45 protein-coding genes, 2 tRNA genes, 1 other RNA gene and 4 pseudogenes (1 of these 52 only partly in view) are annotated in these 57,671 nt (G+C 55.8%); 20 read left to right on the forward strand and 32 right to left on the reverse strand.

What is annotated here, in order from left to right; all coding sequences use genetic code 11:
- Positions 1-683 precede the first annotated feature (683 nt).
- Positions 684-1,331, reverse strand: a complete 648-nt coding sequence (locus DG357_RS13110; protein ID WP_047368710.1) for a YchE family NAAT transporter — start codon at positions 1,329-1,331, stop codon at positions 684-686.
- A 478-nt stretch (positions 1,332-1,809) separates the two neighbouring features.
- Between DG357_RS13110 and adhE the strand changes: the two genes are divergently transcribed.
- Positions 1,810-4,488 (forward strand): bifunctional acetaldehyde-CoA/alcohol dehydrogenase, encoded by a 2,679-nt coding sequence (gene adhE / locus DG357_RS13115; RefSeq protein WP_028013432.1) that lies wholly within the window; start codon positions 1,810-1,812, stop codon positions 4,486-4,488.
- 65 nt (positions 4,489-4,553) lie between these two features.
- Here the strand turns inward: adhE and tdk are convergent.
- Positions 4,554-5,167: pseudogene (tdk, locus tag DG357_RS13120) on the reverse strand (thymidine kinase).
- A gap of 548 nt (positions 5,168-5,715) precedes the next feature.
- On the opposite strand from tdk, the gene hns reads away from it, so the two are divergent.
- Positions 5,716-6,129, forward strand: a complete 414-nt coding sequence (hns, locus tag DG357_RS13125; protein ID WP_028013434.1) for a histone-like nucleoid-structuring protein H-NS — start codon at positions 5,716-5,718, stop codon at positions 6,127-6,129.
- A 198-nt stretch (positions 6,130-6,327) separates the two neighbouring features.
- On the opposite strand, the gene galU is transcribed toward hns, so the two are convergent.
- The 3 genes from galU to rssA form a co-directional block, all read right to left on the reverse strand.
- A complete protein-coding gene (galU, locus tag DG357_RS13130) occupies positions 6,328-7,236 on the reverse strand; it encodes a UTP--glucose-1-phosphate uridylyltransferase GalU (protein WP_028013435.1) in 909 nt (302 codons plus the stop codon).
- Positions 7,237-7,436: 200 nt separating this feature from the next.
- Complete coding sequence (gene rssB / locus DG357_RS13135; protein WP_028013436.1) at positions 7,437-8,450, reverse strand: two-component system response regulator RssB; 1,014 nt, start codon at positions 8,448-8,450, stop codon at positions 7,437-7,439.
- A gap of 91 nt (positions 8,451-8,541) precedes the next feature.
- A complete protein-coding gene (rssA, locus tag DG357_RS13140; RefSeq protein ID WP_069732832.1) occupies positions 8,542-9,444 on the reverse strand; it encodes a patatin-like phospholipase RssA in 903 nt (300 codons plus the stop codon).
- 114 nt (positions 9,445-9,558) lie between these two features.
- Between rssA and DG357_RS13145 the strand changes: the two genes are divergently transcribed.
- The 5 genes from DG357_RS13145 to DG357_RS13165 all read left to right on the forward strand — a co-directional run bounded on the left by DG357_RS13145 (position 9,559) and on the right by DG357_RS13165 (position 11,431).
- Complete coding sequence (locus DG357_RS13145; protein WP_041909602.1) at positions 9,559-10,017, forward strand: YchJ family protein; 459 nt, start codon at positions 9,559-9,561, stop codon at positions 10,015-10,017.
- A gap of 46 nt (positions 10,018-10,063) precedes the next feature.
- Complete coding sequence (gene purU / locus DG357_RS13150) at positions 10,064-10,906, forward strand: formyltetrahydrofolate deformylase (RefSeq protein ID WP_028013439.1); 843 nt, start codon at positions 10,064-10,066, stop codon at positions 10,904-10,906.
- A gap of 158 nt (positions 10,907-11,064) precedes the next feature.
- Positions 11,065-11,149 (forward strand) — tRNA-Tyr (locus tag DG357_RS13155).
- Between the two features lie 35 nt (positions 11,150-11,184).
- A tRNA-Tyr gene (locus DG357_RS13160) sits at positions 11,185-11,269 on the forward strand.
- 44 nt (positions 11,270-11,313) lie between these two features.
- Positions 11,314-11,431: non-coding RNA, RtT sRNA (locus DG357_RS13165), on the forward strand.
- A 5-nt stretch (positions 11,432-11,436) separates the two neighbouring features.
- On the opposite strand, the gene DG357_RS13170 is transcribed toward DG357_RS13165, so the two are convergent.
- Positions 11,437-11,880 carry an Lrp/AsnC family transcriptional regulator gene (locus tag DG357_RS13170; RefSeq protein ID WP_041909598.1) on the reverse strand — a complete coding sequence of 148 codons (444 nt, stop codon included), beginning with the start codon at positions 11,878-11,880 and terminating at the stop codon, positions 11,437-11,439.
- 107 nt (positions 11,881-11,987) lie between these two features.
- Between DG357_RS13170 and DG357_RS13175 the strand changes: the two genes are divergently transcribed.
- Complete coding sequence (locus tag DG357_RS13175; RefSeq protein ID WP_088204330.1) at positions 11,988-12,884, forward strand: DMT family transporter; 897 nt, start codon at positions 11,988-11,990, stop codon at positions 12,882-12,884.
- Here the strand turns inward: DG357_RS13175 and narI are convergent.
- The 5 genes from narI to DG357_RS13200 form a co-directional block, all read right to left on the reverse strand.
- Positions 12,881-13,558, reverse strand: a complete 678-nt coding sequence (gene narI, locus DG357_RS13180) for a respiratory nitrate reductase subunit gamma (RefSeq protein WP_021240339.1) — start codon at positions 13,556-13,558, stop codon at positions 12,881-12,883. The two genes, DG357_RS13175 and narI, sit on opposite strands and share 4 nt — an antisense overlap.
- Positions 13,558-14,268, reverse strand: a complete 711-nt coding sequence (gene narJ, locus DG357_RS13185) for a nitrate reductase molybdenum cofactor assembly chaperone (protein WP_045261096.1) — start codon at positions 14,266-14,268, stop codon at positions 13,558-13,560. Before narJ ends, narI begins: the two co-directional genes overlap by 1 nt.
- Entirely contained in the window at positions 14,265-15,800 is a 1,536-nt protein-coding gene (gene narH / locus DG357_RS13190) for a nitrate reductase subunit beta (RefSeq protein WP_088204329.1), read from the reverse strand. The genes narJ and narH overlap by 4 nt, the downstream gene beginning before the upstream one ends.
- Positions 15,797-19,540 carry a nitrate reductase subunit alpha gene (locus tag DG357_RS13195; RefSeq protein WP_088204328.1) on the reverse strand — a complete coding sequence of 1,248 codons (3,744 nt, stop codon included), beginning with the start codon at positions 19,538-19,540 and terminating at the stop codon, positions 15,797-15,799. The genes narH and DG357_RS13195 overlap by 4 nt, the downstream gene beginning before the upstream one ends.
- 382 nt (positions 19,541-19,922) lie before the next feature.
- Positions 19,923-21,320, reverse strand: a complete 1,398-nt coding sequence (locus tag DG357_RS13200; RefSeq protein WP_049138187.1) for a NarK family nitrate/nitrite MFS transporter — start codon at positions 21,318-21,320, stop codon at positions 19,923-19,925.
- Between the two features lie 309 nt (positions 21,321-21,629).
- Between DG357_RS13200 and narX the strand changes: the two genes are divergently transcribed.
- Positions 21,630-23,426 (forward strand): nitrate/nitrite two-component system sensor histidine kinase NarX, encoded by a 1,797-nt coding sequence (gene narX, locus DG357_RS13205; protein ID WP_088204327.1) that lies wholly within the window; start codon positions 21,630-21,632, stop codon positions 23,424-23,426.
- Positions 23,419-24,069: a two-component system response regulator NarL gene (narL, locus tag DG357_RS13210; protein ID WP_003856701.1), complete on the forward strand. Its 651-nt coding sequence runs from the start codon at positions 23,419-23,421 to the stop codon at positions 24,067-24,069. The genes narX and narL overlap by 8 nt, the downstream gene beginning before the upstream one ends.
- Positions 24,070-24,072: 3 nt before the next feature.
- On the opposite strand, the pseudogene DG357_RS13215 reads toward narL, so the two are convergent.
- The 7 genes and pseudogenes from DG357_RS13215 to nasR all read right to left on the reverse strand — a co-directional run bounded on the left by DG357_RS13215 (position 24,073) and on the right by nasR (position 36,387).
- Positions 24,073-25,477, reverse strand: a pseudogene (locus tag DG357_RS13215) (YchO/YchP family invasin).
- A 75-nt stretch (positions 25,478-25,552) separates the two neighbouring features.
- Positions 25,553-28,051 (reverse strand): nitrate reductase, encoded by a 2,499-nt coding sequence (locus DG357_RS13220; RefSeq protein ID WP_088204325.1) that lies wholly within the window; start codon positions 28,049-28,051, stop codon positions 25,553-25,555.
- Positions 28,048-32,034, reverse strand: coding sequence for a nitrite reductase large subunit NirB (nirB, locus tag DG357_RS13225; protein WP_088204324.1), 3,987 nt, complete (start codon positions 32,032-32,034; stop codon positions 28,048-28,050). The genes DG357_RS13220 and nirB overlap by 4 nt, the downstream gene beginning before the upstream one ends.
- A 13-nt stretch (positions 32,035-32,047) precedes the next feature.
- Positions 32,048-32,836, reverse strand: coding sequence for an ABC transporter ATP-binding protein (locus DG357_RS13230; protein ID WP_045630583.1), 789 nt, complete (start codon positions 32,834-32,836; stop codon positions 32,048-32,050).
- A 9-nt stretch (positions 32,837-32,845) separates the two neighbouring features.
- Entirely contained in the window at positions 32,846-33,724 is an 879-nt protein-coding gene (ntrB, locus tag DG357_RS13235; protein WP_048960149.1) for a nitrate ABC transporter permease, read from the reverse strand.
- 2 nt (positions 33,725-33,726) lie between these two features.
- Complete coding sequence (locus DG357_RS13240) at positions 33,727-34,974, reverse strand: CmpA/NrtA family ABC transporter substrate-binding protein (protein WP_048960152.1); 1,248 nt, start codon at positions 34,972-34,974, stop codon at positions 33,727-33,729.
- 228 nt (positions 34,975-35,202) lie between these two features.
- Positions 35,203-36,387: a nitrate regulatory protein NasR gene (gene nasR / locus DG357_RS13245; RefSeq protein ID WP_088204323.1), complete on the reverse strand. Its 1,185-nt coding sequence runs from the start codon at positions 36,385-36,387 to the stop codon at positions 35,203-35,205.
- Between the two features lie 73 nt (positions 36,388-36,460).
- Here nasR and DG357_RS13250 point away from each other — a divergent pair, with 73 nt between their 5' ends.
- From DG357_RS13250 to DG357_RS13260, 3 genes are all read left to right on the forward strand, one after another.
- Positions 36,461-36,814 (forward strand): DsrE/DsrF/TusD sulfur relay family protein, encoded by a 354-nt coding sequence (locus tag DG357_RS13250; RefSeq protein WP_028013455.1) that lies wholly within the window; start codon positions 36,461-36,463, stop codon positions 36,812-36,814.
- Positions 36,815-36,920: 106 nt separating this feature from the next.
- A complete protein-coding gene (locus tag DG357_RS13255; protein ID WP_088204322.1) occupies positions 36,921-38,705 on the forward strand; it encodes a methyl-accepting chemotaxis protein in 1,785 nt (594 codons plus the stop codon).
- 194 nt (positions 38,706-38,899) lie between these two features.
- Positions 38,900-39,139: a DUF1883 domain-containing protein gene (locus DG357_RS13260; protein ID WP_013096243.1), complete on the forward strand. Its 240-nt coding sequence runs from the start codon at positions 38,900-38,902 to the stop codon at positions 39,137-39,139.
- Positions 39,140-39,168: 29 nt separating this feature from the next.
- Here the strand turns inward: DG357_RS13260 and DG357_RS13265 are convergent, their stop codons facing one another.
- Together DG357_RS13265 and chaB are read right to left on the reverse strand one after the other, a co-directional pair.
- A complete protein-coding gene (locus DG357_RS13265) occupies positions 39,169-39,864 on the reverse strand; it encodes a gamma-glutamylcyclotransferase (RefSeq protein ID WP_028013457.1) in 696 nt (231 codons plus the stop codon).
- A gap of 177 nt (positions 39,865-40,041) precedes the next feature.
- Positions 40,042-40,272: a putative cation transport regulator ChaB gene (gene chaB, locus DG357_RS13270; protein ID WP_088204321.1), complete on the reverse strand. Its 231-nt coding sequence runs from the start codon at positions 40,270-40,272 to the stop codon at positions 40,042-40,044.
- Between the two features lie 269 nt (positions 40,273-40,541).
- Between chaB and chaA the strand changes: the two genes are divergently transcribed.
- Positions 40,542-41,642 carry a sodium-potassium/proton antiporter ChaA gene (chaA, locus tag DG357_RS13275; protein ID WP_008499517.1) on the forward strand — a complete coding sequence of 367 codons (1,101 nt, stop codon included), beginning with the start codon at positions 40,542-40,544 and terminating at the stop codon, positions 41,640-41,642.
- 74 nt (positions 41,643-41,716) lie between these two features.
- Here the strand turns inward: chaA and kdsA are convergent, their stop codons facing one another.
- The 6 genes and pseudogenes from kdsA to hemA all read right to left on the reverse strand — a co-directional run bounded on the left by kdsA (position 41,717) and on the right by hemA (position 46,761).
- The gene (gene kdsA / locus DG357_RS13280) at positions 41,717-42,571 is read right to left on the reverse strand and encodes a 3-deoxy-8-phosphooctulonate synthase (protein WP_028013459.1); all 855 of its coding nucleotides are present in this window, start codon (positions 42,569-42,571) and stop codon (positions 41,717-41,719) included.
- 36 nt (positions 42,572-42,607) lie between these two features.
- Positions 42,608-43,417: an invasion regulator SirB1 gene (gene sirB1 / locus DG357_RS13285; RefSeq protein WP_028013460.1), complete on the reverse strand. Its 810-nt coding sequence runs from the start codon at positions 43,415-43,417 to the stop codon at positions 42,608-42,610.
- Between the two features lie 41 nt (positions 43,418-43,458).
- Positions 43,459-43,542: pseudogene (locus DG357_RS23180) on the reverse strand (siroheme synthase); the annotation flags it as partial.
- An 8-nt stretch (positions 43,543-43,550) separates the two neighbouring features.
- Entirely contained in the window at positions 43,551-44,381 is an 831-nt protein-coding gene (gene prmC / locus DG357_RS13295; RefSeq protein WP_088204320.1) for a peptide chain release factor N(5)-glutamine methyltransferase, read from the reverse strand.
- Positions 44,381-45,463 (reverse strand): peptide chain release factor 1, encoded by a 1,083-nt coding sequence (gene prfA, locus DG357_RS13300; RefSeq protein ID WP_021240360.1) that lies wholly within the window; start codon positions 45,461-45,463, stop codon positions 44,381-44,383. The genes prmC and prfA overlap by 1 nt, the downstream gene beginning before the upstream one ends.
- 41 nt (positions 45,464-45,504) lie before the next feature.
- The gene (gene hemA, locus DG357_RS13305; protein ID WP_021240361.1) at positions 45,505-46,761 is read right to left on the reverse strand and encodes a glutamyl-tRNA reductase; all 1,257 of its coding nucleotides are present in this window, start codon (positions 46,759-46,761) and stop codon (positions 45,505-45,507) included.
- Between the two features lie 201 nt (positions 46,762-46,962).
- Here hemA and lolB point away from each other — a divergent pair, with 201 nt between their 5' ends.
- The 4 genes from lolB (at position 46,963) to dauA (ending at position 51,317) form a co-directional block, all read left to right on the forward strand.
- Positions 46,963-47,574 (forward strand): lipoprotein insertase outer membrane protein LolB, encoded by a 612-nt coding sequence (lolB, locus tag DG357_RS13310; protein WP_028013462.1) that lies wholly within the window; start codon positions 46,963-46,965, stop codon positions 47,572-47,574.
- Positions 47,571-48,440 carry a 4-(cytidine 5'-diphospho)-2-C-methyl-D-erythritol kinase gene (gene ispE, locus DG357_RS13315; protein ID WP_028013463.1) on the forward strand — a complete coding sequence of 290 codons (870 nt, stop codon included), beginning with the start codon at positions 47,571-47,573 and terminating at the stop codon, positions 48,438-48,440. Before lolB ends, ispE begins: the two co-directional genes overlap by 4 nt.
- A 125-nt stretch (positions 48,441-48,565) precedes the next feature.
- A complete protein-coding gene (gene prs, locus DG357_RS13325) occupies positions 48,566-49,513 on the forward strand; it encodes a ribose-phosphate diphosphokinase (RefSeq protein WP_003856663.1) in 948 nt (315 codons plus the stop codon).
- Between the two features lie 124 nt (positions 49,514-49,637).
- The gene (gene dauA / locus DG357_RS13330) at positions 49,638-51,317 is read left to right on the forward strand and encodes a C4-dicarboxylic acid transporter DauA (RefSeq protein WP_063942336.1); all 1,680 of its coding nucleotides are present in this window, start codon (positions 49,638-49,640) and stop codon (positions 51,315-51,317) included.
- Here dauA and DG357_RS13335 read toward each other — a convergent pair.
- The gene (locus DG357_RS13335) at positions 51,303-52,361 is read right to left on the reverse strand and encodes a MerR family transcriptional regulator (RefSeq protein ID WP_088204319.1); all 1,059 of its coding nucleotides are present in this window, start codon (positions 52,359-52,361) and stop codon (positions 51,303-51,305) included. The genes dauA and DG357_RS13335 overlap by 15 nt on opposite strands.
- A gap of 121 nt (positions 52,362-52,482) precedes the next feature.
- The gene (gene ychH, locus DG357_RS13340; protein WP_028013466.1) at positions 52,483-52,758 is read right to left on the reverse strand and encodes a stress-induced protein YchH; all 276 of its coding nucleotides are present in this window, start codon (positions 52,756-52,758) and stop codon (positions 52,483-52,485) included.
- A gap of 274 nt (positions 52,759-53,032) precedes the next feature.
- Between ychH and pth the strand changes: the two genes are divergently transcribed.
- Positions 53,033-53,617: an aminoacyl-tRNA hydrolase gene (gene pth, locus DG357_RS13345; protein WP_008499504.1), complete on the forward strand. Its 585-nt coding sequence runs from the start codon at positions 53,033-53,035 to the stop codon at positions 53,615-53,617.
- Between the two features lie 126 nt (positions 53,618-53,743).
- On the forward strand, positions 53,744-54,838 hold the full coding sequence (gene ychF, locus DG357_RS13350; RefSeq protein ID WP_003856650.1) for a redox-regulated ATPase YchF: 1,095 nt from the start codon (positions 53,744-53,746) through the stop codon (positions 54,836-54,838).
- Positions 54,839-55,355: 517 nt separating this feature from the next.
- On the opposite strand, the gene DG357_RS13360 is transcribed toward ychF, so the two are convergent.
- The 4 genes and pseudogenes from DG357_RS13360 to DG357_RS13375 form a co-directional block, all read right to left on the reverse strand.
- The gene (locus tag DG357_RS13360; protein WP_088204318.1) at positions 55,356-55,874 is read right to left on the reverse strand and encodes a hypothetical protein; all 519 of its coding nucleotides are present in this window, start codon (positions 55,872-55,874) and stop codon (positions 55,356-55,358) included.
- A 141-nt stretch (positions 55,875-56,015) separates the two neighbouring features.
- Entirely contained in the window at positions 56,016-56,417 is a 402-nt protein-coding gene (locus DG357_RS13365; protein ID WP_088204317.1) for a hypothetical protein, read from the reverse strand.
- 89 nt (positions 56,418-56,506) lie between these two features.
- Positions 56,507-57,295, reverse strand: coding sequence for a macro domain-containing protein (locus DG357_RS13370; RefSeq protein WP_197710703.1), 789 nt, complete (start codon positions 57,293-57,295; stop codon positions 56,507-56,509).
- Positions 57,252-57,671 (reverse strand): annotated as a pseudogene (locus tag DG357_RS13375) (RHS repeat-associated core domain-containing protein) (its annotated part continues 951 nt past the right edge of the window); the annotation flags it as partial. The pseudogene DG357_RS13375 and the gene DG357_RS13370, both read right to left, overlap by 44 nt.

The raw sequence follows: 57,671 nt of genomic DNA on the forward strand, positions 1-57,671 counted from the left end.
GCTGCTGTCAGGTTCTTTTTTTACTGCTTGCTATCACCGACTTTTTTATTACTGACCGCTCGTATGGCCGTCTTGCGTCGATTCTTGCCAGACCTCCCCTGTTTGAGGCCTGTGCTGGATATCTGAGAAGAGGATTATATGAAAATAATTCTCATCTACTTGTTTTAGGCTGCAAAATAGTAGGCCGGAAAGTATCAAATGGCGTAAACACGCGCCAATACATTTTGCAAATTTGTTAAGCAATTCTCTTTTACGGCCCAGGCCGTATCGTCCTGCCCAGCCCTTCCATACGTTGAAAACCCTAAAAAATACTTAAAATTCAAACCAATATGGAAGATTTTCCCTTCAGGCGCGTCGCTGTATTCTCATCGCGTAGTTTTGTACGAAAATTTAACAATTGATTATTATTTAGCACATTCATCTAACGAAATGTTGAAATTACTAATATCATTTCGGTTATCCCGCAGCAAGCCCAAGACTATCGTGTGAGTAAAATAACAGTGCGTTCGAAGATTTTCTGTGCAGGCAGGCTTGAGATGAATTCATAACTCTATGAAATATATGAGATGAACATTATTAGTAGAATTTATTATGACAGGTAAGCTTTTCAACTTTATTTATATGATTTGCTGATATTGATACAAAAAAAACGGCGCCGAAGCGCCGTTCTTTCATATGAAATATCAATGTAACAAGCCGGGGAAAATGCTTTTAATCCCCGTGACAATGAATTCGATCCCGAGTGCCATTAACAGCAGCCCCATAATACGCGTAATAACGTTGATGCCCGTCTGCCCCAGCAGGCGCACCAGCCACGGCGCCATGCGGAATACGCCCCAGCAACAGAGTGCGAAAACGGCAATCGCGACAGAAAAACCAATCAAATGCATGAGGCTATGGTAACGCGTGCCCCAGACAATGGTTGAACTGATGGCACCCGGCCCGGCCATGAGGGGCAATGCCAGCGGAACCACGCCGATACTTTCGCGGATGGCGGTTTCTGACTTTTCCTGCTTGTTCTGCTTATCCTCACCCAGCTTACCGCTGATCATGGACATGGCAATGGTCACCACCAGGATCCCGCCCGCAATGCGGAAGGAGTCAATCGAGATGCCAAAGAGCTGGAGAATGGCATCACCCAGGAAAAGCGAGGTGAGCAAAATGATCGCCACAGACAGGTTAGCGGTAAGATTGGTTTTGTTCCGGGCCGCCGCCGTCTGGTAACTGGTCATACTAATGAAGACAGGAATGATCCCCACCGGGTTGACCAGGGCAAACAGACCAATAAAAAATTTGAAATACGTTGGAAAATCAAAGAGCGTTTGGATCACGTTTTGCTCCGCTTTTGCGCATGCCCGGGACAGTTACATTGTTAGGAAAAATCGCGCTGAAGATACGCTTTTTATTAGCATACTTCACCAGAAATCTGTGCCAAAACGTTAGCATTTCAGAATGTTAAACATATGTTGAGACAATGATAGCGTCACTTCCAATAGTTACTTAATTAATTAACAGTGGAAATATATCCATTAAATAACCCTGCTGAAAGGTATCAGCTTGGTGGAAAATTGACGCAGATCATGATTTCCGTACTCAGAAGTGAGTAATCTTGATTACGCCCCCAGGGAGGTCACCTGACAAAAAGGGATGATGCTAAGGTAAGGCTCTTTTAGTAAATTAGTGTACTGGAGCATAAAGTAACCCTTTGTTTTACTTTATGTAACGCAAGTCGTATTGGCACTGTCTATACTGTCTGACGTATCGAGCGCTGGTTTACTAAAAGAGTTTAAACATTATCAGGAGAGCATTATGGCTGTTACTAATATCGCTGAACTGAACGCCCTCGTCGAGCGCGTTAAAAAAGCCCAGCGTGAATATGCCAATTTCACCCAAGAACAGGTTGATAAAATCTTCCGCGCGGCCGCTCTGGCTGCTGCAGATGCTCGAATCCCTCTCGCTAAAATGGCCGTTGCCGAATCTGGCATGGGTATCGTTGAAGATAAAGTGATCAAAAACCACTTTGCTTCTGAGTATATCTACAACGCCTATAAAGATGAGAAAACCTGTGGCGTTCTGTCTGAAGACGACACCTTCGGGACGATCACCATCGCCGAGCCTATCGGCATCATTTGCGGTATTGTTCCAACGACTAACCCTACTTCAACGGCTATCTTCAAATCGCTGATCAGCCTGAAGACCCGTAACGCAATCATCTTCTCTCCACATCCACGTGCGAAAGACGCAACAAATAAAGCAGCCGACATCGTTCTGCAGGCAGCAATTGCTGCGGGCGCACCAAAAGATCTGATTGGCTGGATCGACCAACCTTCTGTTGAACTGTCTAACGCGCTGATGCATCATCCGGACATTAACCTGATTCTGGCGACCGGTGGTCCTGGTATGGTTAAAGCAGCATACAGCTCCGGTAAACCAGCAATCGGTGTAGGCGCAGGTAACACCCCCGTTGTTATCGATGAAACCGCTGACATCAAACGTGCTGTTGCGTCTGTGCTGATGTCTAAAACCTTCGATAACGGCGTTATCTGCGCATCTGAACAGTCTGTAGTTGTTGTTGATTCCGTGTACGACGCAGTACGCGAGCGTTTCGCCAGCCACGGCGGCTACCTGCTGCAGGGCAAAGAGCTGAAAGCGGTTCAGGACATCATCCTCAAAAATGGCGCGCTGAACGCTGCCATCGTAGGTCAGCCAGCCTATAAAATCGCTGAACTCGCGGGCTTTACCGTTCCGGCGACCACCAAGATCCTGATCGGTGAAGTTAAAGTTGTCGACGAAAGCGAGCCGTTTGCTCACGAAAAACTGTCTCCTACGCTTGCTATGTACCGTGCGAAAGATTTCGAAGACGCGGTAGAAAAAGCCGAGAAGCTGGTTGCTATGGGCGGTATCGGTCATACCTCATGTCTGTACACCGACCAGGATAACCAGCCAGAGCGTGTTGCCCACTTCGGTCAGATGATGAAAACTGCCCGTATCCTGATTAACACCCCTGCTTCTCAGGGTGGTATCGGTGACCTGTATAACTTCAAACTCGCACCTTCCCTGACTCTGGGTTGTGGTTCCTGGGGTGGTAACTCCATCTCTGAAAACGTTGGTCCAAAACACCTGATCAACAAGAAAACCGTTGCTAAGCGAGCTGAAAACATGTTGTGGCACAAACTTCCGAAATCTATCTACTTCCGCCGTGGCTCTCTGCCAATCGCGCTGGATGAAGTGATTACTGATGGCCACAAACGTGCGCTCATCGTGACTGACCGTTTCCTGTTCAACAACGGCTACGCTGACCAGATCACCTCTGTGCTGAAAGCGGCTGGCGTCGAAACTGAAGTGTTCTTCGAAGTTGAAGCTGACCCAACCCTGAGCGTTGTACGCAAAGGTGCTGAACTGGCGAACTCCTTCAAACCAGATGTAATTATCGCACTGGGTGGTGGTTCCCCAATGGACGCCGCGAAAATCATGTGGGTTATGTACGAACATCCGGAAACCCATTTCGAAGAGCTGGCGCTGCGCTTTATGGACATCCGTAAACGTATCTACAAGTTCCCGAAAATGGGCGTGAAAGCGAAAATGATCGCCGTCACCACCACTTCCGGTACCGGCTCAGAAGTGACGCCATTCGCGGTAGTAACAGATGACGCAACAGGTCAGAAATACCCGCTGGCTGACTACGCGCTGACGCCAGATATGGCTATCGTTGATGCCAACCTGGTAATGGAAATGCCGAAGTCTCTGTGTGCGTTCGGTGGTCTGGATGCCGTGACTCACGCGCTGGAAGCCTACGTTTCTGTACTGGCGTCTGAGTTCTCTGACGGTCAGGCTCTGCAGGCTCTGAAACTGCTGAAAGAAAACCTGCCAGCGTCCTACAACGAAGGTTCTAAAAACCCTGTAGCACGTGAACGTGTCCACAGTGCAGCAACCATCGCCGGTATCGCGTTTGCGAACGCCTTCCTGGGTGTTTGCCACTCTATGGCGCACAAGCTGGGTTCACAGTTCCACATTCCTCACGGTCTGGCGAACGCCCTGTTGATCAGCAACGTTATCCGCTATAACGCCAACGACAACCCAACCAAGCAGACTGCGTTCAGCCAGTATGACCGTCCGCAAGCGCGCCGTCGTTATGCTGAAATCGCTGACCACCTTGGTCTGAGCGCACCGGGCGACCGTACTGCTGCGAAGATTGAGAAACTGCTGGCATGGCTGGAAAGCCTGAAAGCTGAACTGGGTATTCCTAAATCTATCCGTGAAGCAGGCGTTCAGGAAGCTGACTTCCTCGCTCACGTAGACAAGCTGTCTGAAGATGCCTTCGATGACCAGTGTACTGGTGCTAACCCGCGCTACCCACTGATCTCCGAGCTGAAACAGATTCTGCTGGATACCTACTACGGTCGTGAGTTCAAAGAAGGTGACGTTGCTGCTGTGAAAACAGAAGCTCCGGTCATTAAAGCTGACAAGAAAGCGAAGAAAAGCGCTTAACTGACAGCCTGAGGATAAAACCCGCCTGTATGGCGGGTTTTTTTATGTCTGAATAACGGCGGATATTATTTTCTGTTGTCGTGCTGGATCGCCGTCAGCGAGCCTACGGACAACGCTTCCTTATAATGCTTACGACAGACCGACACATAGCGTTCATTGCCACCAATCACCACCTGCTCACCGTCCGCATAAGGTTTTCCAGCCTGGTCGAGACGAAGCACCATGCTGGCCTTGCGTCCACAGAAACAGATAGTTTTTAGTTCAACCAGCTTATCTGACCAGGCAAGCAAAACTGGCTTCCGGCAAACAGCTCCCCGCGGAAGTCCGTACGCAGCCCGTAGCACAGAACGGGGATATCGAGCTCATCAACCACTTCAGAGAGCGCGTGCACCTGTTCACGCGTCAGGAACTGGCTCTCATCAACCAGCACGCAGTGAATGGGCTCTGACGCATGCGCAGCGCGGATATCCTCCAGCAGGTCAGTTTGCGGGTTAAACAGCCTGGCTGGCGAAGAGAGGCCTATTCTGGAACTCACCTTCCCTGCACCGAAGCGATCGTCGATTTCAGCGGTATAAACAACGGTACGCATTCCTCGTTCCTGGTAATTGTATGAGGATTGCAGCAGTGCGGTGGATTTCCCGGCATTCATTGCCGAATAGTAGAAATAAAGTTGTGCCATTGGCCGTAAAACCCTAATCAATGTGTAATATTCCCGATGATTCATTGTACCATATTTTGTCTGGTCATCAGCGACACGCCGCACAAACGATGCCGTGCTGAAAGGTGTAAAACGCCCTCTTTTCGCAAAAATAATCCGCTAAAACAGAGAGTAATGGCGGTCATGCTGGTGAATAGGTTATATGATTAGCCAAACATAACACTTCTTTTTATAGTGGAATCTGCGTTCATTAAAATTCACTATTTATTAACTATTCCTGCCTTAACACCGTCGCCTGGAACTAATACAAAAGGCTGATATTTATCCGCCGAAACTATAATTCCTGCGGCAAATGTCACAAAAAAAAGATGCAAGCGGCGGGGTTAAGCAGGTTATCGTGATAACAAGCGAGACTGCCAAAGAGGAAATTTAAGTTAGCGTAATTAATAATAGCGGCTTTATTTAGTATTTTTTGAATTCCTTACATTCCTGGCTATTGCACATCTGAATTTATGGCTCTATTATTAGGTCAACAAACCACCCCCCATTATAAGTTTGAGATTACTACAATGAGCGAAGCACTTAAAATTCTGAACAACATCCGTACTCTTCGTGCGCAGGCAAGAGAATGTACCCTTGAAACGCTCGAAGAAATGCTGGAAAAATTAGAAGTTGTAGTTAATGAACGTCGCGAAGAAGAAAGCGCTGCTGCTGCTGAAATCGAAGAGCGTACGCGTAAACTGCAGCAATATCGTGAAATGCTGATTGCTGATGGTATCGATCCAAATGAATTGCTGAACAGCATTGCTGCTGCAAAAACCGGTACCAAAGCAAAACGCGCTGCCCGTCCTGCTAAATATAGCTATGTAGATGAGAACGGCGAAACTAAAACCTGGACCGGCCAGGGCCGTACTCCTGCTGTAATCAAGAAAGCTATGGATGAGCAAGGTAAACAGCTGGATGACTTCCTGATCAAGGATTAATCAAGCCGAATTCAGAAAAATCCCGCCTCTGGTGGGATTTTTTTTGCCCGCAATTTATCACTAACATCCTCTTACACTCCGTCATAAAGCGTTATTTGGCTATTTAGTTTCGCTTACAAACAGGCTGGTCATGGCGTTTTATGGGCATAAAAAAACCGGTGGGCAGCGCCACACCGGTTTCATAGATTTACGCCTGGATTATTTCTTAATACCCATACTCTCTTTGAGCCAGCCTTTAAATTCTTCACCCAGCGTATTATGGCGAATGCCGTATTCAACGAACGCCTGCATATAACCGAGCTTATTACCGCAGTCATGGCTCTTACCTTTCATGTGGTAAGCCTCAACGGTCTCTTTCTCGATCAGCATATCAATGGCATCCGTCAGCTGGATTTCATCCCCTGCTCCTGGAGGCGTTTTCGCCAGCAGTGGCCAGATTTCAGCACTCAGGACATAGCGACCCACCACTGCCAGATTAGACGGCGCTACGTCGGCTTTAGGCTTCTCTACGACACCAACCATTGGCACGCTTTCGCCTGGCTCGAGGTTCACGCCCTTGCAGTCAACCACACCGTAAGCGGTCACGTCTTCAACTGGCTCAACCATAATCTGGCTGCAGCCCGTTTCGTCAAAGCGGTGGATCATCTCAGCCAGGTTGTCCTGGGAGAGATCGGATTCGTATTCATCCAGAATCACGTCAGGCAGAATAACCGCGACGGGCTCATCACCCACAACCGGGTGTGCACACATAACCGCGTGGCCCAGACCTTTAGCCAGCCCCTGACGAACCTGCATAATGGTGACGTGCGGAGGGCAAATAGACTGAACTTCTTCTAACAGCTGACGCTTAACGCGTTTTTCCAGCATGGCTTCGAGTTCAAAACTTGTATCGAAGTGGTTTTCGATAGAGTTTTTAGATGAATGCGTAACCAGCACAATTTCAGTAATGCCAGCCGCGATACACTCATTAACGACATACTGGATTAATGGCTTATCAACCAGAGGCAGCATCTCTTTAGGAATCGCCTTAGTTGCTGGTAACATCCTGGTCCCCAATCCCGCTACCGGGATGACGGCCTTTCTGACTTTCGAATTTAGGGCAGCCATTCAAATTCTCCTGAGCTGTTCAAGTTTTGAACTTTTATGCAATAAATAACGCGTTGAGTATATCAGCCTCGCCCCGCAGTCCGGGTCTGAAAAGAACGCGTTGCCGATGAATTAGGACAAATACGCATGAATCTGGGCAGCGATAGTAGCACTCCCGAGAAAACACAGGTAAAGCAATCTTAAAATTAAGATCCAATTGCTTATTCCGTGGACAACATTAAGCGAAGCCTTCCCCCGGCACCCCAAATTTGGCACTGCCAGGAAGAACAGCGATGGCTAATTTGATTTAGATACGCCGTTCCCAGTGTTCCAAGCGGCACCCCGTTACTCACCTGAATATGGTGTTCCCCGGTATTCAGTGACGCGTTGAGACCTGCAGAAACGAGGATAAGATTCTTTAAACCGCTATGGTAATAACCAACCAGCAGCGGGAACTGTCCGGGTAAATTGGCCTGACGAAAAAGCTGGTTTACCTGTTTGAGTAAACTGCCTAACTCTGGGAGCCGTTGTCCCTGATGTGATAACTGTTCCTGCAATAATCCATTAAAGAGTGCGCGCAGTAACAATGCAGCTAATACGCCATTATCCCCTGCACGGGTTACGTCCAGAGAATAAAATGCGAGGTCGGAATCAGACAGAGGTGCAATATCCAGCACCAGCCCAGGCTGATCGGCCGCCACCAGCTGGCGATAGTTTACGCGGCAGTGGGAAATAGTTTGCTGAACGGGAGGCTGAAGTTCTTGCAACAATTTCGCCGCCGCTGGCGGATTACTCACCAGCGCGTCCCAGTCCTGAAAAAGGCGTTCCTCTTCCTCAACGCGGGAATTAAACATATTTGGATAAAGGCACGCTAATACCGTCTCACGTAACCGGTTCAGATCTTTGACGGGTTTCAGCAGAATATCCTGAACGCCAAGACGTAATGCTTTGGCAATATCCGCCATATTTTCTGTCGCGGAGATCACCAGAATGGGCATCTGGTCACCCTCGTTGCGCAGATGTTCAACCAGTTTCAGCCCATTCATTCGCGGCATCGCGATGTCGCAAATCATCAGATCGGGCGTAATACCGGTCATTTTCTCCAGCGCGTCGACACCATCTTCAGCCAGTAAAGTGTTTGCTCCCAGCGAGGATAACCACGAATCCAGTAGCGATCGGAAAACGGGCTCGTCTTCAACAATCAAAATGTGTTTTCCGGCCAATGGCTGCGTCATGGTTCCTCCCCTGGCTGACAGTTACTAAATAGTGGCATGCTATCGGCACTATCGCCTGTCAGATTTTGCTGAAGTAGTCAAAAAAAGGTGCTTAACGTGCTGTTCGCACAAACGGCAGCAACTCGTCTATTTTCTTTTCGACGGCTAGCGAGCCCGCTGCGATGGCGGCCTCAGCCCGATGGAAATCAAGGGTAGAGATTTGCGGACAGTAAGGCTGAATAAGAATATCCGGAGGATCGCCAGCCATACGGTTACGTTTAAGGCGATTCTCAAGAACCTGAATTGAGGTGGTCATGATCTCCATGGCCGTCGGTGCGGCAACCGAGCGTCGTGCGGCCAGGCGACCAATTCTTCCGCGCAGGCGTTCATGCCAGGCAAGCTTTTCGACGTCGGCATCTTCGCTCTGCAGATTGATCGGCATAAGGTCTTGCTGCATCAGATGAGCGTCGTGCTGCAAATCAACGGCGATGACGATGTCCGCCCCCATGGCGCGCGTCAGAGAGATGGGAACCGGGTTCACGACACCACCATCGACAAGCCAGTAACCGTTATGGGGCACGGGCGCCATAAGCCCAGGAATACTGCATGAAGCACGCACCGCAAGGTGAATATCCCCTTCGGTCAGCCAGAGTTCACGGCCTGTGCTGAGATTGGTTGCGACGGCACCGAAAGGCATCCGGCAGTCAGTAAAGTCTTCGAGAGGCATCACTCGGCGGAACTGGTTAAAGACGCGTTCACCGCGCAACAGCCCACCGCGCTGCCAGGAGAGATCCATCAGACGCAGCACGTCCCAATAGCTGAAGGAGCGCACCCAGGTTTCGAGATCCGGAAGCTTGCCGCACGCGTAAGCGGAGCCGACAAGCGATCCGATTGAACATCCTGCTACGATATCAACGTCAACGCCCATCTTGTTTAAGGCATTAATCACGCCGATATGAGACCATCCCCGGGCTGCACCTGATCCCAGCGCCAGTCCAATTTTAACCTTTCTCATTAGCCCTGTTTTACTTCCCCTGGATTCCTGACATAGCGTCAACGCAACTGCTCAGTTAACATAGTGCTACCCGAGGCGTTTTACGCCCTTATTTTTTGTTCCAGGAAGAGAATCGTGTCTCAACTCTGCCCCTGTGGTAGCGCTCTGGAGTATAGCCTATGTTGCCAGCGATATCTTTCTGGCAATCAGGTTGCACCGGATCCGTCACACCTCATGCGTTCACGGTATACTGCTTTTGTGATCAAAGACGCAGACTACCTGATAAAAACCTGGCACCCGTCCTGCCACGCCGCCGATTTCCGACAGGAGATCGAAGCCGGGTTCGCCAACACCCACTGGCTTGGGCTTACCGTGTTTGAATCGTCACCCGGTAGCCACCACGACGAAGGCTTTGTCAGCTTTGTTGCCCGTTTTACCGAGAACGCCAGGCCTGGCGCCATTATCGAGCGTTCCCGGTTCTTAAAGGAAAGCGGGCAGTGGTATTATATTGACGGTACGCGCCCACAGTTTGGTCGTAACGATACCTGCCCTTGTGGTTCAGGAAAAAAATTCAAAAAGTGTTGCGGGCAGTAACGCCTGACAACCCAGACTTCGCAAATACAAACAGGATTTCCCGGCGATGCAATCATTACAACGTAAAGTTCTGCGCACTATCTGTCCCGATCAAAAAGGGCTGATCGCACGAATCACCAATATTTGCTACAAGCATGAACTGAATATCGTGCAGAACAACGAGTTCGTTGACCACCGTACCGGTCGCTTCTTCATGCGTACCGAACTGGAAGGCATTTTCAACGACACCACCCTGCTGGCCGATCTGGACAGCGCGCTGCCGGACGGTTCCGTGCGTGAGCTGAATCCTGCGGGCCGTCGTCGCATTGTGATTCTGGTGACGAAAGAAGCTCACTGCCTGGGCGATCTGTTGATGAAGGCCAATTACGGCGGCCTGGACGTAGAAATTGCCGCTGTTATTGGCAACCACGAAACCCTGCGCACGCTGGTTGAGCGTTTTGATATTCCGTTTGAACTGGTAAGCCATGAAGGCCATACCCGTGAAGAGCACGACAACCTGATGGCTGCTGCCATTGAAGCGCATAACCCGGACTACGTGGTGCTGGCGAAATATATGCGCGTGCTGACGCCTTCCTTCGTCGCCCGCTTCCCGAACAAGATTATCAACATTCACCACTCGTTCCTGCCGGCCTTTATTGGCGCGCGGCCTTATCACCAGGCGTACGAGCGCGGCGTGAAGATCATCGGCGCAACCGCGCACTACGTGAATGACAATCTGGACGAAGGTCCCATCATCATGCAGGACGTGATTCACGTGGATCACACCTACACCGCAGAAGATATGATGCGCGCCGGACGTGACGTTGAGAAGAACGTGTTGAGTCGTGCCCTGTATCAGGTGCTGGCGCAGCGTGTCTTTGTGTACGGTAACAGAACCATCATTCTTTAATCTTTCGGAAAATGAATTGATTAGCTTTGCGCCTTTACGGATAAAAAGCAGGCAAACAGCTTCTTTTCCCTAAAGGAATGCTTTACAGGGGCGTCTCATTTGATATGATGCGCCCCGCTTCCAGCAGGAAGCAGGCCAGTAAAAAAGCATTACCCCGTGGTGGGGTTCCCGAGCGGCCAAAGGGAGCAGACTGTAAATCTGCCGTCATCGACTTCGAAGGTTCGAATCCTTCCCCCACCACCATCTCTCAGCACGACCTCAAAATTTGAATTACCCCTGGTGGGGTTCCCGAGCGGCCAAAGGGAGCAGACTGTAAATCTGCCGTCATCGACTTCGAAGGTTCGAATCCTTCCCCCACCACCATCATTTTCAAACGACACTTAATATTCTGCTCGCACCGTGCATCATGTATTTCCGCAAGGGGAAGGATGAGAAGCTTCGACTAAGGTTCGATTCGAGCGCAGCGAGAAAGCGTTGCCGCAGGCAACGACCCGAAGGGCGAGGCGCAGCCGCCACCCGGCGACAGACGACTACATTGGCGGCAAACGACGCTTCACCGGCGAACTTTTCACAATCGACGTATTACATTGGGCATGCTCCGCCAGCCCGTCCAGCAGCGCATCCAGTTGTTCTATCGATCGCACCACCAGCCTAATCACAAAGCAGTCTTCCCCGGTCACTTTGTCGCTCTCAATACACTCCGGCATCGCCTGTATGTATTTATCCACCTTATGCAACAGCCCCGGCAAAGGCCGCACGCGTACCAGCGCCTGCAGCGTATACCCCAGCGCCGCGAGATTCACACGTGCGCCATACCCCTGAATCACACCGCGCTCTTCCAGCCGCTTTAGACGCTCTGCCGTGCTGGGTGAGGTCAGGCCAATGCGGCCGCTGAGCACCTTCAACGACATGCGCGCATCCTCAACCAGGCAGGCTAAAATTTGCCGATCGATATCATCAATAAGGTATTCCACTCGTTTCACCTAATTTAAAAATGCAGTTAACACCTTCAACCTTATCTCATCCCTGTAAAACCCAACAGCGATTTCCGACAATAGCGTTATTAATCAGGAGGTGAATAATGCGTGATTTACATAAAGGCGTCTGGCAGATGAGTCTGGCGATGTTAATTTCCGGCTCTATCGGCGCGTTTGTTTTGCTTAGCGGTCTGCCGGTGACGGAAGTGGTGTTCTGGCGCTGCCTTATTGGGGCAATAGCGCTTTTCATTTTTATCCGGGTAAGTCAAAAGCCCTTTAGCCCCCTCACCCGCACCACGCTGCTGCTGGCGATTCTCGGCGGTGTGGCATTAGTGTTGAACTGGCTGCTGCTCTTCGCAGCCTATGAGCGGATCTCTATTGGTCTTTCGACCGTGGTCTATAACACTCAGCCGTTTATGCTGGTCCTGATGGGGATGTTTTTAGGCGAGCGCGTCAGCGTGGTAAAATGGGGATGGCTGTTCCTCGCCTTCGGCGGCGTGGTGATACTGCTCTCCAGCGAGCTGACCGGCACCCACGACACTGAATGGCTGGCGGGTATTGGTCTGGCAATGGCCGCGGCCTTCTTCTACGCGCTGACGGCAATCATTGCTCGCAAACTGAAAACTATCGCACCGCAGCATATTGCCTTTATTCAGGTGCTGACGGGCGTCGTGATGCTTCTGCCGTTTGCCAGCTGGCCGTCATTTTCCGGTGATTTTCCCTGGCCGATCCTGCTGACGCTCGGCATCGTCCATACCGGCATTATGTACCAGCTGCTCTACAGCGCGATTCAGAAGCTACCTACCCCCATTACCGGCTCGCTGTCGTTTATCTATCCGGTAGTGGCGATCGTTGTCGATAACCTGGTGTTCGGACACTCGCTGAATCTGACGCAGCTGGCGGGCGGCGCGTTGATCCTGTTTGCTGCAGCGGGCAACAACCTGGGCTGGGGCGAAAAAAAACCCCGCGAATGCGGGGTTGGTATCAAGACGCTGAATTAGCGACGGGCACGCACAATCTGGTATTTGCGCGTCAGGTACTCCACCGGCGCGCTCCAGATATGCACCAGTCGGGAGAACGGGAACAGCACAAACAGCGTCATCCCCAGCACAAGGTGAACGCGGAAGATAAACGCCACGCCGTCCAGGTGCTCAGACGCTCCGCCGTGGAAGGTCACGACGGACTGCGCCCACCCCACCAGCTTCATCATTTCACTGCCGTCCATATGCTGCGCAGAGAATGGAATAGTCAGCAGACCCAGCGCGCACTGTACCATCAGCAGGGAGAGGATCAGGATGTCCGCTGCAGTGGTGGTTGCACGCACGCGCGGGCTGAACAGACGACGTTTCAGCAGCAGCAGGCCACCCACCAGGGTCATCACACCGCAGGCACCGCCGGCGATCATCGCCATCTTCTGCTTCACTTCAATCGGCAGCCACGCTTCGTACATCCAGTGCGGCGTCAGCATCCCAAGGAAGTGACCGGCAAAAATCCCCAAAATACCGATGTGGAACAGGTTAGACGCGACGTGCATCCCTTTGCGGTCCAGCATCTGGCTGGAGGCAGCACGCCAGGTGTACTGGCCGTAGTCATAGCGTAGCCAGCTTCCCACCAGGAACACGGTGCCCGCGATATACGGGTAAATGTCAAAGAAGAACATATTCAGGAAGTGCATTAGTGCCGTCCTCCGTTAGAGATATTCAAATATTGCGGGGCAACCGCGCCGGCAAAACGACGCTGGTGAGCGGAGATTTCAGACTCGCCGCAGTTCTGGTCAGCAAAGAATTTCACCTGCTCTTCTTCCCAGACGGCATCCAGCGCTTGCGGGGTATCGTCGCGGGCTTCATCCGCGATTTTCTCCGCCACTTTTTCACTGTCTACAGAGGCGTTCGCCAGCTTCACCAGCAGATCGAACAGTACGGCATAGCGGCTCTCACGCTGCTGTAGACGCGCGCCGAGCAGCGCAAGAATCGGGGCGATATCCTGCAGACCACCCAGCGCCTCTTCTTTCGGCAGCTGCGCCAGATACTCCAGGTACAGCGGCAGGTGGTCCGGCAGCTCGCGGCTGTCGAGCTGCAGGCCGTGCTGCTCGTACTGGGCCATCAGGTCCACCATCGCCTGACCGCGGTCGCGGGATTCACCGTGAACGTGCTCAAACAGCAGCAGAGACGTCGCACGACCACGGTCAAACAGCTGGCTGTAGTCCGCCTGCGCGTCGAGCAGATCGCGCGCCAGCAGATCGCGGAGGAAAACGCCCAGCTTCTGGGCATCCTCTTTATCCAGGTTTTCAGATGACGCGAGTGCATCAAAGAGTTCCTGTTGATGCTGCGCAAGCGCAGCATCAGGGTACTCGAGCAGACGCGAAACAATGACGAGTTCAATCATTGGTGCGGCTCCGTTTTGCTGGTCACATCCATGGCGTCGATGCGGCGGCTGTTGAACAGGTTGAATTTACTGTCTGACCCGTGGCAACCGTCGCCAAAGGTAAAGCCACACCCGCTTTTTTCCGGGAAGGCCTCGCGAGCCAGCTCGCGGTGGCTGCTTGGCACCACGAAACGATCTTCGTAGTTAGCGATTGCCAGATAGCGGTACATCTCCTGCGCCTGCGCTTCGGTCAGGCCGACCTCTTCCAGCGCGCGGGTATCGTTCACGCCGTCAACGGTTTCCGCACGTTTGAAGTGACGCATTGCCAGCATACGTTTCAGCGCCAGCAGCACCGGCTGGGTATCTCCGGCGGTCAGCAGGTTGGCCAGGTACTGAACCGGGATACGCAGGCTTTCCACGTCCGGCAGAATACCGTTGCTGCCCAGCTCGCCCGCGTCCGCCGCAGACTGAATCGGCGACAGAGGCGGCACGTACCAGACCATCGGCAGCGTGCGGTATTCCGGGTGCAGCGGCAGGGCCAACTTCCAGTCCATCGCCATTTTGTACACCGGAGACTGCTGCGCGGCGTCAATCACGCTCTGCGGTACGCCGTCTTTCAGCGCCTGCTCAATCACCTTCGGATCGTTTGGATCGAGGAAGACATCCAGCTGACGCTGATAGAGATCTTTCTCATTCTCGGTGCTTGCGGCATTCTCAATCGCGTCCGCGTCGTACAACAGCACGCCGAGGTAACGAATACGACCTACGCAGCTCTCGGAGCAGACGGTCGGCATACCGGCTTCGATACGCGGGTAGCAGAAGATGCACTTCTCAGACTTACCGCTCTTCCAGTTGAAGTAGATTTTTTTGTACGGACAGCCGGTGATGCACATGCGCCAGCCGCGGCACTTGTCCTGGTCGATCAGTACGATGCCGTCTTCTTCACGCTTGTAGATGGCACCGCTCGGGCAGGTCGCGACGCACGCCGGGTTCAGGCAATGTTCGCACAGGCGCGGCAGATACATCATGAAGGTGTTTTCGAACTGGCCGTACATCGCCTTCTGCATGTTCTCGAAGTTCTGGTCTTTGGCGCGCTTTTCGAACTCGCCGCCCAGAATTTCTTCCCAGTTTGGACCGCTGGTAATTTTGTCCATGCGCTGACCAGTGATCAGCGAGCGAGGACGGGCGATCGGCTGGTGTTTGCTTTCAGGCGCGTTGTGCAGGTTCTGGTAGTCGTAATCAAACGGCTCGTAATAGTCCTCAATGCCCGGCAGGTGCGGGTTAGCGAAGATTTTACCCAGCAGCATTGCGCGGTTACCCATGCGCGGCTGCAGCTTGCCGTTGATTTTGCGGATCCAGCCGCCCTTCCACTTCTCCTGGTTTTCCCAGTCGGTCGGGAAACCGGTGCCCGGCTTACTTTCCACGTTGTTGAACCAGGCGTACTCCATACCTTCGCGGCTGGTCCAGACGTTTTTACAGGTCACTGAACAGGTGTGGCAGCCGATGCACTTATCCAGATTCAGCACCATGCCGACTTGTGAACGAATTTTCATTTTACGCTCTCCTGTACCTGGTCATTACCTTCGCCGTCTAACCAGTTAATATTCTTCATCTTACGCACCACCACGAACTCATCGCGGTTCGATCCTACGGTGCCGTAGTAGTTAAAGCCGTAGGCCAGCTGCGCATAGCCACCGATCATGTGGGTCGGCTTCGGCGTAATACGGGTCACGGAGTTGTGAATACCGCCGCGCTGCTCGGTGATCTCTGAACCCGGCAGGTTCACGATACGTTCCTGCGCGTGATACATCATGGTCATCCCGGCCGGTACGCGCTGGCTCACCACCGCACGCGCCGTCAGGGCGCCGTTGCTGTTGAACACTTCAATCCAGTCGTTATCTTCGATACCCAGATCTTTGGCGTCCGCTTCGCTCATCCAGACAATCGGACCACCGCGCGACAGGGTAAGCATCAGCAGGTTGTCGCTGTAGGTGGAGTGGATACCCCACTTCTGGTGCGGCGTCAGGAAGTTCAGCGCCTTCTCAGGGTTACCGTTCGATTTCGCGCCCATCACCGCTTTCACGGAGCGGGTGTCGATTGGCGGACGGTACACCAGCAGGCTTTCACCGAAGTCGCGCATCCACTGGTGGTCCTGATACAGTGACTGACGACCAGAAAGCGTGCGCCATGGGATCAGCTCGTGAACGTTGGTATAACCAGCGTTATAGGACACATGCTCATCTTCCAGACCAGACCAGGTCGGGCTGGAGATAATCTTGCGCGGCTGGGCCTGGATATCGCGGAAGCGGATTTTCTCTTCCTCTTTATTCTTCGCCAGATGCGTGTGGTCGCGACCGGTAAATTCACTCAGGGCCGCCCACGCTTTCACCGCCACGTGGCCGTTGGTTTCCGGTGCCAGAGTCAGGATCATCTCCGCCGCATCAATTGCCGTGTTGAGCATTGGCTGGCCTTTGGCCGGGCCGTCCGCTTTGGTGTAATTGAGCTTGCGCAGCAGGTCCATTTCGCTCTGGGTGTTCCAGGCGATGCCTTTGCCGCCGTTACCGATTTTCTCCATCAGCGGGCCGATGGAGGTAAAGCGCTCGTAGGTTGCCGGGTAATCACGTTCAACCGGAATGATGTGCGGCGCGGTCACGCCCGGGATCAGGTCGCATTCGCCTTTTTTCCAGTCCTTCACGTCAAGCGGCTGCGCCAGTTCGGCAGCGGAGTCGTGCTGGATTGGCAGCGTCACCACGTCGGTCTCTTTGCCCAGGTGACCTACGCAGACTTCGGAGAATTTCTTCGCGATGTCTTTGTAGATATCCCAGTCGCTTTTCGATTCCCACGCCGGGTCAACGGCCGCAGACAGCGGATGAATAAACGGATGCATGTCCGAGGTATTCATGTCGTCTTTTTCGTACCAGGTGGCGGTTGGCAGCACGATATCGGAGTACAGGCAGGTGCTGGACAGACGGAAGTCCAGCGTCACCACCAGATCCAGCTTGCCGTCCAGACCGTTGTCTTTCCACTCCACTTCTTCTGGCTTCACGCCGCCCTGCTTGCCGAGGTCTTTACCCTGAATACCGTTCTCGGTGCCCAGCAGGTATTTCAGCATGTACTCGTGGCCTTTACCGGATGAGCCCAGCAGGTTGGAGCGCCAGATGAACAGGTTGCGCGGATGGTTTTTGCCGTTCTCAGGCTGTTCTGCCGCGAAGCGGATGGAGCCTTCCTTGAGCGATTTCACGGTGTAATCCACCGGCGACATGCCCGCTTTCTTCGCCTCTTGTGCAATGCGCAGCGGGTTAGTGCCCAGCTGCGGCGCAGACGGCAGCCAGCCCATGCGTTCAGCGCGCACGTTGAAATCAATCAGGTGGCCGCTGTAGCGGGATTTATCCGCCATCGGCGACAGCAGTTCCTGCGCGGTAACCGTCTCGTAGCGCCACTGGCTGGAGTGGTTATAGAAGTAGGAGGTGCTGTTCATGTGACGTGCCGGACGCTGCCAGTCAAGGGCAAACGCCAGCGGCTGCCAGCCGGTCTGCGGACGCAGTTTTTCCTGGCCCACGTAGTGCGCCCAGCCGCCGCCGCTCTGCCCGACGCAGCCGCAGAAGATCAGCATGTTGATCAGGCCGCGATAGTTCATATCGAGGTGATACCAGTGGTTCAGACCGGCACCCACGATGATCATCGAGCGACCGTGGGTCTTGTCGGCGTTTTCCGCAAACTCGCGGGCGATACGAACGATCTGCGCGCGCGGTACGCCGGTGATCTGCTCCGCCCAGGCCGGGGTGTAGGCCTTCACGTCGTCATAGCTGGTTGCGCAGTTTTCGTCGTTCAGACCGCGCTCCAGGCCGTAGTTCGCCATGGTCAGGTCATAGACGGTGGTGACCAGCGCGGTAGAACCGTCGGCCAGCTGCAGGCGCTTAACCGGCAGCTTGTGCATCAGCACGTTTTTCAGTTCAACCTTGTTGAAGTGCTCGGAACCTTCACCGCCAAAGTACGGGAAGCCAACCTCGGCGATCTCGTCCTGGCTGCCCAGCATGCTGAGGCGCAGCTCCGTCTCTTCACCGGTGGTGCCGTTGCGCTGCTCAAGGTTCCACTTGCCCTTCTCGCCCCAGCGGAAGCCGATAGAGCCGTTTGGCGCCACCAGCTCGCCGTTGCTGTTATAGGCAACAGTTTTCCACTCAGGGTTGTTTTCCTGGCCCAGCGCGTCCACCAGATCGGCGGCGCGCAGCGTGCGGCCCGCGGCATAGTAGCCCTCACGCTCTTCCAGCATCACCAGCATCGGCATGTCGGTGTAGCGACGCACGTAGTCGGTGAAGTACTGGCTCGGTTTGTCGAGGTGGAATTCGCGCAGCATGACGTGGCCCATCGCCATCGCCATCGCGGCATCGGTACCCTGTTTCGGTGCCAGCCACAGGTCGCACAGCTTGGCGATTTCCGCGTAGTCCGGGGTGACCGCAACGGTTTTGGTCCCTTTGTAGCGGACTTCGGTAAAGAAGTGCGCGTCCGGGGTACGGGTCTGCGGAACGTTAGAGCCCCAGGCGATGATGTAGCTGGAGTTGTACCAGTCGGCGGATTCCGGCACGTCGGTCTGCTCACCCCAGGTCTGCGGTGACGCTGGCGGCAGGTCACAGTACCAGTCGTAGAAGCTCAGGCAGGTCCCGCCGATAAGCGACAGGTAGCGCGCGCCGGAAGCGTAAGAGACCATCGACATCGCCGGGATTGGCGAGAAGCCCGCCACGCGGTCAGGACCGTAGGTTTTTACGGTATAGACGTTAGAGGCGGCAATCAGCTCGTTCACCTCTTTCCAGGAAGAACGAACGAAACCACCGCGACCGCGCGCCTGCTTGAAGCTTTTCGCTTTGTCGGCATCTTCAATGATAGAGGCCCACGCATCAACCGGGTCGCTGTGCTGCACTTTCGCTTCACGCCACATTTTCATCAGGCGTTTGCGCATCAGCGGGTATTTCAGACGGTTGGCGCTGTAGAGATACCAGGAGTAGCTGGCCCCGCGCGGGCAGCCGCGCGGTTCATGGTTCGGCATATCCGGACGGGTGCGCGGATAGTCGGTCTGCTGCATTTCCCAGGTCACCAGACCGTTTTTAACGAAAATCTTCCAGCTACATGAGCCAGTGCAGTTTACGCCGTGGGTAGAACGGACGACTTTGTCATGCTGCCAGCGCTGGCGGTAACCGTCTTCCCAGTCCCGGTTGGTATCCAGAACCTGGCCGTGCCCATCGGCAAAAGTTTCACCCTTCTGTTTGAAGTAGCGAAACCGGTCCAAAAATTTGCTCATCGGGTATCTCCTGTATGGAGCCTGTGGCTCTCTAAATCGACATTGCTGATTTGCAGCGAAGGTAACGCCCTGAAAGAGGGGGAGAATTGATAACGATCAAGACGAAGAGGGACTATAAAAGGAGGGGTTAGACCAAATACCACCAAAGCGGTATATTTTTAAAACGAATAAATAAATGATTTATAAAGATATTTATTATTCATCGTACAATAACCCCGGCAAAATTTAACATCTCAGGTATTAAGGGGTAGACATCCCTGCAAAGCGATGGCGATCACAGTGTTACCCGCAGATGACTGCGGTAAAAGCTTTCAGTATGTTGTAACTATTATTCAGTCGAAAAAAAACGCGGCACGAAGGCCGCGTTAACGGATAATCACACTTACTTATTTTTCTTGGTATTACGGCCATATACCAGCCACGTAATCACGACGCAGGCGATATAGAAGACGAGGAAGACTTTCATGGCGCCAGCCGGAGAGCCGGTCAGGTCAAGCGAGATGCCGAACGCTTTCGGAATAAAGAAGCCGCCAATTGCGCCAATAGCCGAGATAAAGCCCAGGGCCGCAGCCGTATCCGTCGCTGCTTCACGCATGGCCTGCTCTTCGCTTCCGCCCTGCGCTTTCACGCGATCCATCGTCAGCTTGCGGAAGATCACGGAGATCATCTGGAAGGTGGAAGCACTCCCCAACCCGGCCGTCAGGAACAGCACCATAAACACGCCGAAGAAGGCAAAGAAGTTACCGCCCTGCCCGTCAGAAGGCAGCGTAAGGAACAGCAGCGCGCAGAAGACTGCCATCACAATAAAGTTCACCAGCGTAACGCGAGTCCCGCCCAGACGGTCGGAGATCATGCCGCCCAGCGAACGCGCCAGTGCGCCAATGAACGGACCGAAGAAGGCGAATTGCAGGATCTGCACGTCCGGGAACTGGGTTTTCGACAGCATGGCAAAGCCCGCTGAGAAGCCGATAAACGAACCGAAGGTAGCCAGATACAGCAGCGCCATCACCCAGAGGTGTCCACGTTTCAGCACCGGAAGCTGCTCGCTCAGGGATGCTTTCGACGCGCTCAGATCGTTCATAAAGAACCACGCAGCCAGGGTGAACACCACCAGGAACGGGACCCAAATCCAGGCCGCGTTCTGCAGGTAGAGGGAAGAACCATCCGCCTGCTCAACGCCGCCGCCACCGAAGGCGGCAAAAATAGAAACAGAGATCGCCAGCGGCGCAATCAACTGCATCACGCTTACGCCCATGTTGCCCAGACCGCCGTTAATACCCAGCGCGCCGCCCTGCTTCGCTTTCGGGAAGAAGAAGCTGATGTTCGCCATGCTGGAGGCGAAGTTAGCGCCGGCGAAACCGCACAGCAGGGAGATAATCACGAACACGCTGAACGGCGTGGAGGTATCCTGCACCGCGAAGCCTAGCCACACGCAAGGGACGATCATGATGCCCGTACTGAACGCCGTCCAGCGACGGCCACCGAATACCGGGACCATAAACGCGTAAGGGACACGCAGCAGCGCGCCAGACAGCGACGGCAATGCGGTAAGCATAAACAGCTGATCGGTCGTGAACGTAAACCCTACTTTCGGCAGGTTTACCGCGACCGCGCTAAACAACATCCATACGCAAAACGCTAAAAGCAGACACGGAACGGAAATCCACAGATTCCGGCTTGCTATACGATGGCCGCGCTGTTGCCAGAACGCCGGATCCTCTGGACGCCAGTCTGTAATAACGGCACCATTTTCCCTTTCGGGAGCGGATGAGTGACTCATAGACACCTCTGATTCTCGAATGATGCTGCAAACATTAGGGTTTTAGGGCGGCGGTAAGTTGATATAAATCAAAGGAAAAGTGCGGGGATTTGCGGCGCAAAAAAAGGGGTTATCCTTAGTGAGTAGGATAATTCGGTAAAAAAGACGTGGTTTTTCACTGCACTGAAGGTTCCTTGCTACCAACGCTTCTTCACCTATACTCCGTTGGCAATTTAGGGGTAATCCTTTATTGGTATGGGTATACTCCAGGGTATGCACCAGAATAGCGCCATTCCTGCAAGCAGGCCACGTCAGGAGCCCGGCAACTCTATGTTAAAAAGATGTTTATCACCGCTGACTCTCGTCAATCAGCTAGCCCTGATTGTTTTGCTGTCTACCGCCCTTGGCGTGGCCGGCATGGCGATTTCCGGCTGGCTGGTACAAGGGGTACAGGGTAATGCGCATGCCATCAACGAGGCAGGTTCTCTACGCATGCAGAGTTATCGTCTGCTGGCGTCGGTCCCCCTGACGCAGGACGATCGGCCCTTAATTGATGAAATGGAGCGCACGGCCTTCAGCCCCGAACTGGAAAACGCCGCCATCCGCGCCGGCCAGCAGTCCCAGCTTAAAGCCCTGCAGGGCTACTGGCACTCCCAGCTGGAACCCGGTCTGAAACAGGCGCGCAGCACCGAAACCGTTGCGCAGGACGTAGCGGGTTTTGTCTCCCGCATTGACGCGCTGGTCTCCTCTTTCGACCAAACCACCGAATTACGCATCGACCGGGTGGTAATGGTACACCGTGCCATGGCGCTGTTTATGGGCCTGCTGCTGATCTTCACCATTATCTGGCTCCGGGCGCGGCTGCTGAATCCCTGGAAACAGCTGCTGGCGATGGCGCGCGCCGTAACGAACAGAGATTTTACCCAGCGCACGCACATCAGCGGCCGCAACGAGATGGCCATGCTCGGCCAGGCGCTGAACACCATGTCGGCGGAGCTCTCCGAAAGCTACGCGGTGCTGGAACAGCGCGTGCAGGAAAAAACCGCCGGGCTGGAGCAGAAAAATGAGATCCTCTCCTTCCTGTGGCAAGCCAACCGTCGGCTGCACATGCAAGTGCCGCTATGTGAACGCCTTTCGCCGGTGCTGAACGGCCTGCAAAATCTGACCCTGCTGCATGACCTGGAGCTGCGGGTTTACGATGTGGAAGATGAAGATAATCATCAGGAGTTTACCTGTCAGTCCGATATGTCCTGCGATGATAAAGGCTGTCACCTGTGCCCGCGCGGCCTGCCGCTGCAGGCTTCTGGCGGCACTACCCTGAAGTGGCGGCTGACGGACAGCCACACCCAGTACGGTATTCTGCTGGCCACCCTGCCAGCCGGACGTCATCTGAGCCACGACCAGCAGCAGTTGGTGGACACCCTGGTTGAACAGCTAACGGCCACGCTGGCGCTCGACAGGCACCAGGAAAAACAGCAGCAGCTGATCGTCATGGAAGAGCGCGCGACCATCGCCCGCGAGCTCCACGACTCTATCGCCCAGTCGCTCTCCTGTATGAAAATGCAGGTGAGCTGCCTGCAGATGCAGGACGCGGAAATGCCGGAAAGCAACAAACAGCTGCTGAGCCAGATCCGCAACGAGCTGAACACCTCCTGGGTACAGCTGCGCGAGCTGCTGACAACCTTCCGCCTGCAGCTGACCGAGCCGGGGCTGCGCCCGGCGCTGGAATCCAGCTGCCAGGAATTTAGCGCCCGACTTGGCTTCCCGGTGAAGCTGGATTACCAGCTGCCGCCGCGGTTTGTCCCTTCCCATCAGGCGATTCATCTGCTGCAGATCGCCCGCGAAGCGCTGAGCAACGTGCTCAAACACGCTGAAGCGACGGCGGTTACGGTTACCGTCAGCCAGCACGCTAATCAGGTCAGGCTGACGGTTCACGACAACGGTCGCGGCGTGCCGGAAAATGCCGAACGCACTAACCACTATGGTTTAATCATTATGCGAGACCGCGCCCAAAGCCTGCGCGGTGATTGCCAGGTTCGACGGAGAGAGACGGGTGGCACGGAAGTTGTGGTCACCTTTATTCCCGAAAAACCGCTTACAACTGCTCAAGGAGAAACCCATGACTAATCAGGAACCGGCATCCATCCTGTTGATCGACGACCATCCGATGCTGCGTACTGGCGTAAAACAGCTGGTCAGCATGGCACCCGACATTACCGTGGTGGGCGAAGCCAGCAACGGTGAACAGGGTATTGAGCTGGCCGAATCCCTCGATCCGGATCTGATCCTGCTCGATCTCAACATGCCCGGCATGAACGGTCTGGAAACCCTCGACAAGTTGCGCGAGAAATCCCTTTCCGGTCGCGTGGTGGTCTTTAGCGTCTCCAACCACGAAGAGGATGTGGTCACGGCGCTGAAGCGCGGCGCGGATGGCTATCTGCTGAAGGATATGGAGCCGGAAGACCTGCTCAAGGCGCTGCAGCAGGCCGCCGCAGGCGAGATGGTGCTGAGCGAGGCCCTGACGCCGGTGCTGGCCGCCAGCCTGCGGGCGAACCGCGCCACCTCTGATCGCGACGTCAGCCAGTTAACGCCGCGCGAACGCGATATTCTGAAGCTGATTGCCCAGGGCCTGCCGAACAAAATGATCGCCCGCCGCCTGGATATCACCGAAAGCACGGTTAAAGTGCACGTGAAGCATATGCTCAAGAAAATGAAGCTAAAATCCCGCGTTGAAGCCGCGGTGTGGGTCCATCAGGAACGTATTTTTTAGGCATTACTCATCCGGCAGCAGCTTCCAGCGCGGGTCGTCGTCAGGTAATGAGACCAGCGGCTGCACCACAGCGAGCGTGATCTCATTGGATGAGACGCGCTGGCCCTTCGCATCTTCCACCACCGCCGAGAGATGCCAGCGGTTTGTCGCCCCTTCAGCGTCATTCCAGGCAGGCATGATCACGCTCCAGCCGTCGGTGCTGTCACTTTTCCCGGGACGTCAGGCTCAATGCCTGGGTATCACCCTGCCAGTGGATCTGACGAATACCGTGAGTGCTGCGAACCTGCAGCTTCAGCATGACGGTTTCGCCCCCTTTGAGATCCCACGGCGGGGTTGCCAGCCAGACGGAGAGCGTTTTTCGCTGGCGGAACTCCATCACCGGCAGGCTGTTACGCTCCGGCGAGTCATAGCGGCTTCCGCGCAGGGATCGCGTGGCCGCGACCTCTCCGGCGGAGAGCTGCTTAACCAGCGGCACGCCGAAGCGATAGTTGAGCTTCAGCCCGAGGTTATTCTGGCTCTCTCCGCTTTCGCCCTGCTTATGCCCGGCAGTCAGCGTCACCAGCGGCACGGGGGTATAGTTAAGCCCGAGATTGACCGCCACCGGGTTGTGATACCCGGTTCCGCTGTTGAAGAGGTCAACGTTGTCGCCAAAATATTGCTCAAAGCTGACGCTGGTGTTCAGGTGATGAAACCACGGCAGCCAGGCTTTGGCGGTCACGTCATATCCCCGCGCCATGCGCTGCTCCTGGACGTCAGAGCTGTCGCGCCAGCCGGCAAAAGGCTGATAATAGTTAGCCGACAGGCGCAGATTTTCTCCCCATAGCTCCGCGCCCAGCCCGGCACGCTGCAGGTTCTCATCCAGCAGGTTATCGTAAAAGGTGTTGTAGCCCAGCAGCCATTTTCCGGCCACCCAGCGCTGGCCGATTCCGGCGTTACTGACCAGGCCATCCGTTTGCTGCGTCAGGCCGAGCTGGCTCCAGCTCAGGTAACGGTTGTTATCGTTCCAGGGGATAAACCAGCTCCCGCTGCTGCCGTTGAATTTCCCGTCGTTATCCACCAGCAAATTGACGCTGGCATTCCCCCAGGGTGACAGCCAGGATTCAATCTGCTGGTTCACCTCGCCGCTCACCGCGTCACGCACCTGACCAAAGGCAAACTGCCGCGCCTGCTCGCCCGTAGTCAGGCCGTTGTCGGTCATACTGGCTTCACCAAAGGCTTTCGCCATTTCGGCGAGATGCTTTTCCCCCTCCCCGGTCGGGGCTGCCATACCGAGATCGGGGAGATTATCCCCGTTATTATCAAAGGGATTTTGTGCCTGCTGGATAAAGGAATTCGGCGCACCGTGAACGGCTCCGGCTGTAACGAGGGAGAGTAAAACCAGCGTTCGGAAAGGGGGAGAAACAGTCATCAATGTCGTAAGAATTACCCGGTGCTTACGTAAGAACACCAGGTACCTTAACGTGATTTCTCCCTCTTTGCAGCTTTACGGGGAATTTTCCGGAATTTCCTGAAACATTGTTTTGAGCTCAGGCACGCACGAACCGCAGTTCGTGCCGCACCGTAGCGTCGCCCCCAGCGCGATAACGGAACCGCAGCCTCCGGCAATCGCCTCCCGTATCGCGTTTTCTCCAACGCTGAAACAGCTGCAGATGATGCGCCCCGGATCTGTAACCTTCCCCACGCCCTGCCCGTTCAGCAGCGCATGGCGCTCAGCGGGCGTCGAGGGTGGTGACTGAAAAGCGGCTTCTATCACCGGATGCGCCAGATCGGGCAAGGCGGTGCCTTCCCAAAAACCCAGCATCAGATGGCCGTTATGCCAGGCCAGTACGCTGCTGCGTTCCCCGGTTTGCGCAACCTGCAGCTGCCAGCCCCGGCCGCTGGCATAGTCCATGACCCACGACAGCAGCGGCTTATCACCCGCTATCGTCATTCGCGAGGCTTTACGCCACCAGTGAACCGAAGAGGGGATTTCCGGCCATTCCCGGGCATAGAGCTCCCCCTGCCAGGCGGGCTGCCAGGGCATGATTCTGACGGCGGTTTGCTTACTCTCCGGCTGCCCGGAAGCCGGATCGACGCGCCCTTCCACCAGCGCGTTAACCTTTCCCTGGCGGGCAAACTCAGCGTTCCAGTGCATAGGAGCAAACGCTTCGCCTTCCCGTATTCCGTCGTTGATTCGTACTCTGGCCACCATCACGCCGCGCGGCGAGCCGATCCGCGCCAGCTGGCCGTCGCACAGTGAAAACCGAATGGCGTCTGCGGCGCAGACCTCAACAAACGGCTCCGCGATATGCTGCATCAGCCGGGGCACGTATCCCGTACGGGTCATGGTGTGCCACTGGTCGCGGATACGGCCAGTGTTGAGGATCGCCGGGTATAGCGCGGTAGCCGTCGCGCCGTGCGGCAGCGGATCGACAGGCACTACGTTTCGGCGCGATAAATTCCCCGTCGGCCACTGGTACGGCTCAAGCGTCTCCCACGCTTCACGGGTTAACCCCGCCAGTTCCTGAAGGTTCAACGCCCGCGCGCCGTCATTTTCAAACGCCGTCAGCGCCGCATGTTCGCAAAAAATCTCCTGCGGATGTTGCCAGGCAAAGGCCTCGCCGTAGCCCAGCCGTTTTGCAATCTGAGCCACGATCCACCAGTCCGGCTTCGCCTCACCCGGCGCGGGCAGAAACGCGCGCTGGCGCGAAATGCGCCGCTCGGAATTGGTCACCGTGCCGTCCTTCTCCCCCCAGCCCAGCGCCGGAAAACGGATATGGGCGAACCGGCTGGTGTCGGTATCTTTCATCACCTCAGAGACAATCACCAGCGGACAGGCCGCCAGCGCCTGACACACCGCGTGGCTGTCCGGCAGCGACACGGCAGGATTGGTGCCCATGATCCACACCGCCTTCACCTCGCCGCGGGCGATGGCGTCAAACAGTTCCACCGCCATCAGCCCCGGCGTCTGCGCCAGCCGTTCCGTTCCCCAGAAACGCGCCACCCGCGAAAGATCGTCCGGCTCGAAACTCATATGCGCCGCCAGCTGGTTCGCCAGCCCGCCTACTTCGCGGCCGCCCATGGCGTTTGGCTGTCCGGTCAGCGAAAACGGGCCGCAGCCCGGACGGTTGAACTTCCCGCTGGCAAGATGCACGTTAATGATGGCGCTGCACTTGTCGCTGCCGCTGGAGGACTGGTTGATCCCCATGGTGTAGAGCGTTATCGCGCGAAGCGCGGTAACAAACCAGTCGTAAAAGGTACCAATATCCTCTGCCGGAAGGTCGCAAAACGCCGCCACGCGGGCAATCGGCCAATCATCAGTGCCCTGGATCAGATTGAGCAATCCCACAAACAGCCCGGCGTCGCTGCCGGGTTTAAGCGCCAGATGCAGGTCGGCAATATCGCAGGTAGCGGTTTTACGCGGGTCAATCACCACCACCTTCATCTGCGGGTTGTTGTGCTTTGCCTGCACCAGACGCTGATAGAGCACCGGATGCGTCCAGGCCGCGTTCGAGCCTGCCAGCACCACCAGATCGCTATTTTCCACATCCTCGTAGCTGCACGGCACCACGTCTTCGCCAAAGGCGCGCCTGTAGCCCACCACCGCCGAGGACATGCAGAGCCGGGAGTTGGTATCGATGTTCGCCGCGCCGATAAACCCTTTCATCAGCTTGTTGGCGGCATAGTAGTCCTCGGTTAACAGCTGGCCGGAGGCGTAAAACGCCACCGCCCGTGGCCCCCATGTGTCGATGATCTCCCGCAACCGCTCGCCCGCCGCGTTCAGCGCCTGCGACCAGTCCACCTCAAGTCCATCGACAACGGGGTACAGCAATCGCCCCTGCAAGCCCGTTGTCTCCCCCAGGGCCGATCCTTTCACGCACAGGCGGCCAAAGTTTGCAGGGTGGGTGTCGTCCCCCCGAACGCTGACCGCTCCATCCTCCACGCTGGCGATCACGCCGCAGCCGACCCCGCAGTAGGGGCACGTTGTCCTGGTTTCCGTCATGAGGCCTCCGCGCGCATCACCAGCTCTTCGTTGCCGACCCACACCTTGCCATTTTCAATTTTGACCGGCCAGGCGCGCACCGCGGGTTCGCCACTCTCCACCTGACAGCCGTCGCGCAGGCGAATGCGCTGCTTGTAGAGCGGAGAAATAACCATCGGTTCGCCCGCCGCATCGCCGAGGATGCCGCGTGACAGCACGTTCGCACTGCTGCCCGGCTCCAGGTCGTCCAGGGCATAAACGGACGTGCCAAAGCGGAACAGCGCGATCGGTTTACGGCCAAGACGCGCGCCAATGCCCGCCTGCTCCGGGATATCGTCAATGCCGCAGATTTCCTGCCAGCGCTTGCTTTCGTCCGACGGCGCGACGTTCACCGCGGTGCGGAACAGCGCCAGGCGGTCAGGATCGTTGAGCGTGGTTTGCCATTCGCATTGGTACGTCTCGACTACCCGGGCCATCTCCTGCTCCAGCTCGTGGGCGATGCCGAGACTGTCGTTGAGGATCACCTCACGCAGATAGTCGAGGCCGCCCTCCAGGTTGTCCATCCAGGTGCTGGTGCGCTGCAGGCGATCCGCCGTGCGGATGTAGAACATCAGGAAACGGTCTACGGTGCGGATCAGCGTTTCGTCATCCAGATCGCTGGCGAAGAGATCCGCATGGCGAGGCTTCATCCCGCCGTTGCCGCACAGATAGAGGTTCCAGCCTTTGTCCGTGGCAATCACCCCCACGTCCTTGCTCTGCGCCTCCGCGCACTCGCGGGTGCAGCCGGAAACGGCCATTTTGATTTTGTGCGGGGCGCGCAGGCCCTTGTAGCGGTGCTCCAGCCTGACCGCGAGACCAGTGGAATCCTGCACGCCGTAGCGGCACCAGGTCGACCCGACGCAGGATTTCACCGTGCGCAGGGATTTCCCGTAAGCGTGCCCGGTTTCAAACCCGGCCTCCACCAGCGCCTGCCAGATCTCCGGCAGCTGTTCCAGGGTGGCGCCAAACAGGTCGATACGCTGTCCGCCGGTGATTTTGCTGTACAGGCCGTAGCGTTTCGCAATCTGGCCGATGGCGATCAGCCCGTCGGCGGTCACTTCTCCTGCGGGCATGCGCGGCACGATGGAATACGTCCCGTCCTTCTGGATATTGGCGAAGTATCGGTCGTTGGTATCCTGCAACGGCAGGTGCGCCGGTTTGAGCAGATACTCATTCCAGCAGGAGGCCAGCACGGACCCCACCAGCGGCTTACAGATCTCGCACCCGTGGCCCTGACCGTAACGGCTGATAAGCTGGTCGAAGGTGCGGATATGGTTGACGCGAACCAGGTGGTAAATCTCCTGGCGCGAGTACGGAAAGTGTTCGCAGATGTCCTTTTTCACCTCAACGCCCTGCTCGGCAAGCTTGAACTCCATCACCTGCTTCACCAGCGCGCTGCAGCCCCCGCAGCCGGTCGCCGCTTTGGTGCACTGCTTAACGGTGCCGATATCCGCTGCGCCCGCGCTCACCGCCCGGCAGATATCGCCTTTGCTGACGTTATGACACGAACAGATCTGCGCGTTTTCCGGCAGCGCCGCCACGCCCAGCGCTTTTGGCGCGCTGCCTGACAACGCGGGTAGTATCAGCGTTTCCGGCTCTTTCGGCAGGCTGATGCCGTTAAGCATCATCTGCACCAGCGTGGCGTATTCGCTGGCATCGCCCACCAGCACGCCGCCGAGCAGCGTTTGGCCGTCGTGGCTGACCACGATTTTCTTGTAGATTTGCTGCGGGCCGTGCGTCCACTGGTAGCTTAGCGCCCCCGGCGTGCGCCCGTGAGCATCGCCAAACGACGCCACGTCCACGCCGAGCAGCTTGAGCTTAGTGCTCATATCTGCCCCGGTGAAGGTTTTATCTTCTCCCGCGAGCGCGGCGGCGGCGACGCGCGCCATCTGGTAGCCCGGCGCCACCAGGCCAAAGATTTTCCCCTCCCACAGGGCGCATTCACCGATGGCAAGCACGTTCGAATCGGAGGTCCGGCAGCCGTTGTCAATGCAGATCCCGCCGCGCTCGCCGACAGCCAGCCCGCTGCTGCGCGCCAGCGCGTCCTGAGGACGAATACCGGCAGAGAAGACCACCATGTCCGTTTCCAGCTGTTCACCGTCGGCGAAGCGCAGCACCAGCCCGTCGTCCGTCGCAGCAATTTCCGTGGTGGCTTTACTGGTGTGAACGCCAACGCCCAGCGCCTCGATTTTCCTGCGCAGCATCGCCGCGCCGTCATTATCAAGCTGCACCGCCATCAGATTGGGCGCAAACTCCACCACGTGCGTTTCCAGCCCGAGTTGCTTGAGGGCATTCGCCGCCTCCAGCCCGAGCAGGCCGCCGCCAATCACCACGCCACGACGCGAGCCCGCCGCGTGGGCCGCTATGTTGTCCAGGTCGTCAAGGGTGCGGTAGACAAAGCAGCCCGGCAGATCGTTGCCCGGTACCGGCGGTACGAACGGGTATGAGCCGGTCGCCAGCACCAGCTTGTCCCAGTGGGTCTCATGCCCGCTAGCGGTACGCACCACGCGCGCGTCGCGATCGATAGCGACGATCTGCTGCGAGAGGCGCAGCTCAATGCCGTTATCGGCAAAGAACTCTCCCTCCACCAGCGAGAGCGACGCCGCGCTTCGGCCGCCAAAGTATTCCGACAGATGCACGCGGTCATAGGCGGCATAGCGCTCCTCACCAAAGACAACGATCTGATACTGCTGATGCAGATTGCGGTTAACGCAGTCTTCGAGAAAATGATGGCCGACCATACCGTGCCCAACCACCACCAGAGTAGGTTTTGTCATAGCGTTCTGTCCTGCAACCTGCGGTTGCGTAGTGAAACGATCGAACAGCCAGTCCGCGCGTGCGGGCGCAGCCGTTGCCAGTAAATCGGTAAATGTTGCCGCGCTGCGGCAGTCGCCCATCAGCAGCACGCCAGCCAGCGCACCCTGATGGATCAGTAACCGACGATAGTGACGGGTTAGCGGATCCCAGGAACTCCAGACCACGTCGCCCGCCTGCGCCGCCGCGCGCCCGAGGCTGAACAGCTCCACGCCCGTAACCTTGAGGCGCACGCCGTTGTCGGTGAGGGCAAACGGCGCGGCTGTGTCACCCGCCAGCCGCGCGGCGAGAATATCCGCCTGCGTCATACAGGGCGCGACCAGGCCAAAGGTCTGGCCGTCAATTTCGCAGCACTCGCCAATGGCGTAGACGTCCGGTGCGGAGGTCCGCATCTGGCTATCCACCACGATGCCGCGCGCGCAGCGAACACCGCTGGCCTGCGCCAGCGCGACGTTGGGCTGCACGCCGGTCGCCAGCACCACGCGCGCGGCGGCGACGCGGCGTCCGTTGAGCAGCGTCACGCTATTCCCGTTAATCCCCGCGATGCCGGAGGCGAGTTCAGAGCGCACGCCCCGCGCCGCCAGCGCCTCTTCAAGCAGTACGCCCGCCTGCTGGTCCAGCTGCTGCTCCATCAGCCACGGGCCGCGATGAACGAGCGTGACGTTGTCACCTGAACGAGCCAGCGCTGCCGCCGTCTCTACGCCGAGCACGCCGCCCCCCAGCACCACCGCCGGACCGGCGATCGCCTGAATGGCGCGGGTATCCTCCAGGGTACGGAACGTGAATACGTGCGGCGCATCGCCCCCAGGAATCGGCGGCACAAACGGCGTTGACCCGGTGGCAAAGACCAGCGCATCCCAGCCCAGCGTGCGGGCGGTGGTTTGCACTTCCCGCGCGTCCACGTTCACGGCGAGTGCCTTTTCGCCCCGCAGCACCGTCACGCCGCGCTCCTGGTACCATTGGTCATCCTGAAGGCAGATGCCCGCAGCCGTTTTTTCCCCTCCCAGCACCGGCGAAAGCTGGATGCGGTTATAGGCATGCTCCGGCTCGTCACCGATGACGGTGATAGCGAACCGACCGGAAGCTCGCCCGGTGAGCGAAGCAATCAGCCGGGTTGCCGCCATGCCATTCCCGATAATGACCAGTCGCATCAACGCCCCCTCGTTACGCCGCTTTCGGCTGTTTTTCGTAGAGGAAATGGAGGATCTGCTGGCGCATGTGGTGATAGCGGCTGTCGTCCGCCAGCTGCACCCGGTTGCGCGGGCGCGGCAGGTCAACGCGCAGGATCTCCCCGACGGTGGCCGCCGGGCCGTTGGTCATCATCAGCACGCGATCGGAGAGCAGCACCGCCTCGTCCACGTCGTGGGTAATGAGCACGATGGTGGTGTTCAGCGCCTGCTGGATCTGCATCACCGAGTCCTGCAGATGGGCGCGCGTCAGCGCATCCAGCGCGCCGAACGGCTCATCCATCAGCAGCACTTTCGGCTTCATCGCCAGCGCGCGGGCAATCCCGACGCGCTGCTTCATGCCGCCGGAGATCTCCCCCGGACGCTTGTGCAGCGCGTGTCCCATCTGCACGCGGTCGAGGTTGTGCTCGATCCACTCTTTGCGCTCGGCCTTGCTCATGGTGTGACGGAAGACCTGATCCACCGCCAGCGCCACGTTGTCGAAGCAGGTCAGCCACGGCAGCAGCGAATGGTTCTGGAACACCACCGCGCGCTCGGGCCCCGGCCCGGCGATTTCGCGGTTGTCGCAAATCAGCCCGCCTTCCGTCGGCAGCGCGATCCCGGCGATGAGGTTAAGCAGCGTCGACTTGCCGCAGCCGGAGTGGCCAATAAGACTCACGGTTTCGCCCTCGTGGATATCAAAAGAGACGTTCTGCAGCGCCAGAAACTCGCCGCTGGCGGTGGAAAAACGCTGGCTCACGGCCTGGACCTGAATTAATGGTTTCATGTTCGCTCCTTATTTTTCCTGCCAGCTAAAGCGACGGGCGATCAGCATCAGCCCCTGCTCCAGCAGCAACCCGACCACGCCGATGATGACGATGGCAATCAGAATGTTTTCGACGTTGAGGTTGTTCCACTCGTTCCAGATCCAGAAGCCGATACCCAGCCCCCCGGTGAGCATCTCGGCGGCGACAATCACCAGCCAGGCGATGCCGATGGAGAGGCGCACCCCGGTCAGCACAGCGGGTAGCACAGCCGGGAAGAGTATGCGGCGCATGATCGTCCACTCGGAAAGCTGCAATACGCGGGCGACGTTGAGGTAGTCCTGCGGAATGCGGCGCACGCCTTCGGCGGTGTTGATCACCATCGGCCAGATAGAGCAGATGAAAATGGTCCAGCTCGACGCGGGCTCCGCTTTCTGGAACAGCAGCAGGCCGATGGGCAGCCAGGCCAGCGGGCTGACCGGCCGCAGAAGCGCAATCAGCGGGTTGAACATGCGCGAGAAAAAGGTGAAGCGGCCAATCAAAAAGCCCAGCGGAATACCCGCCAGCGCTGCCAGGCCAAAGCCGATGGCGACGCGCTGCAGTGAAGCAAGCACGTTCCAGCCAATGCCCATATCGTTAGGCCCGTCGCGATAAAACGGGTCGGCAAACAGGGTAATGGCGGAATCAAGCGTGCTGAGCGGCGTCGGGAAGCCTTTGCTGTTTATCGCCGCCAGTTGCCAGAGCACCACCAGCAGCCCAAGGCCGAGCAGCGCCGGGATAACGCGCTGGAAAAAGTCGTTAATCCGGCGTGCTAACGCGGGTGTGCGGCGGCGAACCTGTACCGGAGGCAGGACAATCACTTCCCCGCTCTCTGGCGTCTCTTGTGGTTTCGTGTTTTGCAGATGCGGCATAATCAGGCCCCTTTACGGTGAATGGCGAAACGGCTGGCGTACCCTTCCGGATCGGTGCCGTTCCAGACGGTGCCGTCCATCAGCGTGCTGCTGCGGTACGGTGATGACGGCGTGGACATGCCGCCGACGGCGGTGGCGGCATCCTGCCAGACCGCGGTCTGGTTGATGCGCTGCGCGATGCCCGCGTAGTCCGGCGCGGCTTTGAGCAAGCCCCAGCGGCGGAACTGGGTTAAGAACCACATGCCGTCGGAGAGATACGGGTAGCTCACAGCCCCCTCGTTGAAGAAGCGGATCGGGTGCGCGTCCTGCCAGCGCTGGCCCAGGCCGTTGTCGTACTCGCCGAGCATGCGCCCGGTGAGATACTGTTCTTTGCAGTTGAGCCACGCCCGGCGGGAGAGGATCTGCGCGGTTTCGCGTTTGTTTTCCGGGGACGCCTCGATCCAGCGCGCGGCCTCCAGCACCGCGCTCACCAGCGCCCGGGCGGCGTGCGGGTTTTTCTCCACCCAGTCGCGGCGCGTGCCGAGGATCTTTTCCGGATGATCGGCCCAGATGGACTGCGACGTGGCGGCGGTAAAGCCGATACGGTCGTTAATCGCCCGCGCGTTCCACGGCTCGCCGACGCAGAAGCCCACCATGTTGCCGATGCGCATGTTCATCACCATCTGCGGCGGCGGCACCACCACCGTGCGCACGTCGTCAAAGGGGTTAATGCCCGCGCTGGCCAGCCAGTAGTAAAGCCACATGGCATGCGTCCCGGTCGGGAAGGTGTGTGCGAAGGTGTAGGTTCCCGGCGCCTGCTGCCCGATCAGCGTTTTCAGCCCGTCGAGATCGCGAACGCCCTTCTCCGCCAGATCGCTTGAAAGCGTGATGGCCTGGCCGTTCTGATTGAGCGTCATCAGGTTCGCCATCTGCTGCGGCTTGCCGGCGATGCCCAGCTCCAGCCCGTACAGCAGACCGTAAAGAATGTGTGCGGCGTCCAGTTCTCCCGCCACCAGCTTGTCGCGCACCGCCGCCCAGCTCGCCTCTTTGGTGGGAACGATGGTGATACCGTATTTTTTATCAAAGCCTTTTAACGCTGCGATAACCACCGGCGCGCAGTCGGTCAGCGGGATAAACCCGACGCGCACCGTCTCCTGTTCCGGTTTATCTGAGCCAGCCGCCCAGGCAGCCTGCATAACACCCGGTAACAGCGCTGCACCACTCGCCAGCATGCTGGCCTGCAAAAATCGCCGTCTCGACAAATCCGCCATAACCGCTCCCGAAAAAAAGCCAAAAAAAAGCGCCCGCCGTGCCGAAGCACTGCTGGACGCCTTTATCCCGAAGACAAATGCACCGCCGTTGGCGCACCGTCAAAAATGGTTAATTAAATAATGCAAAGCCAGTGCCAGGTTTGAAGACCCTCTTTCAGGGCCCAGAAACCGGGTTTTGCCCGCGTTCACGCACCTCAATCAGGCATAAAATGCCCGCTGATTGTGCAGCTACTCCTTTGGTGTTACCTGCCAGACGCTCTTCACCATAAGCAGCGCGCGGGCGATATCGACCATGCGCTGGTTCTTGTCCATTGCCATTTTGCGCAGCGTCGTCCAGGCCTGTTCTTCACTCATGTTCTGGTGGGTCATCAGCACGCTTTTGGCTTTATCAATGGTTTTGCGCTCCTCAAGCGTATCGCGCAGCGACACGAGCTGGCGGGAAAGCTGCTCTATCTCTCGTGCCTGCTGGCGAACCAGGGTCAGCAGCGGTTTATCCGGGTAGTGCGCCAGCGGATCGTCCTGTTCATCCCCGGGAAGCGGGTATGCCTCGTCGCGCTGAATACGCTCATCCACCGCGACCATCAGATCGGCGATGATCGTCTCCTCCAGCGCGCGCAGATGCTCCAGCCGCGCCGTTTGCAGCGCAAACCAGGCGAGTGCGGTATTGCCATTGTCTGCGGCAGGCTGGCGGGTACAGGCCACGCGCCGGAGCTGCTCCGTCTCACGATCGGGCTGACAATTAAGGGAGAACGAAGTCTGCACGTCGGCCTGGCTGTGGGAGAGAAAGATCTCAAAGCAGGCCTGCTGCCCGTCAATGCGGTCAACCAGCCGCTGGCGGGTCACATCATCGAAAAAGCCCTGCGTGAAGCCAATCGCCCCCAGGGCCCGCTCTTGTCCCGCCAGCTCTTTCCCCTGCATCAGGCTATATAGCGCGACGAAACGGCCCGCGATTTGCGGGTCGTCAATGCTGTCATTAAGCTGCGGTACGATACTGAGCAGGTGGCGCAGCATGCGGGAGTAGTGCTCCATTGCCTGCGGAGCCGTTAGCGTTTGCCGATTTACACCGTCGCGCAGCGCGGGAAGCGTCTCCAGCGTGAGCAGCGCATTGCCAATACGTTCGCAAACGGCGCTTCCCGGAAAGGCGGACTGTTTTCCAAGAATATCGTTCAGTGCAGCAAGGTTTTCATCCACCAGCGCCCGGCTGGCTTTGCATTCAGGCGCATAGAGCTTACCCTGTGAGCAGAGCCAGACGTTAGATGCGCCGCGCTCGCACTGGAGCATATGCACCAGTTGGCTAATGCCGCGCACCAGCACGTTCAGCTGCGCCAGCCTGCTGAGCTGCTCCCGGCGCATCCGCCTTGCGCGCTGGAGCCATTCGGTTGCACCTGGCGAAATGCCGGCCATTAATGTCATGCTTACTCTCCCGGACAGCGAAACTCCGGGGAAATTAAGCAATATTCGTGCCTTTATAAGAACAGGAGTCAACATGCAGAAGATTGTGATCGTCGCCAACGGTGCGGCCTACGGCAGCGAATCCCTTTTCAACAGCCTGCGCCTGGCGATCGCGCTACGCGAAAAAGAGAGCGACCTGGTACTGCGGATATTTTTAATGTCCGACGCCGTCACCGCCGGGCTGAAGGGTCAAAAACCGGCGGAAGGCTACAACATTCAGCAGATGCTGGAGATCCTGACCGCGCAGGACGTGCCGGTAAAACTCTGTAAGACCTGCACCGACGGGCGCGGCATTACCGGGCTGCCGCTGATCGAGGGCGTAGAAATCGGTACGCTGGTTGAACTGGCCGAATGGACGCTGACCGCGGATAAAGTATTAACTTTTTAATAATAAACCCGTAAAAATATTATTTTCTTATGGACGCGGTTTCAGCATCAAGTTTACCTGCGGGGTTGCCGATAGGCATGGAAACAACACAGCAGGTATTTCACTTATGTTCAGATCCATTCGCGCACGCATTATCGCCGCGACGACAGGCTGCCTCGTCGTCGCCCTTCTTCTCAATACCGTAATTAACTTCCAGGTCACGCGCCAGGATAACCAGCAGTCCCAGCGCGATATTCTGACCAGCACCCGCGCCAGCCACAACATGGCGATTGCCGACTGGGTCAAAAGCAAAATGACGGTGATTACCTCCGCGCAGAGCATCGCGCTGGCTGACGATCCGGTTCCGGCGTTTAAGCAGCTTGCCCAGGCGGGCGGTTTCACCAATGTTTACGTGGGCTACGCCAGCAAGACGGCGAAATTCTCCGACCCGACAGGCGTCCCGGCGGATTATGACCCCACCGTTCGTCCCTGGTATCAACAGGTGGTGAGCACGGACGGCCCGGTGGTAACGGCACCCTACGTTGATGCCGGGACCGGGAAGCTGGTGGTCACGTTTGCCGTGCCGGTGAAGGAGAATGGCGCTCTGAAAGCGGTGGTGGCGGGCGATGTCGCCATGGATAGCGTGGTGGCGAACGTGCGCGGGATCCACCCCACGCCGGCCAGCAGCGGGTTGCTTCTGAACAGCGACGGCACGGTGATTGCCGCCAACGAGCCGGCCCTGACGCTGAAGCCGTTTGCCGAGACGATCAAAGGCATCGACCTTGCGGCGCTGAAGAGCGGTAACCCGGTCGACGGAACGCTGAATGACAAGGATAAAACCTTTATCGCTTCAGCCGTGCCGGGCACGAACTGGCTCCTGGTCGTCGCCCTCGACAGCAGCGATGCCACCTCCGGCATGCGTTCCCTGCTGAAAGCGTCGGCGATTTCGCTGGTGATCCTCGCACTCCTGAGCGGCGCCATTGTTCACGTCCTGATTGCCCGCCTGCTGAAACGCCTGTCCGACATTCGCGACGCGATGCACAACATTGCCAACGGCACTAACGATCTGTCCCAGCGCCTGCCGGACAGCGGCGATGACGAAGTGGCGCAAATTGCGCAGGCGTTTAACGCCTTCAGCGATAAGCTCTCGGTGGTGATGGTTCAGCTCCGTGACGCCAGCGCCTCGGTGAAAAACGCCGCGCAGGAGATTGCGGCAGGTAACCAGGATCTCTCCGGACGTACCGAGCAGGCGGCGTCCAGCCTTCGCGAAACCGCCAGCGCCGTGGAAGAGATCACCGCCTCTGTCACCCAGTCGAATGAATCGGCAGCAGAAGCCAACGATCAGGCCAGCAAGGCCTCTGCGGCCGCAGCGCGCGGCGGTGAAGTGGTTTCGCAGGCCATCAGCACCATGCAGTCCATCGAAGTGGCGTCCGCTAAGATTGGCGATATCACCAGCGTGATCGACGGCATCGCCTTCCAGACCAACATTCTGGCGCTGAACGCCTCCGTCGAGGCGGCGCGTGCCGGTGAGCAGGGCCGCGGGTTCGCCGTGGTTGCCGGTGAAGTGCGGAACCTCGCCAGCCGCAGCGCCCAGGCGGCGAAAGAGATCAAATCGCTTATCGACTCCACCACCGACAGCGTGGCCACCGGCTCGCGCTACGTGCATCTGGCCGGGGAAAGCATGGATGAGATCCGCTCCAGCATCGGCAGCGTCTCCGGCATCATGCGCGAGATCTCAATTGCCACCAGCGAGCAGATGAAAGGCATTCACGAGATCAACCACGCGGTGACCCATCTCGACAGAATGGTGCAGCAGAATGCCGAGCTGGTGGTGCAGTCCGCCGCGGCCGCCAGCGCATTGCAAAGCCAGGCGGGCGACCTTGCTGAAACCGCCGGCCATTTCCGCATTTAATTTTCTTCAGACGCGCGTTAAACAGGGTAAACGCGCGTCCGCTGAAAGGTTTCAGGAATTTTGTCATTTTTGTTTAATCGTTATGCCATTTTTTGATCAAAATCAGCATCCCTCGCTCCCCGCTTTGGTGTTATGCAATGAGTATTTTGTGAACAACATCACGCTCGGGATGGGCAAAATCGACGGGGTAGAAAATGGCACTGGTGAAAACAAGTTTGAAACTGTTTGGCGGGGATACGGTGGTGGTGCGTTGCTCAGAGCGCTGTCGTATTCATCTGATGAGTGCGAAAGCACAGAAGCAATCCCAGGCGGATATTCTGACCGTGCAGGATGACAAGGCCTGGCTTACCGTGCCGTATACCGGTACGTGGGATGTGCTGATCGACAGCCACAGCCAGTCGCTGGAGCACTCGGTCAGCTACGTGGCTGCGTAATTTAAACGCCCGGCTCGCCGGGCGTATTCTCAGGCAAAACCCGGTCGCAGCGTGCTGTTGAGCGGGTTCCCTTCCAGCAGCGCCTTCACTTTCACCACCAGCTCATTCAGACAATCGTCCTGCATGCCGAGGCGGGTCAGCTCCTGATCGAGGGAGAAGAGATATTGCGCGTTGGTGCCCAGCGGCCCGCTGGCGGCGGCAATTAACGGGGCAATCACCTGCGTGCGGGTGTCCGCTTCATACAGCGGGTGGCGCGGATCCATAATAAATACCAGCGCGTTAACGGTGCGCCCGTCGTCGAGCTCCAGCTTGCACCAGCTCGGCATATAGCAGCCGGTGATCATCTCGCGCTTCCAGAGCAGCGTCAGCTCCTCTTCGAGCGTGGCATCCGGAAGGCGATACGCGACGCCCGTGGTGCGTCCGCCCTCTTTTAGTGCAAGCATGCGCCCTGGCTGACAGGCGCTGCCGCGTCCGGCCGTCAGGCGCAGGCAAAATGCGCGATGCCAGCCGGGCAGCGTGCCGGTTGCCGATTCAACAAATTCGAGAGCCGGGTTCCACATCAGTGAACCGTAGCCAAAAATCCATACCGGGCCATCATCCGGGCGGCAGGCAAGCGTAGCAGCGAGCGACGCCGCACGTTGTTCAGCTGACCAGAGAAGCGATTCCTCAATAGCACCAAATGCCGTCTTACAATCTGCCTTCATTAAGAAATCACGCGTTAACACTTTCCACCTCCGCCACTGCATGCTTCCTTGCGACATCTGTAATTCGCCTTCCCGGCATTCTGTGCTGGTCATTTTGCCAGCAGTCAAATTACGATAAGCAATTAGCGGACCAGTTGCAATACAACGGCAGTTCAACCGCCTGAAAAGTCAAAATGAAGGCAGCGAATAATTTCACGGCTATTTCTTTTTATGCAATTTATCATCGTCTCCTTTCTCATAGTCATGTTTTACTGCGGCCCAGGCGACCTTGTGCGCCGTCTCTTCCCGGCTGGCATTATCCCGCCGATCGTCTTTATCTTTGTACTGATCCCAGGCGCTGTTAAACGCTTCTTTGTAGATATCCTGCGCGTGTTCGGGCAGGACGTTTTTCACGTTATCGGGTAATTCGCGTTTCGTTTTATATGGCATCACTAACCTCTCTTTTGCCTAAAGAGTTAAGTGTGGACGACGATACGCCGGTGTGCCAGCTGGTCATAAACAATGAACGAATGAATTTCATAATTCATTGTTATTTAAACTATATTTAAAAGAGATATCTTATTATAGGCATTAAATAAGAAAACCATAACAAAGGGTAAAATTAAGTAAAAAATAAAGGTTATTTAACAGATTTCTGTTAATTTGTTGCCCTTAAAATCTATCTATAATTACAAGCACCTGCATTGATGGAGAAGCACATGACAGCAACACACGAGGCGGTAAAGACCCGCCACAAGGAGACGTCTCTCATTTTCCCGGTTCTGGCACTGGCTGTGCTGCTCTTCTGGGGAAGCAGTCAGTCACTGCCAGTGGTGGTTGGTATCAATATTCTTGCCCTGGTGGGCATTTTAACCAGCGCATTTAGCGTCGTTCGCCATGCGGACGTATTAGCCCACCGCCTGGGCGAGCCTTATGGCTCTTTAATTCTCAGCCTTTCCGTCGTTATTCTCGAAGTCAGCCTGATTTCCGCGTTGATGGCAACCGGCGATGCCGCCCCGACCCTGATGCGCGATACGCTTTACTCCATCATTATGATTGTGACGGGCGGCCTGGTAGGCTTCTCTCTGTTACTGGGCGGACGCAAATTTGCGACCCAGTACATGAATCTTTTCGGCATTAAACAGTATCTGATTGCCCTCTTCCCGCTGGCAATTATCGTGCTGGTCTTCCCGATGGCGCTGCCGGGCGCAAACTTCTCCACCGGCCAGGCGCTGCTGGTCGCGCTGATTTCCGCCGCCATGTACGGCGTGTTCCTGCTCATTCAGACCAAAACGCACCAGAGCCTGTTTGTGTATGAGCATGAAGACGACAGCGACGACGATGACCCGCACCACGGCAAGCCGTCGGCCCACAGCAGCGCGTGGCACACGGTTTGGCTGATCGTGCATCTGATTGCGGTGATTGCCGTCACCAAGATGAACGCCAACCCGCTGGAGACGCTGTTAACCGAGCTGAACGCGCCGGTGGCCTTTACCGGTTTCCTGGTGGCGCTGCTGATCCTCTCCCCTGAGGGTTTAGGTGCGCTGAAGGCGGTGCTGAACAATCAGGTGCAGCGTGCGATGAATCTGTTCTTCGGCTCCGTGCTGGCGACCATTTCACTCACCGTACCGGTGGTGACGCTGATCGCCTTTATGACCGGTAACGAGCTGCAGTTTGCGCTGGGCGCGCCGGAGATGATTGTGATGGTGGCCTCGCTGCTGCTGTGCCAGATTTCATTCTCCACTGGCCGCACCAATGTCCTGAACGGCGCGGCGCATATGGCGCTGTTTGTAGCGTACTTGATGACGATCTTTGCATAGTCTTTTTGCCCAGCGGCGCTGCGCTTACCCGGCAATATGTCCCATAAAAAAACCCGCCGAAGCGGGTTTTTTTATTAGTTGCTGGTATCCAGCTCGTCGAAGCTTTTCACCAGATCGTCAATCGCTTTGATCTGCTTCAGGAACGGCTCCAGCTTATCCAGCGGCAGCGCGGATGGGCCATCGCATTTCGCGTTAGCCGGATCCGGGTGCGCTTCAATGAACAGACCTGCCAGGCCGGTCGCCATACCGGCGCGCGCCAGCTCGGTCACCTGAGCACGACGGCCGCCAGAGGCTGCACCAAACGGGTCGCGGCACTGCAGCGCGTGGGTCACGTCGAAGATCACCGGCGACTGGTTTGAGACGTTCTTCATCACGCTGAAGCCCAGCATGTCCACAACCAGGTTGTCGTAACCGAAGTTAGCGCCACGGTCGCACAGAATAATCTTGTCGTTACCGCCTTCGATAAACTTATCGACGATGTTACCCATCTGGCCTGGGCTCACGAACTGCGGTTTTTTCACGTTGATCACGGCACCGGTTTTCGCCATCGCGGCAACCAGGTCGGTCTGACGCGCCAGGAACGCCGGAAGCTGGATTACGTCTACCACGTCTGCCACAGGCTGCGCCTGCCAGGACTCATGCACGTCGGTGATCACTTTCACGCCAAACGTCTGCTTCAGCTCCTGGAAAATTTTCATCCCCTCTTCCAGGCCCGGGCCACGGTAAGAGTTGATGGAGGAGCGGTTGGCTTTGTCAAAAGAGGCTTTAAACACGTACGGAATGCCCAGCTTCTGGGTCACGGTCACGTAGTGCTCGCAGATACGCATGGCGAGATCGCGGGATTCCAGCACGTTCATACCGCCAAACAGCACGAACGGCAGGTCGTTTGCTACCTTGATATCACCAATGCTAACCACTTTTTGTTTCATAGGATCGCCTTATTCAGGTGTGAATCGGAATTAAGATTAATGCAGTGTAATTTGTTTGTGCGAGATCGCGTTGATCTGCGCGCGAATCATTTCGCTAATCGGATCTTCCGGACACTGCTCGACGAAATAGCTCAGATCGTTCAGCGCCACGTGCTCGCAGTCGAGCTGGGCATAGATAAGCCCGCGGTCGCGAATTTCGTACGGATCTTCCGGATTAAACTGCAGCAGCACTTCACTGGCACGCAAGGCCAGCTCCATCTGACGCTCTTCCATCAGCGCTGACTTCAGCGTATCCAGCAGCTTGCGAATGACTTCGGCGTTGTCGGCTTCGTCGAGATCTTCGTTAAAGAGCTCGGCCACCGGGCTGATGTTGCCTTTCAGCCAGACGTCCAGCGTATGCTCGTCCAGCGTGTCGCCGTTAAACGGATTAATGAGCCACATCTCACCGTCCAGCCACTCCGCACGCAGGATCATCTGCGTCGGGAAAATAACCGGCACCAGCGGAATATCCAGGCGGTGCGCAACCCACAGCAAAATAGAGCCCAGCGCAACGGCGCTGCCCTGACGATTTTTTAAGACCTGGTCCAGCCATAATGCGTCAGACAGGCGATACACGCCACGCGTGTCGCAGAAACCCCATTCGCCGTAGAAAAGCTCCAGAAGCTTCTCTAATTGCCAGTCCTGCGGGCGCGCCTGATTGATCTCTTCACGCGCCAGGCTGACCAGATTCTCCAGCTCATCGTAAACGTACTGCGACGTAAAATCGTCGCGTATCATCTCCGAAATCAGGATCATGCCATCGCAAAGCGGCACTTTATTAAATTCGAAATCGGCTAAGGACCTCATGACTTACCCCAGTAACGACTGAGCGAACAATGACGCTCAGGCGCGATAAAACTCAAAACGATGTAGATGATAACGCCAAACTGCCTTTCAGTCAGCCTTACGCCTTTATCAGTAAATGGCAGATACCCGGATCTCAAGACCACTGCCCCAGCGTCAGGCGTTCGTTGCCGCCGTAGTCGCGGCAGGTTTCGACAGCGGCGTAGCCTGCCTGGGTAAACAGTGCCCGCACGGATTCTCCCTGCGTCCAGCCATGCTCCACGAGCAACCAGCCGCCGGGAAGCAAATGCTCTCGTGACGTTGTCACAATGTGATCAAGATCGGCTAATCCCGCGTTGGCGGCCACGAGCGCCGTCAGCGGTTCGAAGCGAACATCCCCCTGCGCAAGGTGCGGATCATGTTCGTCAATGTAAGGAGGATTGCTGACAATCATCGCAAATGAGCGGTTCTCCAGCGCGGCAAACCAGCTGCTTTGCAGCACCGTTACGTTGCTGAGCCCGAGACGTTCCACGTTACGCAGCGCCAGCGCCACCGCGTCGGGCATCACATCCACTGCCGTTACATCGCAGTCAGGCCGCTCGCTGGCCAGCGCCAGCGCGATAGCACCTGTTCCAGTACCGAGATCGAGAATGCGGCAGGCCTTCGCCGGTAAACGCGCCAGCGCCTGCTCCACCAGACACTCGGTATCCGGACGCGGGATCAGCGTTGCCGCCGAGACGTAAAGCGGTAGCGACCAGAACTCGCGCTCACCGACAAGGTGCGCCACCGGCTCGCCGTTTTTACGGCGGGCAAGCAGCGTGGCGAGCCGTGCTTCCTGCTCTGCAGTCAGCTCAGTTTCGCCGAATGCCAGCAGGTACGTGCGGGCTTTACCCGTCACATGCTCAAGCAAAATTTCGGCATCGCGCTTCGGGCTTTCGCTTTTGCAAAGCTCAGCGGCCGCCTCGCGTAACCAGCGCTGAAAATCCATTATTCCTGCTCGGACAGCGCCGCCAGCTGGTCGGCCTGGTATTCCTGCACGATAGGCTCAATCAGCATATCCAGCTTCCCTTCCATCACCTCGTCCAGACGGTACAGGGTCAGGTTGATACGGTGGTCGGTCACGCGCCCCTGAGGAAAGTTGTAGGTGCGGTTACGGTCACTGCGATCGCCGCTGCCCAGCAGGTTACGACGCGTAGAGGCTTCCGCCTGCTGACGCTTCGCCATTTCCGCCGCGTGGATGCGCGCGCCCAGCACGGACAACGCTTTGGCTTTGTTTTTGTGCTGCGAACGTTCGTCCTGACACTCCACCACGATGCCGGTCGGCAGGTGGGTAATGCGGATGGCGGAGTCGGTGGTGTTAACGTGCTGACCGCCCGCCCCGGAGGAGCGGAAGGTGTCGATGCGCAGGTCCGCCGGGTTGATGTCCGGCAGTTCCGCTTCCGGCAGCTCCGGCATCACCGCCACCGTACAGGCGGAGGTATGAATGCGGCCCTGAGATTCGGTGGCCGGAACGCGCTGCACGCGGTGACCGCCGGATTCAAACTTCAGACGTCCGTACACGCCGTCGCCGCTGATCTTGGCGATAACCTCTTTGTAGCCGCCATGTTCGCCTTCGTTGGCGCTCATGATCTCCACGCGCCAGCGGCGCGATTCGGCGTAGCGGCTGTACATGCGGAACAGATCTCCGGCAAAGAGCGCCGCTTCGTCACCGCCGGTCCCGGCGCGCACTTCGACAAACGCGTTACGTTCATCGTCCGGATCTTTCGGCAGGAGCAGCACCTGAAGCTGCTGCTCCATCTCTTCGGAACGCGCTTTTGCATCCTGCAGCTCTTCCTGCGCCATCTCGCGCATCTCAGGATCGTCGAGCATCATCTGCGCGGTTTCAATATCTTCCTGAACCTGTCGCCAGTCGGTAAAGCATTTTGATACATCACTCAACTGCGCATATTCACGCGAAAGCGCGCGAAAACGTTCCTGGTCTGCGATAGTCCCGGCATCGCCGAGCAGCGCCTGTACTTCTTCATGGCGCTCGTGCAGAGCTTCCAGTTTAGCGACGATAGAAGGCTTCATAGGCGTAAGTGCACCTTGTCTTAGAAAATGGGTATAGGGCGCTATTCCAGCCCGAGGCTGTTGCGCAGAATAGTCAGGCGTTCATCATCCCCGTCACGGGCAGCCTGTTGAAGAGATTTGGTTGGCGCATGGATCAGGCGGTTGGTCAGCTTCCACGCCAGATCCTGCATAATCGCCTGCGCGTCGCCGCCCTGTTCCAGGGCCGCTAACGCTTTGGCAGTCAGGTCATCACGCACCTGCTCCGCCTGCCCGCGGTACTCTCGGATGGTCTCGCTGACGCTTTGCGCGCGCAGCCAGGCCATAAATTCGCTGGTTTCCTGCTCAACAATGGTTTCCGCCTGCACGGCCGCCGCTTTACGCTGGGCGAGGTTGTGCGAAATAATGCTTTGCAGGTCATCCACGCTGTAAAGATAGGCGTTAGCCAGCTTGCCAACCTCTGGCTCAACATCGCGCGGAACGGCGATATCCACCAGCAGCATTGGCTGATTACGGCGGGATTTCAGCGCACGCTCCACCATCCCTTTACCGATGATCGGCAGCGGGCTGGCGGTAGAGCTGATAATAATGTCAGCCTCTTTCAGACGTTCATCAATATCGCTCAGCGCAACCACCTCGGCACCCACTTCGTCCGCCAGCACCTGCGCGCGTTCGCGGGTGCGGTTCGCGATAATCATCTTTTTCACTTTATGCTCGCGCAGATGGCGCGCCACAAGCTCGATGGTTTCGCCCGCGCCTACCAGCATCACGGTGACGGTCGACAGGGATTCAAAGATTTGCCGTGCAAGGGTACAGGCCGCGAAAGCAACAGAAACCGCACTGGCACCAATGTCGGTTTCGGTTCGCACACGCTTCGCCACGGAGAAGGACTTCTGGAACATACGCTCCAGCTCGCTGGCCTTGAGATGCCCTTTCTGGGAATCTGCGAAGGCTTTTTTTACCTGGCCGAGGATCTGCGGCTCGCCAAGCACCAGCGAATCCAGACCGCTGGCGACGCGCATCAGATGGCTGACCGCATCGTTATCCTGATGCCAGTACAGGCTGTTGCGCAGCTCGTCTTCGTTGAGATTGTGGTAGTCACATAGCCAGCGGATCAGCGCGTCGTGCAGGTTATCCTGCTCTTCCACGCTCAAATACAGCTCGGTACGGTTGCACGTCGAAAGCACCACGCCACCCTGCACCATCGGCTGTGCAAGCAGGCTGTCCAGCGCCAGGTCAAGCGTATCCGGCGAAAACGTAACGCGTTCTCGCAGCGAAACCGGGGCCGTTTTGTGGTTGATGCCGAGTGCTAATAGGGTCATGTTGAGCGGGAGTAGTACCAGCGTTAATAAGGTTAGCAGGACGCATCATACAGGATGCGCGAGATCAATAAAAGAGACCGCCTCCTTTCGGAGTAATAGGTTACTCAACGCTTTGAGATAATTTGAACGTAGACGGTAGCACTGCGGGGCGCTAGCATTAACAGTTATAACTGCAACGTATCTCAAGGATTTGTCCTCATTATGACCCGACTGATTCGCCTGCTGCCGCTGGCAGCACTGGTTCTGACCGCCTGTACTGTCACCCAACCAAAAGGCCCGGGCAAAAGCCCTGATTCACCGCAGTGGCGTCAGCACCAGCAGGACGTCCTTAATTTGAAGCAGTACCAGACGCGCGGCGCCTTCGCGTATCTCTCTGACGAACAAAAGGTTTATGCCCGCTTCTTCTGGCAGCAAACGGGGCAGGACAACTATCGCCTGCTGCTGCTGAACCCGCTTGGCAGCACCGAGCTGGAGCTTATCGCCAAACCGGGCGAAGCGCAGATCACCGATAACAAAGGCCAGCACTACACGGCGACCGATGCTGAAGAGATGATTGGCAAGCTGACCGGGATGCCAATTCCACTGAACAGCCTGCGCCAGTGGATCCTCGGCCTGCCGGGCGAAGCAACCGACTATACGCTTGACGATCAATACCGTCTGAGCCAGGTCAACTACACCCAGAACGGCAAAACCTGGAAAGTGGTGTACAGCGCCTATGACAGCAAGAGTAAACCGTCGCTGCCATCAAACATGGAGCTGACCCAGGGCAGCCAGCGCATCAAGCTGAAAATGGACAACTGGATCGTTAAATGATGACCCACTGGCCTTCTCCGGCAAAACTGAACCTGTTTTTATACATCACCGGCCAGCGTGCTGACGGCTATCACACTCTGCAGACGCTGTTTCAGTTCATTGACTATGGCGACACGATTGCCATCGAGCCGCGTCAGGATGGGCAGATTTGCCTGCTGACGCCGGTCGACGGCGTGGCGCATGAGGACAACCTGATCGTCCGCGCCGCGCGCCTGCTGATGAAAGCCGCCGCGGAGTCGGGCCGTCTGCCGGCGGGAAGCGGTGCGGATATCCGCATTGAGAAGCGTCTGCCGATGGGTGGCGGTCTCGGCGGGGGCTCATCCAACGCCGCCACCGTGCTGGTTGCGCTGAACCACCTCTGGGGCTGCGGGCTGTCGACGGATGAACTGGCTGGTTTGGGCTTAACGCTGGGCGCAGATGTCCCTGTGTTTGTTCGCGGCCACGCGGCCTTTGCCGAGGGCGTGGGCGAGATCCTCTCCCCGGTCAACCCGCCGGAAAAATGGTATCTGGTTGCCCACCCCGGCGTGAGCATTCCGACCCCGGTCATCTTTAAAGATCCTGACCTGAAAAGAAATACCCCGGTACGGTCAATAGAAACGTTATTAAATTGTGAATTCAGCAACGATTGCGAGGATATCGCAAGAAAACGTTTTCGCGAGGTTGATGCGGTGCTTTCCTGGCTGTTAGAATACGCGCCGTCGCGCCTGACCGGTACAGGGGCCTGTGTCTTTGCTGAATTTGACACCGAATCCGCCGCCCGTCAGGTGCTTGAGCAAGCGCCGGATTGGCTGCATGGTTTTGTAGCGCGCGGGATGAACACCTCCCCCCTACAGCAGGCCATTCTGGCGCAGACTGAGTTTCGGTGACAACGTCACCCTGTTCCAGACGTTGCATCGCGCTCTTTAATACACCGCCTGGATAGCCTTCGCTTAGGCCCCGCAGTTTGCGGCGAACGCTATCCACCACTGGACGCATGCCTGAGGTTCTTCTCGTGCCTGATATGAAGCTTTTTGCTGGTAACGCCACCCCGGAACTAGCACAACGTATTGCCAACCGCCTGTACACTTCCCTCGGCGACGCCGCCGTAGGTCGCTTTAGCGACGGCGAAGTCAGCGTACAAATCAACGAAAATGTACGCGGTGGTGATATTTTCATCATCCAGTCCACCTGTGCTCCAACAAACGACAACCTGATGGAACTGGTTGTTATGGTCGACGCTCTGCGTCGCGCTTCCGCAGGCCGTATCACTGCTGTTATCCCTTACTTTGGTTATGCCCGCCAGGACCGTCGCGTCCGTTCCGCGCGTGTGCCAATCACCGCAAAAGTTGTCGCTGACTTCCTGTCCAGCGTCGGCGTTGACCGCGTACTGACCGTTGACCTGCACGCAGAGCAGATCCAGGGCTTCTTCGATGTCCCGGTTGATAACGTATTCGGCAGCCCAATCCTGCTGGAAGACATGCTGCAGCTGAACCTGGATAACCCAATCGTGGTTTCTCCGGACATCGGCGGCGTGGTACGTGCCCGTGCTATCGCTAAGCTGCTGAACGATACCGACATGGCGATCATCGACAAGCGTCGTCCGCGCGCTAACGTTTCTCAGGTGATGCACATCATCGGTGACGTGGCTGGCCGCGACTGCGTGCTGGTTGACGACATGATCGATACCGGCGGTACGCTGTGTAAAGCCGCTGAAGCGCTGAAAGAGCGCGGTGCCAAGCGCGTGTTCGCTTACGCGACCCACCCGATCTTCTCCGGTAATGCAGTGAACAACCTGCGCAACTCCGTCATTGACGAAGTTGTGGTATGCGATACCATCCCACTGAGCGACGAGATCAAGGCACTGCCAAACGTGCGTACCCTGACCCTGTCCGGGATGCTGGCCGAAGCGATTCGTCGTATCAGCAACGAAGAATCCATCTCTGCAATGTTCGAACACTAATCGAACACGGCCAAAAAACCCGCTGCGGCGGGTTTTTTTGTCTCTGGGTTTTATTTGTATGATTAATGCCTCCTTCACCTGCCATTCATATGACAGATGATGCGCACACGGATGATAGATAATTGTGAAAAACGTAGCCTCCTCACATGTTCTGCCCTTTCGCGCCCTCATCGACGCCTGCTGGAAAGAGAAGTACACCTCGTCACGCTTTATCCGTGACCTGATTGCCGGGATCACCGTCGGAATTATTGCCATCCCGCTGGCGATGGCGCTGGCGATTGGCAGCGGCGTTGCGCCACAGTACGGTCTGTATACCTCGGCCGTTGCCGGGATTGTTATTGCCCTGACGGGCGGCTCGCGCTTCAGCGTCTCCGGCCCGACCGCCGCCTTTGTGGTGATCCTCTACCCGGTTTCACAACAGTTTGGTCTGGCAGGCCTGCTGGTTGCCACCCTGATGTCCGGCGTCTTTTTGATTCTGTTCGGTCTGGCCCGTTTTGGTCGCCTGATTGAATACATTCCCCTTTCCGTGACGCTGGGGTTCACCTCGGGGATTGGGATCACCATCGGAACCATGCAGATTAAGGATTTCCTCGGTCTGCAAATGACCCATGTTCCGGAGCACTATTTACAGAAAGTGGGGGCGCTGTTTATGGCGCTGCCAACGGCCAACCTGGGCGACGCCGCCATCGGAATAGTCACCCTGGGGACGCTGATCGTCTGGCCTCGCCTCGGTATTCGCCTGCCGGGCCATCTGCCCGCCTTGCTGCTGGGCTGCGCGGTGATGGCTATCGTCAATATGTTCGGTGGCCATGTCGCGACTATCGGCTCGCAGTTCCACTATGTTCTGGCGGACGGTTCGCAGGGTAACGGCATTCCACAGCTGCTGCCGCAGCTGGTGCTGCCGTGGGACATGCCTGGTTCGAGCTTCACCCTGAGCTGGGATTCCCTTCGCGCCCTGCTGCCCGCCGCGTTCTCTATGGCGATGCTGGGAGCGATTGAATCCCTGCTGTGCGCTGTGGTGCTCGACGGCATGACCGGCACCAAGCACAAAGCCAACAGCGAACTGGTCGGTCAGGGCTTAGGCAACCTCATCGCACCGTTCTTTGGCGGGATTACCGCCACGGCAGCCATCGCCCGTTCTGCGGCCAACGTGCGCGCAGGTGCGACCTCCCCCGTTTCAGCGGTTATCCACTCCGTGCTGGTAATTCTGGCGCTGCTGATCCTTGCCCCGCTGCTCTCCTGGCTGCCGCTTTCCGCCATGGCCGCCCTGCTGCTGATGGTGGCCTGGAACATGAGCGAGGCGCATAAGGTGGTGAATCTGCTGCGCCGTGCGCCGAAAGACGACATCATCGTGATGCTAATCTGCATGTCGCTAACCGTGCTGTTCGATATGGTTATCGCCATCAGCGTCGGGATCGTGCTCGCGTCCCTGCTATTTATGCGCCGCATCGCGCAGATGACGCGCCTCTCGCCGGTTAACGTGGAGGTGCCTGAGGATGTGCTGGTGCTGCGCGTGATTGGCCCGCTCTTCTTTGCCGCGGCGGAAGGGTTGTTCAGCGATCTGGAGTCCCGCATCGCGGGGAAACGGGTTGTGGTGCTGAAGTGGGATGCCGTCCCGGTGCTGGATGCCGGCGGTCTGGATGCCTTCCAGCGCTTTGTGAAACGTCTGCCGGAAGGCTGCGAGCTGCGGGTCAGCAACCTGGAATTCCAGCCCCTGCGCACCATGGCGCGTGCGGGCGTGCAGCCGATCCCTGGCCGCCTTGCCTTTTATCCTAACCGTGAAGCCGCGTTAGCGGATCTGTGAGTTACCTGATTCAGAGAAACGTCTCTGCATCATCACCCCGATCGCCTGCTGGAGCCATGCAAGCACGGCAGGCGTCATCCAGGTTCCTTTCATCAGATGCGGCTCCTGCTGCATAGCCGTACGAAACTTTTGCTGGGTCTCGGGGTTGGTGCCTGCGTAGGACTGGAACAATGCCAGCCAGTTTTCAGCCAGCTTTTGCGCCTCCTTCGAGTCAGGAGCGATATTGTCCCGCTGCGCCTGATGCAGTTTCGCCACCAGCGGCGGCCACTCCATCATGCGGTCAAAATAATGCGCCCGGGTAAAGGCCATCTCTTCGGCAGTGAGATACTTCTCCCATATGCTGAGCTTAGATTCCGCAAACGCGCGCGTGATGTAATCTGTCATTTCCGGGGTGATGCCGGTCTGCGCCTGCATCTGTGGCTCTACGCTGTGCATCTCGTTCAGCCGGGTGAGAAACTCCGGCTTGCCCGCCGTGTCCTGTTCAAGACGTTCCATCCAGCGGGTCGCCAGATCCATCGCCCGCGTGTCAGTAACGGGTATATCCTGTTCCAGCAGCGCGTTAGCCTCTGCCACCAGCCCTGACCAGATAGCCGCCAGCGCATCCTTCTGCACCGCAAACGGCAGCTGCTGTAACTCTTCTTTGCTAAACCAGCGATCGTACATATTCATTAACTCCAGAGTCTGTAGCCAGGACTCCAGATCCGGCGTCGCATCGTCGGTAAGCCCGGTACGCAGTTCCACCAGCCGGTCGCGCAGCGTGTGTATGCTGCGCAGCTGTTTATCCAGCAGCGTGATTTGCGCATCGAGTAGCTCGGTCAAAGACAGCGACTCCTTTTCCAGAAAATCCCTGATTTCGGCAAGTTCCAGCCCCGCTTTTGCCAGCGCCTGGATCATGTGCAGACGCTGGACATCCGCCAGGTTGTAAAGCCGGTAACCTGCCGCGCTTCTGGCAGAAGGCAGCAACAGCCCTGTTTGCTCGTAGTGATGCAATGTCCGCACGGTGATACCGGCTCGTTTCGCCAGCTCACCCACCTGAATCAACATAACTGCTCCTTTTTACTTTGCCAGTGCCACCACTCTGGAGCCTTACGTTACGTGAGGGTCAATATGCTATGCAAAAAAAAACGACTCCGGATGGAGTCGTTTCGATGTTCTTAATCAGGCACTAGCTGTGCTTATGCTGGTCACGACGACAACGTTTGTCGTAGTGGCGCACCCACCAGTATTTATCGCAGACTTCCTCATGTCCGCTTACGCGCGCCCCGGCGAGCCACAATACTGCACCGAGGAAGATGCTCAATACCGCGCCATGCGCGAAGTATTGTGGGAGATCAAGCTGCGGCAGTTGGTTTAAAATGGAATAACCTACGCCGACTACCATCACGAACAGTCCCAACCCCATTAGCACGTTGCCGAGCATCGAAGCGTTTTTGCGTTTCATATGTCACCTCCGGAACTTTGGGTTGTCAGGGGAAAAGCCCCTAATCCTTGTGTGTAAAGTATAGACAACGCCCCTTTTATGAGTTGCGTGAATGATCACAATTACGGATAACGCACAAACAAAAGTTTACAAATAAGGCTTTGAACAGCTTGAAATTCTAATTGTTCAGATGAGTAATTATTCGAATTTCGCCGGGATAACCGCAGAATTTTGTCAAGCGGCGCGCCAGACAGTAAACTACGCGCCAGATCTGGAACCCATTAGGAATTGAATCGTGACGATTAAACTGATTGTCGGCCTCGCCAACCCGGGCGCGGAGTATGCGGCCACCCGCCACAACGCCGGAGCCTGGTACGTCGATCTGCTGGCCGAACGGTTACGTGCTCCCCTGCGTGAAGAACCAAAATTCTTCGGCTATACCTCACGTATCAACCTTGCTGGCGCGGATGTTCGCCTGCTGGTGCCCACCACCTTTATGAACCTGAGTGGTAAAGCGGTGGCGGCAATGGCAACGTTTTATCGCATCAATCCGGATGAAATTCTGGTGGCTCACGATGAGCTGGATCTCCCGCCTGGCGTAGCAAAATTCAAGCTGGGCGGCGGACACGGCGGTCACAACGGTCTTAAAGACATCATCAGCAAGTTGGGCAATAACCCGAATTTCCACCGTTTGCGCGTGGGAATCGGCCATCCGGGCGATAAAAACAAAGTTGTCGGTTTCGTGCTCGGTAAACCCCCGGTTTCCGAACAAAAACTGATTGACGAGGCAGTAGACGAAGCGGCGCGCTGCACTGAAATCTGGCTGCAAGACGGCTTAACCAAAGCGACAAATCGCTTACACGCTTTCAAAGCGCAATAATCCGCCCGATACGGCTTTTTTACCGCGCGTCATGTGGGTTACGTGTATAATAGGCGTAGTTATTTACTTTTCATCAATCGGTTATCGTTAACGGATTGATTATCAAGATATTAAGGTGATTTAGAAATGGGATTCAAATGCGGTATCGTCGGTCTGCCAAACGTGGGCAAATCCACCCTGTTTAACGCGCTTACCAAAGCGGGTATCGAAGCGGCGAACTTCCCGTTCTGTACTATCGAACCTAACACCGGCGTTGTGCCAATGCCTGACCCGCGTCTGGACCAGCTCGCGGAAATCGTGAAGCCGCAGCGCATTCTGCCCACCACCATGGAGTTCGTGGACATCGCGGGCCTGGTAAAAGGCGCATCCAAAGGTGAAGGCCTGGGCAACCAGTTCCTGACCAACATCCGTGAAACTGAAGCGATCGGCCACGTTGTGCGCTGCTTCGAGAACGACAATATCATCCACGTTAACAACAAAGTGGATCCGGCTGACGATATCGACGTTATCAACACCGAGCTGGCGCTCTCTGACCTCGACACCTGCGAACGTGCAATTCACCGCGTGCAGAAGAAAGCGAAAGGCGGCGATAAGGATGCGAAAGCGGAACTGGCTGCGCTGGAAAAATGCCTGCCACAGCTGGAAAACGCGGGCATGCTGCGCGCGCTGAAAAACCTGACTGACGAAGACAAAGCGGCGATCAAATACCTGAGCTTCCTAACCCTGAAGCCAACCATGTACATCGCCAACGTTAACGAAGACGGTTTCGAGAACAACCCGTACCTGGATAAAGTGCGCGAAATCGCAGCGGCTGAAGGTTCTGTGGTTGTGGCGGTTTGCGCTGCCGTTGAATCCGATATCGCCGAGCTGGACGACGCCGACCGTGAAGAGTTCATGGCCGAGCTGGGTCTGGAAGAGCCGGGCCTGAACCGTGTGATCCGCGCGGGCTATGAGCTGCTGAACCTGCAGACCTACTTCACCGCTGGCGTGAAGGAAGTGCGTGCCTGGACGATTCCTGTGGGTGCGACTGCGCCTCAGGCGGCCGGTAAGATCCACACCGACTTCGAGAAGGGCTTTATTCGTGCGCAGACTATCGCGTTTGAAGACTTCATTACCTACAAGGGTGAGCAAGGCGCGAAAGAAGCAGGCAAGATGCGTGCGGAAGGGAAAGATTACATCGTTAAAGATGGCGACGTGATGAACTTCCTGTTTAACGTTTGATTAGTTTTGAGTGAAAAAAATCCACGCCTTGGCGTGGATTTTTTTTACATGGTAAAGAGAATGATGTCGGCAGTCGCAAGTTTTAACGACTGAAAGGGGGGCTGGTATAAACGCTCTGCTGGTCAGGCAAGTCTCTCACCTTTAGCAGGAATGCCCCCTCTGCGTATGCCAGTTTCATGCACTATTGTCGCTGTAATTTTAATGTTAAATGTGAATTTAGTGCGAAGGTCCTGACCTAGACAACGCGTTACGCTTCATATCCCAGGAATAAAACCAATCATGCCAGCCATTTTGTATTACTGTATAACTACATACAAAAACTACTTCCTTTGAGTGGTTTAATGTTAAGTAATAGAAAATAGCACCTTCAGGAGGTGCAGACCAAAATAGTTTTCACCCTGAACGTTGAAGATGGTCAAAACGGTTGGTAACGGCTTTGTATCGCTTAACACAAACACTAATTGGCGTGTGGAATCGACCATTACATTGTCTAAAGATGGTATGCTGAAAATATATTTTATCCTTTAGCGATCACAATGGCTCTATGATCAGTTCCATTTTGTATCCAGAACATTTCATCTTGAGGTAACGATCCATTACTACAAAAATCAACAAGTTCACCTTGCCAACCATCAGGAACATAATCTTGACAATGCATACTCTCAACATATTCCGAATATAATCTCTTATTATCAAAGTCTATAAACAAATCCGGCATAAGTTCATATATATCCCACCAAGTTGTTTTTTGCGAAAGCCTATTATAAAACTCATCAGCTATGGCATCCTTATCGTATGAATAACCATCTTTAATTAAATAATTAATGAATATCTGCGCGTTTTCTTCATTTACTACTGGTAAGTCATATCTTTCCTTATGGATATTCTGTAGGTTTATTTCCACCCCACTTTTCACAAAATCCTCTACCCATTTAACTCTGTCTAAGACCCAGATTTCCTTGAACGCAACGAACCAATAAAATCTTCCTTCATACTTAACTATCACAAGGAGTTCGTCATCTTTATTGATATTCATATAGTAACCTATCTTACATTCCCGGAGCCTAGAATCGCTACTTCTTCAAGCCATTCTGCCCAAATTGATGGTAATTCATACGACCTACCTGGCGTAGTCGGATCCACGCGTAATGTTTGATTTTTTTATAGAGTAACGAACTTATCCCCTTTTACGCAGATAGAACTCTAGATATTTTTTAGGTCTATCCTGAAACGCACGCTCTTTGCCGTAGTTATAAGCATCGTTAAAATATTTATACGCTTCCTCGAATTGATTTAACTCATAACAGACCATGCCGAGATCGATTAAGGGTGCAGTGTCTATATCCGATTCACGTGTCCATAATGTCGTCTCTCCCCATTTCTTCGCCTCAGCGTAATCCGCGAGATCAAAATATGCGCTGTACATGCAGGCAGCGATCCAGTTAGCAAGTTCCGATTCGAACTTTGGCTCAGGGAGAGCTTGCCAGGCTTTTTGGTATTGCTCTAAAGCCTCGGCGTATTTTTGGTTGTCGTGAAACTCGGTTCCTTTTTCAATAGTATTTGTTATAGATATTTTCATACTCAAGTGTTTGTCCTTTTAAATAAAAAATTCTTTTATAAGAAACAACCAAACTTAATAAAATGCATTACTAAATTATGATTTTTACATTATAAAGTCATTACACTGCAATCTATCATCTTATAGCAAATCTTTTTAAGTATTAATGACTCTATAATATTCCAATCACCTCCACCAAGGCCAGCTCCTATCCTTGGCATTTGTACTGAAAGACGATTCACTAAAGCAAAGTCAGATAATTTTTCAAGACAGACTTCAAGGGATGCATAACATACGCATTGTTTTTTGTCATTGACATTTTTCTTTATACCATTCTGCGCATACATATTAGCAATAAATATGTGCTCTTGAGCATCAACCTTGACAAAATCAACCCTCCCTAATTCGGGGATGTTATTTCCTTTAAAACTATTAAGATAATATTCCTTTGCAGCAGGATATTTATTTGAAAGGGACAGAACAAAACCTTTACCCCATTTTCCTTTGTTATTCACAATATGAGCAATAACTGTGTTTTTTTTTAAAGGTTCCGCAGCATCGCCTGACAAGTATTTTATTTGTTTTTTTTCCTGCAATGAACTCGTTGATGTTTGCCAGAAAGTTTCAAATTCCTCATTCGAAATTTCTTCAGCATCACTTAAGTCCAGTTCGCTTTTTTTTCCATCATACAGCAAAAAACCAACTTTATCGTTTTTATCTAGCAAAGAGGAAGAGGCATAATAATCACCATCTATAATATTTATTTGTCGTGTGGCAACCTCACCTATGAATTCATTGAAAATAACTCCTTCACCCGCAATAAAATCAACACTTCCTTTATAATATTTTTTTATCTCAACCACAACTCCTCCCACTTTTAACAATTCTTTTAGAGACATCGAGATCTTTCGTGTTTAAGATCAAGAATATGTTTTTCCGGAGTTCAATCACATCTAAGCCAGTAACATCTATTTCGACAAAATGGCTTATACCTTTTAATTTTCTCGCATCACCATATATATCAGCTGCTAATTGGCCGAGAGACATTTTTCCTGTTCCTCCAACATCTTTGAGTGTTCGTCCGCCAATCATTTCAGGTCTGATATTAGTGAAATATTGTCCGTCCCCGAAGCGGGCATGTATATCTCCTGATGAAGGTCTAATCACACCACTTTCCATGATAGCTTTCATGCCTTCTTCAGTCGTGTAGTGAATCAATGTGTTAGGCGTCAACCCCCACGGATCCACCCACCCCAGCGCATTCGGCGCATACTG

Origin of the sequence: Enterobacter bugandensis (genome assembly GCF_900324475.1) — a bacterium.
Classification (GTDB): Bacteria; Pseudomonadota; Gammaproteobacteria; order Enterobacterales; family Enterobacteriaceae; genus Enterobacter; species Enterobacter bugandensis.

What these genes read in the sequence shown, in the direction of transcription:
- adhE (WP_028013432.1), top strand. Translation starts at nt 1,810, where the DNA reads ATGGCTGTTACTAATATCGCTGAACTGAACGCCCTCGTCGAGCGCGTT.
- hns (WP_028013434.1), top strand. Translation starts at nt 5,716, where the DNA reads ATGAGCGAAGCACTTAAAATTCTGAACAACATCCGTACTCTTCGTGCG.
- galU (WP_028013435.1), bottom strand. Translation starts at nt 7,236, where the DNA reads ATGGCTGCCCTAAATTCGAAAGTCAGAAAGGCCGTCATCCCGGTAGCG.
- rssB (WP_028013436.1), bottom strand. Translation starts at nt 8,450, where the DNA reads ATGACGCAGCCATTGGCCGGAAAACACATTTTGATTGTTGAAGACGAG.
- rssA (WP_069732832.1), bottom strand. Translation starts at nt 9,444, where the DNA reads ATGAGAAAGGTTAAAATTGGACTGGCGCTGGGATCAGGTGCAGCCCGG.
- purU (WP_028013439.1), top strand. Translation starts at nt 10,064, where the DNA reads ATGCAATCATTACAACGTAAAGTTCTGCGCACTATCTGTCCCGATCAA.
- DG357_RS13175 (WP_088204330.1), top strand. Translation starts at nt 11,988, where the DNA reads ATGCGTGATTTACATAAAGGCGTCTGGCAGATGAGTCTGGCGATGTTA.
- narI (WP_021240339.1), bottom strand. Translation starts at nt 13,558, where the DNA reads ATGCACTTCCTGAATATGTTCTTCTTTGACATTTACCCGTATATCGCG.
- narJ (WP_045261096.1), bottom strand. Translation starts at nt 14,268, where the DNA reads ATGATTGAACTCGTCATTGTTTCGCGTCTGCTCGAGTACCCTGATGCT.
- narH (WP_088204329.1), bottom strand. Translation starts at nt 15,800, where the DNA reads ATGAAAATTCGTTCACAAGTCGGCATGGTGCTGAATCTGGATAAGTGC.
- DG357_RS13195 (WP_088204328.1), bottom strand. Translation starts at nt 19,540, where the DNA reads ATGAGCAAATTTTTGGACCGGTTTCGCTACTTCAAACAGAAGGGTGAA.
- DG357_RS13200 (WP_049138187.1), bottom strand. Translation starts at nt 21,320, where the DNA reads ATGAGTCACTCATCCGCTCCCGAAAGGGAAAATGGTGCCGTTATTACA.
- narX (WP_088204327.1), top strand. Translation starts at nt 21,630, where the DNA reads ATGTTAAAAAGATGTTTATCACCGCTGACTCTCGTCAATCAGCTAGCC.
- narL (WP_003856701.1), top strand. Translation starts at nt 23,419, where the DNA reads ATGACTAATCAGGAACCGGCATCCATCCTGTTGATCGACGACCATCCG.
- DG357_RS13220 (WP_088204325.1), bottom strand. Translation starts at nt 28,051, where the DNA reads ATGACGGAAACCAGGACAACGTGCCCCTACTGCGGGGTCGGCTGCGGC.
- nirB (WP_088204324.1), bottom strand. Translation starts at nt 32,034, where the DNA reads ATGCGACTGGTCATTATCGGGAATGGCATGGCGGCAACCCGGCTGATT.
- DG357_RS13230 (WP_045630583.1), bottom strand. Translation starts at nt 32,836, where the DNA reads ATGAAACCATTAATTCAGGTCCAGGCCGTGAGCCAGCGTTTTTCCACC.
- ntrB (WP_048960149.1), bottom strand. Translation starts at nt 33,724, where the DNA reads ATGCCGCATCTGCAAAACACGAAACCACAAGAGACGCCAGAGAGCGGG.
- DG357_RS13240 (WP_048960152.1), bottom strand. Translation starts at nt 34,974, where the DNA reads ATGGCGGATTTGTCGAGACGGCGATTTTTGCAGGCCAGCATGCTGGCG.
- nasR (WP_088204323.1), bottom strand. Translation starts at nt 36,387, where the DNA reads ATGACATTAATGGCCGGCATTTCGCCAGGTGCAACCGAATGGCTCCAG.
- DG357_RS13250 (WP_028013455.1), top strand. Translation starts at nt 36,461, where the DNA reads ATGCAGAAGATTGTGATCGTCGCCAACGGTGCGGCCTACGGCAGCGAA.
- DG357_RS13255 (WP_088204322.1), top strand. Translation starts at nt 36,921, where the DNA reads ATGTTCAGATCCATTCGCGCACGCATTATCGCCGCGACGACAGGCTGC.
- DG357_RS13260 (WP_013096243.1), top strand. Translation starts at nt 38,900, where the DNA reads ATGGCACTGGTGAAAACAAGTTTGAAACTGTTTGGCGGGGATACGGTG.
- chaB (WP_088204321.1), bottom strand. Translation starts at nt 40,272, where the DNA reads ATGCCATATAAAACGAAACGCGAATTACCCGATAACGTGAAAAACGTC.
- chaA (WP_008499517.1), top strand. Translation starts at nt 40,542, where the DNA reads ATGACAGCAACACACGAGGCGGTAAAGACCCGCCACAAGGAGACGTCT.
- kdsA (WP_028013459.1), bottom strand. Translation starts at nt 42,571, where the DNA reads ATGAAACAAAAAGTGGTTAGCATTGGTGATATCAAGGTAGCAAACGAC.
- sirB1 (WP_028013460.1), bottom strand. Translation starts at nt 43,417, where the DNA reads ATGAGGTCCTTAGCCGATTTCGAATTTAATAAAGTGCCGCTTTGCGAT.
- prmC (WP_088204320.1), bottom strand. Translation starts at nt 44,381, where the DNA reads ATGGATTTTCAGCGCTGGTTACGCGAGGCGGCCGCTGAGCTTTGCAAA.
- prfA (WP_021240360.1), bottom strand. Translation starts at nt 45,463, where the DNA reads ATGAAGCCTTCTATCGTCGCTAAACTGGAAGCTCTGCACGAGCGCCAT.
- hemA (WP_021240361.1), bottom strand. Translation starts at nt 46,761, where the DNA reads ATGACCCTATTAGCACTCGGCATCAACCACAAAACGGCCCCGGTTTCG.
- lolB (WP_028013462.1), top strand. Translation starts at nt 46,963, where the DNA reads ATGACCCGACTGATTCGCCTGCTGCCGCTGGCAGCACTGGTTCTGACC.
- ispE (WP_028013463.1), top strand. Translation starts at nt 47,571, where the DNA reads ATGATGACCCACTGGCCTTCTCCGGCAAAACTGAACCTGTTTTTATAC.
- DG357_RS13335 (WP_088204319.1), bottom strand. Translation starts at nt 52,361, where the DNA reads ATGTTGATTCAGGTGGGTGAGCTGGCGAAACGAGCCGGTATCACCGTG.
- ychH (WP_028013466.1), bottom strand. Translation starts at nt 52,758, where the DNA reads ATGAAACGCAAAAACGCTTCGATGCTCGGCAACGTGCTAATGGGGTTG.
- ychF (WP_003856650.1), top strand. Translation starts at nt 53,744, where the DNA reads ATGGGATTCAAATGCGGTATCGTCGGTCTGCCAAACGTGGGCAAATCC.
- DG357_RS13360 (WP_088204318.1), bottom strand. Translation starts at nt 55,874, where the DNA reads ATGAATATCAATAAAGATGACGAACTCCTTGTGATAGTTAAGTATGAA.
- DG357_RS13365 (WP_088204317.1), bottom strand. Translation starts at nt 56,417, where the DNA reads ATGAAAATATCTATAACAAATACTATTGAAAAAGGAACCGAGTTTCAC.
- DG357_RS13370 (WP_197710703.1), bottom strand. Translation starts at nt 57,295, where the DNA reads ATGTCTCTAAAAGAATTGTTAAAAGTGGGAGGAGTTGTGGTTGAGATA.